Consider the following 54,114-nt stretch of genomic DNA (forward strand, 5'->3'; position numbering starts at 1 on the left):
TTGGAACACGAGGAGGCGCCAGGTTAAACTGAAGGGACTGACCCCGGAGGAGTTCCGGAGCCAGTCCCTTGCGGCGTAGCTTTTATTTAAGCCGTCCAAGTTTTGGGGTGCAGTTCACTTGCGGCAGGCGCTTCTTGCCTTTGCGGGCGCGGTTTCTAAAGTTCTCGACGGCCTCTTCCATGCCCAGAGGTACATAGGTGAGCTCATCGAGGTTGTCGGGCAGGTAGCGGGCAAGGCTTTGCTCCTGCACGCGGCCCGCCGCGAGCTGTTCATCGCTGGGCTGCGCGCCGGGTGTGGCGCAAATGCCATAGACGGTGGCGCCCATCTCGCGCGTGCGGCACTCGTACTCGGTCTCGGGGTGCTCGGGATGGTCGCGGCGGACGTCGTCACTTACCCAAAGCGTGTCGTAGCCTGCCGCGGCAAACTGTCCCAGGGCGTAATCGCGCAACGGCTTGCTGTCAGTGCGCAGCGTGACGGTAGCGCCGGCTGAAAAGAGCGGGCGGTAGAGCATCAGATGGTCGACATGGACGAGTCGTTTTTTGGCGTACTTAGCCTTGGGATGCGGCGTGGGAAAGTTGATGGTGATGGCATCGAGCTCGCCTGTGGCAAACGCCTGCGGCAGCGATGCAGCGCCTCGGGGCAGGACGAGTGCGTTGGTCAGTTCCTGTTCGCAGATTTTCTGCGCGGCATAGGCGATGCAGATGGGCTCCTGGTCCATGCCGATAAAGAGGGTGTCGGGCTCGCGGTGGGCGCGCTCGACCAGATAGGTTCCCTTGCCACAGCCAAGATCCAAGTGAAGGCGTTCGAAAGGCTTGCTGCCTGCGGGAGCACAGGCCTTTCGCCAATCTCCGGCATAGGCCTCGGGGTTCGTCTCAATCGCATCGGCGTAGCGCTCCAGGCGCTCCTCGAGCACAAAGTTCTTAGGCGTGCGAACGTGGACGGCTCCCATAAGGCTCCTTGGTCATAAGTATGGAACGCATAGCTGCGCGTTCCGTCAATGGGTTGAAAAAGGGTGGGTATAGCTTGCCCGAAAGATGCGATGCGGCTCGGCGGCGAGTCGTCGATGCCTACAGGCGCTTGAGGATCACATAACGGTTGAGCTCGCCGCTGCGACCGTCGGCATGGAAGCGCTCAAGCTCGCGCACGGGGACCTCGCCGCTCTTGTAGAACGTACGGACGCCGCGCACCAGGTCGGTGATCTGCTGATCGTCAAAGTGGTGGCAATAGCGGTAAGCATGGCGGTCGTTTTGCCAGCCGATGAGGTGGTCGCCGGCTTCAAACTGCGCGGAATCGTAACCCTCAAACGGCGGGGTGAGCTCGGCGCGGGCCTCGGCGCGAACGGCCTTGCGCGCCATGCGCTCGTCGTTCATAAACTCCCAAAAGCTGATGGCGATGATGCCGCCTGGGCGCGTCTGGCGCACCAGGGCGTCGAGCACGCGTACGCGGTACTCGCACGATGGCACGTGGTGCATAAAGCCAAAGCAGACCGAGATGTCGGCGAGCGGGGCATCGAAAAGCACGTCGGGCGTCTCGGCGGGGTTGAGCCTCATGAGGGCGTCGAGCACATCGAGTTCCTGGAAGTGCAGGTTGGGAATGCGCAGGGCGTGGCCATGTGCATCGATAGCCAAATCTTGACACGAGTCGACACCATAGAACTCAAACGGGCAACTGGCATCTGCCGAGGGGTTTGCGCCGTCGACGCCCTTGGCGGCGAGTGCGCCGCCGGCGGCAAAGTTCTCGAATCGCATATTGCCGCAGGCAAGATCGAAGACGCGGACGGGATGCTCGATCGTGGCGACGTCGAGCTGTTCGAGCGCAATGTCCATGGTGCGCACCCAGCCGGGCCACGGGGCCTGGCGCGTATCGGAAAAGGAGGCGGAGTGCTCGCGATAGAACGTATTGTTGAGCTGGATGAGCGATGAGGCGAAATCGCGGTTCACGGCGCGGGACTCCCTCCGTTGGCGGTGCGGAATAAACAGTACGACCATACTACCGTTAACGCCGCAACGGGGACAACCGAGCCGTGGGTCATTGCTTTGTTTGGACACATTTCCGCAGCTCATATGTGCCCGCAACCGCCGGTTGTCAAAAATCTCACTAGAATAGGTGGCATGCTTTTGGCGGTGGCGGATAGATTTTTAACTGTGCAAGGCGCCTTAAGAACAAAAAACGGTCCGGCGGCACGGCTGGCATCACATAGGAGGAACCATGAATGTAGAAACTGCGCAGCGGCTCGCCGACCTTCGTCGCAGCAAGGGTTTTAGCCAAGAAGGGCTGGCGCGAAAGCTGGGGCTGTCGCGCCAGGCAGTCAGTAAATGGGAGCGCGCGGAGAGCTCGCCCGATACCGAGAACCTAATCTCGCTCGCCAAACTCTATGGCGTGAGCCTGGACGAGCTGCTCAATCCGAGCGACGAGATCGAGGACGATATCGAGTTTGAGAACGAGGACCGCGCCCGTCAGCGCGAGGCCGAGGCGGCAGAGCGTGCTCGCACCCATGAGGCGGCGGCGCGCGCTACCGAGGCGGCAACGCAGGCGAGTGATGCTGCGGCCAAGGCGGCACAAGCGGCAAGCTGGAGTGCGCAGGCCGCCAATGCCGCTACGGCGCAGGCGACGAGTGGCACCGCGGTTGGCTCGACTCCGGTGAAGGGCCCGTTCCAGTCGTTCCCGTATTGGGCCGTGTGTTGGCTACTGTTCTTTTTGCTGATGTTCCTGTTTGGTGCCGGTCCCTTTGCCGCGCTGATCTTCTTTACGATCCCCATCTATCACTGGGTGGCGCGTGCGCTCGATGGCGATTGGGCGCGCGGGGATATCCAGGTTGGTCCGGCGCCGGCGGTCGCTAGGACTAAGGGGGAGGACGTTTTCACAGCGGTTGACGCTGACATGGCTGCCGCGACCACCGCTGAGTCGAGTGCCAAAGAAGGTGATGAATGATGAAGCTCTCGCATGAGTCTAAGAGGCGCTTGGGCGTTGGCATCGGAGCGTTTGCGCTCATCATCGGGCTTGTCTTTGGCATTTCGCGGACTTTGATTCATTTTGATGGCCCGTGGGATCTCGACGATGTTGTATCCGGCTTCTCTGGTATGGACGATGCGGTTGACGAGGACGATCTTTTGGATGGCGGTAACTATTCCGCTCAGCCTCAGCAGCTTTCGAGCGAAACCTTTGATGCCGACGCGTTCACATCGCTTGACTTGGACGTGACGTCGGGCACGGTCGAGGTCAAACACGTCTCCAGCGGGCCAGTGCGCGTAATTGAAAGCGGTCGCGTGGCAACGGGGACCGTTGCCTTCGATGCGGCAACCCAGAACCTGGCCGAAATCAAGGGCTCTACGCTCAAGATTCGCCAGTTCGATTGCGATGACGAGCGCGCCATTGACCGCACGGTTACCGTCGAACTGCCGCGCGAAGTTGCCGATAACATGGTGGGCATTACAGCGAATGTAGGATCGGGTGACCTGACGGTCGCGGGTATTGCGTGTCATGACCTTAACCTGACTTTGGACTCTGGAGACGTTGAGTTTACGGGCACCGTGACCGATACCCTGAATGCCGAGGTCGGTTCGGGCGATGTGACGTTCGAGCTCTACCAGGCCCCCGCGAAGTCGATGGACGTGAGTGTGGGCTCGGGCGATGTGGAGATGACGGTTCCGAACTCGACGGGCTTTAAGGCGAGCCTCACCTTGGGCAGCGGCGACTTTGAGAGCGATTTCCTTCCGCTTGGCTACGACGGCGAGACCATTTTGAATCTTGAATTCGATAACGGCGATAAGTCTGCTACGTATCGTTTTGAGGTCGGTTCGGGCGACATGTCGTTTGATCCGGAGTGACATGCGGTTTTCGGAGATCGGTACATATAGGCATGCTCTTTGATGGAGGCGCCGGAGCCGTGACGGGCTCCGGCGCCTTTGCCTTTACAATGGGGGCATGGAACAGATTATCTTGAACATACTCGAGGCTCTGCGTCGCGGCGAGACCGTGGATGACAAAGCGCTCGTCAAACTGATACATGCCGAGGCGCGCCGCGAGGGTGCCGACAAACGCGATTTGGCCAAGCGCCGTCTGCTGCCGTTCTACCAGCGGGTTAAACGTGAGGAGCCGGCTCGTTGGGCTGGATGGAATGTCGATGCGGAGCTGGAGCGTCAACTGCTGCAGGTGCTACGCATGAAGCCGCGCCGAACGGCTTCGGGCGTGGCGACCATTACCGTCATCACCAAGCCCTGGCCGTGCTCGGGCGATTGCCTGTTTTGCCCCAACGACCTGCGCATGCCTAAAAGCTATCTGCACGCCGAGCCGGCATGCGCCCGTGCGGAGCAAAACTGCTTCGACCCGTATCTGCAGGTGAGCGCTCGCCTGACCGCGCTTTCGCAGATGGGGCATGCAACCGACAAGATCGAGCTTATCGTTCTTGGCGGTACCTGGAGCGACTATCCGCAAGGGTACCAGGCATGGTTTATGTCGGAGCTCTTCCGTGCACTCAATGATGATGCGGTGGCGGGCGTGGCGGCAAATCCCATGTTGGCGCGTCCGGGCATCAGTCGTGCCGAGGCGGGGCGCCTGCTCGACGATGCGCCCGCCGATGCCCTGCCGCCGGTGGTGGCGGGGCGTCGCGAGCGCTACCGGGCTGCCGGCATTGCGACAGACGAGGCCGAGCTCGCGAGCGGTGTTGCAGGAGAGCAGGAGCGCGTGGATGTTGCTGTGGGCGGCTACAACCGTGCGGTGCGTCGTCTGTACGGCCCTGGCACGCCGTGGGGCGAGGTTGCCGAGTGGCAGGCGGCAACGATGGAGGAACTTGAGCATCAGCAGCGCATCAACGAGACGGCGAAGCATCGCGTAGTGGGGCTCGTTATCGAGACACGCCCCGATGCCGTAACGCCGCAGGCCCTCACACTTATCCGTCGCTTGGGCTGCACCAAGATTCAGATGGGTATTCAGAGTCTTGACCAGCATCTACTCGATATCAACGAGCGCCGCATTTCGGTGGCGCAGATCGAGCGGGCGTTTTCGCTCGCGCGCCTGTTTGGCTTTAAGATCCACGCGCACTTTATGCTCAACTTGCTGGGCGCCACGCCTGATGGGGACAAGCGCGACTACGAGCGCTTTATGACCGAGGGCGCCTTTATGCCCGACGAGGTCAAGGTCTACCCGTGCGCGCTCATCGAGGGCTCGCGTCTGGTGGGCTGTTACGAGCGTGGCGAGTGGCGCCCCTATACCGAGGACGAGCTGCTCGATGTGTTGGCCGACGACATCGTGGTGACGCCGGCGTTCTGCCGCATCAGCCGCATGATCCGCGACTTTAGCTCCGATGACATCATGGTGGGCAACAAGAAACCCAACCTGCGCCAGCTCGTTGAGAACCGCCTGGCTGCTCGGGGTGACGGTGCGACGGTGCGTGAGATTCGCTATCGCGAGATCAGCACGGCGGGCGCCGACCTGGACGAGTTGACCCTTGACGAGGAAGTGGCGTACGAGACGCCGGTGACGCACGAGCGCTTTTTGCAGTGGGTGACACCGCAGGGCAAAATCGCGGGCTTTTTGCGCCTGTCGCTGCCCGACCGCGCGTTTGTTGCCGCGCATGCGGACGAGTTGCCGACGGTGTCGGACGAGGCGATGATTCGCGAGGTTCACGTGTATGGCATGGCGGCGCGCGTGGGCGATCAAGGCCAGGCGGCGCAGCATCACGGGTTGGGGCGTTTGCTCGTAGAGCGTGCGTGCGAGATTGCCCGGGATGCGGGTTATGCGCGTATCAACGTGATTAGCGCGATTGGCACACGTGAGTACTATCGTCATCTTGGATTTTATGACCATGGCCTTTATCTGCAAAAGGAGCTCTAGATGAACAAGCCGAGTGTTTCTGCCGGCGTCGTTGCCGGCGTTGCTCTGGGGGCCGCGGCGCTTGGCGCGGCCGCTGTCGCTGTCCGTGCTGCCTGTCTGCAGGTTGCGCGAACCCGCAATGGGTTGGCGCGTGTGAAACGCGTGCACGATGAGGGCGGCGACGAAGTCCGTGTATTGGTGCAGGGCGGCGTTTACCAAAGCGCAAGCTACGTTGGCGAGCGTTGGGCGGAGCCCGTCTTTGCGTACTATCGCGCGTTTGACGACGTGTTTGAGGCTGAGGACGCAATGCGTGATGCTTACGGGCATGGTATCGACCGTATGCTCATGCTGGGCGGCGGCGGGTTTGCCTATCCCAAGTTTGCACTGATGTCGCACGAGAGCTTGCGCATGGACGTCGTTGAGTACGATGCCGAGATTACGCGCCTGGCGCGCCGTTGGTTCTACCTGGACGAGCTGGAGCGCACGGTGGGCGATCGCCTGCGAGTGATTACCGCTGAGGCTCGCTCGTATCTGGGCGTGACGAGCGTGGGTCATCGTCGCTACGACGTGGTCGTGAGCGATTGCTTTGGCGGTGCCGAGCCCGTACGCGAGCTGGCGACGGTTGAGGCGTTGCGTTTAGTGCGAGGCAGCCTAAATGCCGGTGGTGTCTACGTTGCCAATATCGTGAGCGCAAACGAGGGGAGCGATGTGACGTTCCTGCGCGACTGCGCCGCCACGGCACTCGAGGTGTTCGCCCACGCCTGGGTGGTCCCATGTGGCGATACGGAGTTCGGCGGCGAGGAAAACTACCTGCTCATCGCCAGCGACGTCGACTATGCCTTTGCCGAAGCCGTGCCCTTCGACACCGACTTTCTCGGCACCGTCCTTCACGACAAGTAAGTCTCCCCGTCCCAAAAAGATTGGTCTTAGGCGTGGTCGCGCCAGCCGAGAACGCGCTGCTTCATACCCTCGATTTCGAGCACGCCTTCGGCAAAGCCTTTGCGCACGAGCTCCTCGGGAACGTACTCGTCGTAGCGATCAAAATAAGGCACCTCGCCGGGATAGACGAGCTCGATGGGATCGAAGTCCTTCTCGGCCTCGGCGGCGAGCACCTCAAAGAATGTCTCCTCGTCGGCCTTCATCTTGAACTGCATAAAGTATGGACGCGACGGATCGAGCCCGCGAAGGCCCAACTCAGCGGCACATTTGATTTTAAGCATGCGCTCGAGTGCTAGGAAGGCGTAGCTGCCCAACCAGGGGAAGAGCACCCAGGTGTCGCCACCCAGGTTGATGAGCGGCTTAGTTCCCGCGCCCGAAATCTCGGCGGTATGACGAGCCTGCGCCAAGCGAGCCCGTGCGTTAGCCATGAGGTACGGATATGTTGCATGCTCGTTGAGCGCCTTGCGCATGCGTTCGAGTACGTGTGTATTGATGTCACCGGGGCAGTCGCCAAAGTAGGCCGGCACACGGCCCTTGACCTGCGTGGCAAAGACGGTGTGGCGCTTCCAGTCCACTTCCTCGACAATCCAGCAGTGTCCGGCGATGGCGATGCGCTCACCGGGCGGTGGCGGGTTGACGATCGTGCCCAATTCGGCCGACTCGCTGCGAACGGTGAACTCCTCGTTTTCCTGGAACACGGCGTAGAACTTAAAGTTGTTGATGATGCGCTCTCCCGCGAGACCCACGATGAGCCCACCGCCCTCGGTGACCTGGATGTGGTCGATCTTGATGAGGTGGCGCAGCAGTACGCGATAGTCATCGGCCGAGACGCGGTGGAAATAGCTGAGCGTGAGTACACGCTGAGCAAGCTCGGCCGGCGTGAGCTCGCCGGTGCTGGCGAGCGTCGACATGGTCTGGTGGTAGAGCAGGCTGTAGGGGAGTCGATCGAGCTCGGGCGGCTCGACCCACTTTTCCTCGCGATAGAGTTGTACGAGCGCGATGCCCTGCAGGAGCTTCCACGGGATGGTCTCGGGCATCATCGTGCGCGGCTCGGGCTCTTCCTCGCGCATAACAAACCACATCTCGGGCGGAAGATCGCGGCGTCCCGTGCGGCCCATTCGCTGCAAAAAGGAGCTGACGGTAAACGGCGCATCGATCTGGAACGCACGCTCCAGACGGCCGATATCGATACCGAGCTCCAGCGTAGAGGTGGTGACGGTTGTCTGTGCCTGCTCCTCATCGCGCATGAGTTCCTCGGCCGTCTCGCGCAACGATGCCGAAAGATTGCCGTGATGAATGAGGAAACGGTCGGGCTCGTGCCGGTTCTCGCAGTAGCTACGCAGCATGGAGCACACGGCCTCTGCCTCCTCGCGCGAGTTGGCAAAGACCAGGCACTTGCGGCCGCGCGTATGCTCAAAGATATAGCCCATACCGGGGTCGGCGTTGTCGGGCGCCGTGTCGGTGGGGTTGAGAAGCGCCTGCTCGGTCGCTCGTGGGATGTCGACTTCGCCCTCGGGGGCCGAGGAAGTGCGACGGTCTTTGGGAGCGGCTTTGCCCCGTGCCCGTTCGCGATGTTGACGGCGCTCCTCTTGTGTGAGCTGTCCGCTGTGACGCATGTCTTGGGCGCCGGCGGGCAGTGCCGCGGATGCCGCCGCCTCGATGCGCTCGCACGCAAGCACTTCGGCCTCTTGAGGACCTGTGCCCATGAATCCCCGTTGCTGTGCCTGGGGGCCCGAGTTGTAGAAGTGCTCCATGGAGATGCGCCACACGCGGCGCGGCTCTTCAAAGCGTGGGATAACGCAGTCGCGCCCCGTTCCCTGTGAGAGAAAGGCACCCGTGCGCTCGGGGTCGCCGATGGTGGCCGAAAGGCCAATGCGTCGAGGTTGCACGCCGGCCATGCGCGAGAGTCGCTCGATAAGGCAGAGCGTCTGCCCGCCACGGTCGCCGCGCATGAGCGAGTGGACCTCATCGATGACCACATAGCGCAGGTCGCAAAACATGCGCGGGATCGCCATGTGCTTATGGATTAAGAGCGCCTCGAGTGACTCGGGCGTAATCTGCAAGATGCCGTTCGGTTTTTTGATGAGCTTAGCCTTGTGCGACTGCGAGACATCGCCATGCCAGTGCCAGACAGGGATATCGGCCTCTTCGCACAGGTCATTGAGACGGACGAACTGATCATTGATGAGTGCCTTGAGGGGGCCAATGTAGAGGGCACCAACGCTTGCGGGCGGGTTCTCCCAAAACTCGGTCAGGATGGGAAAGAAGGCCGCTTCGGTTTTGCCGGAAGCTGTGGATGCCGTTAGGAGCACATTGTCTTGTGTGTTAAAGATGGCGTCTGCCGCCTCAACCTGGATAGAGCGCAGGCTCTCCCAATCGTGGGAGTAGATGAAGTCTTGGATAAACGGGGCGTAGCGGTCAAAGGCGTTCACGGGGCCTCCTCTCAAAAACGAATCTCTCAACGCGGCTGGCAACGGCTTGCTGCATTACAGTCTCAACGTTCGCCCAGATAAAACCTGCCAAAATAAACCTGTCCCTTTTTGGCAGGTTAGATGGTGAATTCGGCGAAGTTACGGTCGCCGCCTGCGGTGCCGGTGTCGCCTGTTGCTGCTGCCGGCACCAGCGCGTCGCCGCCGACGCTTTGCAGCAGCTCGGCTACGTTGGCGTCGGGGTTTTGGCATAGGATGTCGAGCAGCTCGATAAAGTCGCGAATGACTTCACGCGGCGTCAGATGTGTGTCGGCTCCCACACGACCGAACTCGATCTTGAGGAAGTCCACCAAGTCGTTCTCGGTAAGCGTGGGCGTCCAGCCAAAGTAGCCGGCGTGAATTTGCATGAGTTTTTCGATCAGCACCAGCAGCTCCTCGTAGGTGAGTGGCTGCAGACGGATGATGGGCGCGAGCATGTCCTTAAGGTCCTCGCGTGCAAAGCGGCCTTGAGCGAGTCGGCTGCGCAGGGCCTCGTAGGAGAACACGCCGCGGCGGCGGTCTTCGATGGAGGTTGGCGTGCCGCCCATGATCATGCCCAGGTACTGCGCCTTGCCCTGGAGTGTGTCGTTGTACATGGTCAGGATCTTCTCGTAGTTGTACTGGCGCGTGATCGCGTTGGGAATCTTATACAGATTCACGAGCTCGTCGATGAGCACCAACATACCCTTGTAGCCGCTGCAGACCAAAAAACGCGCGATGAGCTTAACGTAGTCGTACCAGTCGTCATCGCTGATGATGGTCGAGGAGCCCAGCTCGGCGCGAGCCTCGCTCTTGGTACGGTATTCGCCGCGGATCCATTTGGTCACGCGGCTCATGGCTTCTTCGTCGCCCTCGGATACGGCCGTGCGATAGCGGCGGAGCATGCGGGTGAAGTCGAAGCCGTGGACCATTTCCTCGAGCGGGGCCAGTTGGGCATTGACGACCGACTCGTCGACGTCGGCGTACGAGGCGACCCAGCGATCAAGAATAAGGTTGAGCGCACCGCCCTCGGGGCGCGTCTTGGTCGATATATTGCGTATGAGCTCGCGGTAGGTGGCAAGGCCCTGCCCCTGCCCGCCCTGCAGACGGCGCTCGGGGGATAAGTCTGCATCGGCGACGACGAATCCCTCACCCATGGCGTGCGTGCGGATGGTCTGGAGCAAAAAGCTCTTGCCGGCGCCGTAACGACCGACCAGAAAGCGGAAGCTCGCACCACCGTCGGCGATGAGACTCAGATCGGTGAGCAGGGCGCGGATCTCGACCTCGCGCCCTACGGTAATGTAGGGAAGGCCGATGCGCGGGACCACGCCGCCCTTGAGCGAGTTGAGAATGACGGCAGCGACGCGCTTGGGCACGCGGGGTGCTGCGGATGCGGTATCACTCATGGTCTAGGTATCCTCTCGCGTCTGCTTCGTAGTCCTCAATAATCTGCGGCCCTGCCGCGCTAAATTCAATTACGGTGTCGCCCACCAGGTCAAAGAGCGCCTCGTTGATGGTATCGACGAGCATGTCCTCGCTCTGTCCCGAGTGCGCCACTGCCGATGTCGCTTGCGCTGCGTTTTGCTCGAGCAGTGCGCGAAGGAAGGCATCTGCGGCGGGCGCGAGTTCGTTTGTAGCGTCAGCGGGCGCAGCAGCTGCGAACGCGGGCGTCGGCGCGAGAAGCGGTGCCACGACACCAAACTGTTCGGTGGATATGGTCGGCTCGTCGGTCAAGTCCTGCCGAATGAGTGCCACGACCGGTTCGACAATCGCGTCGGTTACGGGCTCGGCTTCCGGTTGCCCTGAGTCCGCTGCCTCGGCTTCTGCGGATGCGTCGTCCTCGCGTTCCTCATCGATCAAAAGCGCTTCGCGCGTTTGCGCGGCGGCGCTCCGAATGTGCCCCAGCTGGCTCAAATCGATATCGATCTTGATGGGCTGGTGTGCGGCGTCCCACGAAAGCCATGCCATGATCTCGTCATCGATGATCTTGGCCAGATATTTGGGGACCTTCTCCTCCTTCAGGGGGTGGGTGGGGTCTAGGGCCAGGCGTAGGCGTTGGTCGCAGGCGCGCATCATCTCACCAAGCTTGCTGCTTTTTTGCCTGCTGCCGTGAATTCGCATGCATTCCCAAAAGCCGTTTTGGCAGCGGTAGATGTGAATGGGGTCCAGGCGATATTCGCAGTCCTCGTGGCGCTCGGGCGCAAAGAATACGGCCGAGGCAAACATGGTGTAGGGCATGGCCGTCTCCTCCCCAAATAAGCTCGCCACGATGTCGGTCTTTCGGTGCGTGTCATAGTAGCGCGCCATACGGACATACACGGCGCACGCCACGTGGCGCAGATCGCGGTGGTGGCTGCGGTCGAGCCGCGAGTTACTTAGGTTGTACGTGGAGAGGGCGTTGATGGCGGCCATGAGTCGCTCCTCGCGCACCTCATCGGGCGGAAGGGGGAGCGTGGGCTCGGAGGTTTTGCGACGCTTAGGGGTCTGGCCGGACGGTGCCGGTGCTGGTACAAGGTCTCGTGCCGCGCGCCGCAGCTCGATAAGGGCGTTATCGAACATGACGGTTTTAGAGTCACGAAGCAGCTTGGGGTCGAGCGCGTGGAACACGGCGTAATCCTGAAGCCACACGCGCGCAAACCGGTCGATGCCGGGCTCAAAGGCGCGGTAGGCATCCCAAAAGGCCTTGATCCTGTTAAAACCTTCGAGCGGATCATCTACGCCAATGCCGCAAATCAGCTCATAGAGATACAGAAAGGCAAAGGATGTAGACGTTTCTTCGACGGTTCCGCGGCGCACTTGGGCACGCCAGGTAAAGTAGCCGCGCAACTGCCGGTCGCTCATGGCATTGTAGGTGGGAAAGTACGACTTAAAGGTGCCGTTGTAGGGACAGTCGTCCTCAAAGTCGGCCATCAGCAAGCCCTGGCGGTAGAAAAGCTCGGCCTCCGATAGCCAGCGGCCCGCGCCGCCCTTGGGGTCATCCTGCCAGCGCGATATCTCGCGCATCTTGCGGTATTGGTCGGGGAGGAAATTCTGCATCTGTCGGCCGGTTTTGAGAATCGGCTCGTCGGCGTAGATTTCGTTTGAGAAGCGGGCGGACTGATGGGTCCGGGCCTCGGCCATAATGCGCTCGATGAGCATCTTGATGTCCTGGTCGGCCACCGCTTCTCCTCTCCTAACGCAGCTTCGGTGACCTCATATCATAGCACAGCATCAAACAGGTGTTCGAGATACTGCTGCGTAGATAGATTTAGAACAGGAGGGCGTAGATGACGGCGATGACGACGGAGGGGAGCATATTGGCTGTGCGGAAGGTCTGAGGACGGATGAGGTTGACGCCGACGCAGAAGATGAGCATGGAGCCTACGAGCGAAAGGCTGTCGAGGGCTGCCGTAGTCATGATGGGGGAGAGTGCGCCGGCAAACAGCGTGATCGTCCCCTGGAACACGGCGACGGGCAGGGCGGAGAAAATGCAGCCGCGGCCAAGCGACGCCGTCATGGTGCAGACGATGATGCAGTCCAATGCGCCTTTCAGGGCAAGCGTTGACCAGTCACCGAGCAGACCGTCCTGGATCGATCCCACAATGGCCATGGCGCCGATACACACGGTGAGTGAAGTCGAGACAAAAGCGTTGGTGAACTCGTTATCGCCCTCGCTGCCGGTTTTGCGCTTGAGCCATTCGCCAAGGTTCTCGATGGCGGCCTCCAAGTTGATGGCCTCGCCGATGAGCGAGCCGAGGGCGAACGAGACGATGAGCATGGTGGTGCCGGTGGTCGCTAGCGCCTTCCCATCGATAAGGAGCATCTTTTGCATGGTGCCGCCAAGGCCGATAAACAGGACGCACAGCCCCGATGCTTTCATGAGCGTGTCTTGGATGCGCGGTGTAATGAAGCGGCCGCCCGCTAATCCCAAAAGACCGCCCGCAACTAAAAGCACAACGTTGATGATTGTTCCCAAGCCCGGCATGAGCCCTCCTGTATTGATGCCAACGTGGCAATCGTAGCAGAACGAAATGCGAGGTACATCGCGACTCATCTAATACGTTATATAAGTGGTATTAGGAATGATGCGCGGCATTTAAGCCTCAGGTGGTTGTCGGGACATAGGGATAGTATTCAAAGCGCAGTGTCATAAGCCGCTGTGGGGATTCAATAGCCGCGGCGATGATATTGGCATCGCGGGCACGATCAAACCCTTCGAGTTCGATCTGATACGAGACGTCTTGCATAATGTCCAGACGTCGCCAGGCCAGGAGTGTGTCGCCATCGAATTCCAAGGTCTTGCCTCCGTCTGGAGCAACGGCGTATAGACGCAGCTTGGCGGTGGTTGCAGGGTCGACAACTGTGACCTTTTTAATTTCGTTTCGAGTATTCTTGGCGCCCAACAAGGTGAGCAGTGTTGGGGCCACGACCTCGCCCGATGGCAAAAAGACGACTTCGATGGATTCAGGAAATGCGATGATAGTCGACTTGCGGACGGGCTGATTGGCGGCGGCAACTTCGATGTTCGCAGCGTCGATGACCTCTGTGTGGTCGAGCGCGGCAAGCACGCAGCAGTTACCTTCATCGATCTCTTGAGGATCAGCAAGCCCCAGACTGTCCGCGAGCTCGGGATCGTTTGGATCGGCAGCGGGCTCATTCGGCGCTTCGAGAGAAGCTGGGACGTTGTTTGTCGGCGACGGCGTGTCGCCCGCACCTGCTTCTTTGTCCGCGCTCTCTTCTTGTATGGTTGCGTTGATGGGTTCGTCGTTTGGGGGGAGCGTCTTGGCGTCAAACGCGGAGGGGAGAATTCCGATGGCTCCGGATCCGTTCCACTCCATTTCGAGAAGCGCCGGGTCGGCAAGAATGCGTTGCCTGCTTTGCGCGTGGGCATCGATTTCAATAGGGCCTGCCTCTATCCCTCGTGTAAGGCTGAGTGATCCGGCTGGCTTCTCGAAATGAGCGTCTGTGTCTTTGGTGCTGACGGCGTAGAACAGCAGGGACGCTTCTCCCGCCGCGATAACATCGGTACCGGCTTTGGTCAGCCGCAACGATGCCGTGAATGAGAGGGTGGGCTGCGCATCGTCTGCATTCGCGGCGGCGCAGCCCAGACATATACCGCCTCCTTTCTCGAAAAACGCACCGTCGAAGGCGACCTTCGCTCCGTTCGCCGAGTCATCGACCGAAGCGATGTCGATGCGCAGCTCTAAATTGCATGGATCGCCATCCGCATCGAGCACAACCGAGCGCCACGTGCAGACGGCGCACCCCGCCTGGGAGCCGTTTGCCTTGTTCGAACGCTTGATATCCACGACTATCGAGCCGTCCGTATTACGACGAAGGCATCCCGAGGTTGAGATCACGGCCTGTGCGATCGAAAAACGCTCGCACGCAATGGCGCTCGACGGATTTGGTGCGGAACTTAGGGCTACTGGTAAGGAGTCTGCCATGACGGGAGTCGCCCAAGCGGCGACAGGCGTTCCGGTTGCGAGCGCGCCGCAGAGTGCGACGACGGGCAAAAGGTTCTTCGATGCCATGGGGTCTCCTTAGCTAATTTAGTGCGGCCTGTCCGTGTTTTGTTTCTGGCTGCGTTTGATGTGCAGACCGAGGCCGGCGGTTCCCGCGCCTGCTGCTGTGGCGCCTGCTGCCAAGAGCCATCGTCTGTCGCCTGTCTGCGCCAACGGTTCCTCGCGGTCGCCGCGGTCGAGCTCCGAGAGGTCGACCGTCACTTGCGTGGCGGCCTGCGCCTGTTCTTGCTGGGCAAAGGCCATGGCTGGCCCAAACGCTAGGATGCTGACGGCGGCGGCCAGGGCGACGGCCTTATGCCGTGTGCGCACCGGGCTCGACCGTCCAGGTGATCGTCGCAACCTGATCGCCTTCGCCGGTTACGCGGAAGATGTCGCGCGTGACGCGGGCGACGTTTCCGCTTGTCTTGAGCTTGATTTTGTCCGTGCCGCCGGCAATGCCCTGGTAGCCCATGTCGAAGGCTGCATTCTTGGAAAGATCGAGGCCCGTCCCTTGCGCGGCGGCGCTGGCGTTCTGGAGCGCGCCGTCGGGGCCGACCTTAAAGTCGATGGAGTTCTGCGCGGTTCCGTCCTTGGCGTCGGCGGCAATGGTCCAGGTGTTCATGGCGTCGATCTTCATGTTGGTGACATGGATGCCGTAGGCCGAATGATTGTCGATGGTGGTCGCGTCTTCTGAGGGGCCCTGAAGCGTGCCGTCGGCCTTGGCGACGAAGGGAATAACCGTCGGAACTTTGAACTCAACGTTGTCGATCTCGGTCCTGACCATTACCTTCGTGGTTCCAACGCGCCCGGCTGCCATAGCTGGCGTCGGGGCGGCGCCCATTGCGAGCGCGAGCGCGAGCCCTGCGCCCACGACGAGCGCTCTGGCTCCGTTCATGTTCCTGGTGATGTCCATGGTCGTTCCTTTCTATTCGCCGCGGGCCGTCCCCGCGATGATTGGACGAATGCTGGTGAATTGCGTGCGGTGCCGCGTCGGCCGGAAAAGCTAGTTCTCGGCTTGCTCAACCCGCACCTTGACACGTGTCGGATTGCCGTGGCTGTCGAGGGTCTTGGCATCGAGTGCCTGGATCTCGATGTACGCCTCGCCTTCTTTGATGTCGCCGGCGGGGCACGTTTCGATTGTCTTGCCGGTCTCGACCACGCCCGATTCATAGATGGTCTCGTCGTTTTGGATCACGCGGAAACGCTGGGGAAACTTGTTGTCCTGGACGTTTTGCACGTTGACGCGCAGCTTGCCGCCTTTTTGTAGCTGGGCGACTGGTGCGACCGAGATCGTCATCATGTTGTCGCGGACGATGGCGTCGAGCTCATCTTGGATTTCCTGACGCGTTTTGCCCTCGGCCGTCGTAACCGAAGCGCCCGCCTCGGGTACGGGCTGCGACTGCCAAGCGTATAGTCCTACGGCGACAAGGGCACAGACGATGGCCAAGCAGGCAACGATGAGCTTCTTGCGACGACCCAGGCCTGCAAAGTTGGGTGGCTTCTTCGCGCTCATGCGGCATCCTTGGCGGTATAGATGCGCGCAAAGGTGGACGGGTTCGCTCCAAAGAGCATGTGAAGCATCAGGCGGCGTGAGTAGACAAGCTCGTCGAAGTCGGGAGGGAGCTCGATGTCGTGGATATGCGCGATGCGGTGGGCGAGCGCCGAGAACGACTCGGGGTCGCAGATCACATCGGTGGTAACGTGGTAGACCGTCGTATCGGGGAATGCCTCTTCGTCGAAAGGCAGGAGATGGGGATCGTCGTCGACTTCGATGGCGATGCCGTACTGGGGCCAGTAATATGCCATGGGAACCTCCCTGCTTCTGGGGCCAAAACTTCTGTCGGTTTTGGCTGTTGATGCCGACGGTATCAGCCACTACTTGACCAATTGCTGACCAAATGCTTGACGGATTGGTGTCTCCGCAGGTAAAAGGCGGCAAAAAATACTCCAACTTTTTTCAAGCGACAATCGCGCGGTCGGCGACGGCGGGGCCATATGTGTCAAAAGCATCGTCTGCCGAGGAAATCAAGCCGCTCGCCGAATTGCACGAACGTAAAAATCGCCAATTATGGAGACGGTCTCGAACACGTCGACGAAACGATGCGGTAACATCTCCCTGCAAACACTGTAGTTAGCTAAAGGGGGAGTTCGCGTGTCTGCAACCATCAAACCCTTCACCGACGAGTTCGAAGAGTATGGTCGCGATGAGTCTCGCGCATCGGGCGAGGCCTCGAGCATCTCGTTTCCGACAACGGAAGACGAGGTCCGTGCCATTTTGGAAAAGCTCCATGCCGAGCGTGTCCCGGTAACGGTTCAGGGCGCCCGAACCGGCCTTGCCGCCGGTGCCGTGCCCCACGGCGGGCATATCCTCAATACTTCCCGTATGAATCGCTACTTAGGCCTTCGCCGCGATGAACAAGGCCAATTTCTGCTGCGCGTGGAGCCGGGCGTTGTGCTCTCGGAGCTGCGCAAGCAGCTGAGCAAGAAGGTGCTGCCGACTGCTGGTTGGGACCAGGCATCGCTTGAGGCCTACGAGGAGTTCCAAGAGGCCCCCGAGCAGTTCTTTCCCACCGATCCCACCGAGGCATCTGCCTGTCTGGGCGGCATGGCGGCATGTAACGCCTCTGGTGCCCGCAGCTACGCCTACGGTCCCATGCGCCCACATATCACGGGACTCCACGTCGCGCTGGCTGATGGCGATTTGCTTGAGCTTCAGCGCGGCGAGGCTTTTGCCCAGGGCCGCCACCTGTCGCTCGTGACGGCAGTGGGCCGTACGCTCGAGCTCGATCTTCCCGGCTATACCATGCCCAAGACAAAAAATGCCTCAGGCTATTTCGTTGCGGACGAAATGGACGCCATCGACCTCTTTATCGGTGCTTGCGGCACGCTCGGCGTTATCACCGAGCTCGAGATTGCCCTGCAGGCGGCGCCTGCGGTCGTTTGGGGTGTGAGCTGCTTTTTCAATAGCGAAGACAAGGCCGTGTCCTTTACCGATTCCATGCGTCCCGTCCTGTCCCATGCGGCTGCCATCGAGTACTTCGACGCTGGCGCCCTGGATATTCTACGTCGCCAGCGCGAGCAGTCGACGGCGTTTGCCTCGCTGCCGGCGCTCGACAAAGAGGCCAAGGTCTGTGTCTACGTGGAGCTCGACTGCGATGACGAGGCCCAGGCGACCGAGGAACTGTACCACCTGGGATGGGTGCTCGAGTTTGCGGGTGGCCGCGACGATGCGACATGGGTCGCGCGCACCGAGGTTGATCGCGAGTGCCAGCGGTTCTTCCGCCATGCGGTCCCCGAGAGCGTCAACATGCTTATCGACGAGCGTCGCCGCACGGATCCCACCATCACCAAACTGGGTTCGGACATGTCGGTGCCCAATGCACGCCTTGCCGATGTCGTGGCCCTCTATCGCCGCACACTGGCCGAAAGCGGGCTTGAATCTGCTGCCTGGGGGCACATCGGTAACAACCATCTGCATGTGAACATCCTGCCGCGCGATGCGCAGGACTACCGTCGCGGTGGCGAGCTGTTTGCCCAGTGGGCTGCGGAGGTAACGGCTATGGGCGGTGCCGTTTCTGCCGAGCACGGCGTCGGCAAGATCAAGGCGGGCTTCTTAGAGACGATGTACGGTCACGAGGCCATGGTCGAGTCGGCGCGGCTCAAGCTCCAGCTCGATCCCGACGGGCAGCTGGGTCGCGGCAACCTGTTTTCGGAGAAGCTCTTGGATGAGCTTGTCCAGAAAGGGGGCGCGTGAAGATGAGCGATTTCCATATGGTGGTGTGCGTCAAGGCCGTGCCGGGCAGCACCGAGGTCAAGATGGACCCCAAGACCAATACCATCGTGCGCGATGGCAAGCAGGCGGTCATTAATCCCTTTGATGCGAGCGCTTTGGAATGCGCGCTGGCGCTGAAAGACGACTTTATCGGCTTTGGCATGGACGTGCGCGTAACGGTGGTGTCGATGGGCATCCCCGCGACCGAGTCGCTGCTGCGCGACTGCATCGCCCGCGGTGCCGACGACGCGCTGCTGCTGACCGATCGCGCCTTTGCAGGTGCCGATACCCTGGCGACCACCTATGCCCTCAAGTGCGGCATCGAGGCGCTCGACGAGGACTTCGACCTGCTCATCTGCGGCAAGATGGCGGTGGATGGCGATACGGCCCAGATTGGTCCCGAGCTTGCCGGTGCCTTTGAGATTCCCTGCGTGACCGACGTGAGTTGCGTGCAGAGCGCGGGCTTTACGACCTGTGGCTCGCTGGCGCTCATTCACGGATGCGATGCCGGCGAGGAGACGGTGTATCTTGAGATGCCGTGCGCGATGACGACTGCCAAGGAGATTGGCCAGTTGCGTATGCCGAGTATTGCCGGTATTCGCGCGGCGGAGGAGGCGGACGTGCGCGTGGTCAGTGCCGCCGACGTGAACGCCGACCCCGCGCGTTGCGGTCTTGCCGGGTCGCCGACACAGGTCGTGCGCTCGTTTGTGCCCGACCGTGACCAAACGTGCGAGGCCGTTGAGGGAACGGCGTCCGAGCAGGCGGTAAAACTTGCCAAGATTATCGAGGGGATGGCATAGATGAGCTGACTGATTATCGATAGCGAAACCTGTATCGGCTGCGGTCGCTGCGTTCGTGCCTGTGCCTCGGGCGGCATCGTAGTGGAAGGCGAGCGACCCAACCGATGCGCCCATGTAACCGACGGCTGCATCCTATGCGGTGGGTGTGTCGACGCCTGCCCTGTCAACGCTATCTCGATCGAGCGTGACGAGGCTGCTGGTGCGGTGGACCTTGATGCATATCGAGACATTTGGGTATTCGCGCAGACCGACGAGCGCGATACGGTGACTCCCGTTGCCTATGAGCTTATGGGCAAGGGGCGCGAGCTTGCCGATGCTCGCGGCTGCCGTCTGGTGGCACTGGTCGGCATGAGCCCCGAGGGCTCGCTCGGGGACCTGGAGCATCTGGTTTGCGCGGGCGCCGACGAAGTCCTGGCCTGTCGCGACGAGCGCCTGCGCCAAAACGATGCGGAGGTCTACGCCCGCTTGATCTGCGATTTGGTAGCCGAACGCAAACCCGAGGCCATCCTATACGGTGCGACCGCTTTTGGTCGCGAACTGGCACCCGGCGTTGCCGTGCGTTTGCAGACGGGCCTTACGGCTGACTGCACCGTACTTTCGATGGATACAGAGACGGGACTGCTGCAACAGACGCGTCCGGCGTTTGGCGGCAACCTGATGGCCACCATCATTTGCCCCAACCACCGTCCGCAGATGGCAACGGTGCGCCCCGGTATCTTTAAGGCTCCCGACTTCGACTACGGCCGCTCTGGCACGATCACCCAGATATCGCTTGCGGATGATGCTAAGGCTCGTGTCGAGATCTCGATTCCCGCCGAGGAGTGGGGACAGCAGCCCTCGATCGCCAATGCCGAGCGCCTGGTCGTGGTGGGTCGCGGCATTGGTTCCAAGAAAAACCTGCCGCTGATGCGAAGGCTCGCCGAGGCCCTGGGAGCCGAGCTCGGCTGCACGCGACCTGTCGTGGAGGCCGGCTGGTTGGAGTATCGCCATCAGATTGGCCAGACGGGTGTATCGGTCTCGCCCAAGCTCCTCGTGAGCATCGGTGTCTCGGGTGCCATCCAGCATCTCGCCGGCATCGGTGGGGCGGAGTGCGTTGTCGCCATCAACGAGGACCCAGATGCCCCCATTTTTGGTGCTGCCCAGTACAAGGTTGTTGGGGACGCCGTCGAGGTTGTCGAGGAGCTGCTGGCCCAGCTTGAGCGCTAGGCGCGCGCCAGCCAGTCGCGCATCTCGTCCTTTAGACGGCTCCAGGTTGCCTGCGTGGCGGGATCGGTAAAGGGGCGCACAATGCCAAAGGGTGCGTCGAGCAGGCGGTAGATATCGCCCTGCTCGCGCGCCAGCGCGCGGCTTGCCGGATAGACGAGCTCAAACATAAAGCAGATAAGCCCCACCAGGTAGTCCGCCGGCTCGTTGCGCTCGTCGCGCGCGACGCACCGATGCTCGTCAAAGGCGGCAAGCGTCGGTACCGAAAAGCGACTTGCTAGAAACGCGTCCTCATCCACTTTAAGGATGGTGTCGACGGTGCTGTCGGCGATGGTGCGCATAATGTCGATCTTGTCACCATCGCGCACGATATCGCAGAAGCTCCGCGTGCGCTCGTCGAGCTGCGCGGGTAGACGGAAATCGCTGTGATAGGCAATGCTCGCTCGGATGAGCTCATCTTCTGCCGGGTCATCGATAAAGTCGCGAATGCTCGTTACGGCGGGTGCATCGGCGGGATTCTCGCCAAAGAGGACCTCGATGCCCAGCGCCGCATGGCTCATGCTCTCGGCGTCCTTAAAGGTGTCCCAGCGTCGCAGCTGCTCAAAGCGGCCCATATCGTGTAGCAGGCCGCAAAGCCATGCCAGGTCAATATCTTCTGACGACCAGCCCTGCTCGCGCGCTACGGCATCGCATGCCTCGGCCACGTGGTACGTATGCTCGATTTTGAGCGCGATGCGTGGGTTGGTGGCGTCGTAGGCATCGGTGTAGCTTTTGAAGGCCGCGCGCGCCCGGTCTCGATCGATAGCTGTCATAATGACTTCCTAAAAAGTTGTGTCTTTCGATCCGGTGGCAATTGTAGGTGAACTCGGTTGCTGCCGGATGATGATTCTGCCGTGTCGCTACATGCGGCTCGGAGACCTTGTCAGGATGAGAAACGTATGGTGCTCAAAATCGTTAGAACCGTCTGGCCAGTGATGCTTACCTATGTTGCAATAGGCGCGCCGTGCGGAATGATCATGGGGCAGACGGGAATGGAGCCCTGGATGGTCTTTGCTCTAAGCAGTACGTTTGTGACGGGCAGCGGCCAGTTTATGATCTGCAACCTGTGGCTGGCGGGTGTGCCTGCAGCATCGATCGTCGCGAGCGTTGCCGCCATCTCCTCGCGTTTTGCGCTTTACTCGGCATCGATCGCACCGCATCTGAGGGGTGCCTCGAAGCGTCAGACGCTGGCTGTTGCCGCGACACTTACCGAGGAGGCGTATGGCATCTCGCTTGCCAAGTTGGTTGAAGGGGAGGATTGGGGCCCGCGCGAGTCCTTTGTGCTCAACGTGATCCTCATCGCAACATGGGGCGTTTCGTGTACGATGGGCGCCATCGTCGGCGCCGTTGTCGATGTTCCCACCGCCATTGCAGCCTTTGTCTGCACCTCGCTCTTTATCTGCCTGCTCTTTTCGCAGCGGCTGTCGCGCGGCAACGTTGTCGCGGCGGTTTCGGGCGCGGTGTCCGTCGCCGTATGCAAGTTCTTGGGCCTCGCGAATATTGCCGTGCCGGCAAGCGTCGTGGTCGGCATTGCCATTGCGCTGGCGTGCGATGCTGTATTTGACGGAAGAGGTGCCCGCGATGCCCGCTAACGAGTTCTTGGTTCTGTGGCTGTCGTCGTGGGCTGCTATCGCGTTCTTTCGCATCGCGCCGGCGTTCGCCTTGCGCGGGCGGACCCTGTCGCCCCGCATTACCGAGGCCCTGGGCTATATCCCGCCCGCTGCCTTTGCCGCGCTGGTCGCCAACGACTTGGTGAGCCCCGGCGCGTTCGACGCGGGACTCTGGCCTGCCTTGGTTCCCTGGATTGCGGCCACCGGCGTCGTGGCGGTGGCAATCAAGACAAAGTCGATGTTGTGGTGCTGCGTTTCGGGCATCGTGTTCTATATCGTTTTGAGCCTCGTATAGGAGCAGGACGCGTTATCGTCCCAGCTTAACGAATCGAATTTCTCACCGAGGCGGTCTGCTTCTTCTGGTACCATGGTCAAACTTTACTGTAGCAAAGCGTGACGTGGGCTTTTGTTCTGCGTCAGCGGAAATGGGGGTTTCATGGCACAGGAAGCGACCGCCAACGAGCAAAAGAAATTCAAGGTCCCGCGTATCCCGGGCGACATCATGATCTATCCGATGATCGTCGGCCTTTTGCTCAATACCTTCTGCCCGCAGGTCTTTGAGGTCGGCGGCTTCTTTACGGCTGCCTGCCGCGGCGGCTCCAACACCATCGTTGCCGCGATCTTGCTGTTCGTGGGCGCCGGCATCAGCTTTAAGTCCACGCCGGGCGCCATCAAGACCGGCATCGTCGTGCTGATTCCCAAGCTGGTCGTCGCAGCGGCTCTCGGCCTAGGCGTGGCATATTTCTTTAACGACAACTTCCTGGGTCTGAGCTCCGTGTCTATCATCGGCGGCATTACGTTTTGCAACATGGCGCTCTATACGGGCATCATGGGCGAGTTCGGCGATGAGTCCGAGCAGGGCGCCGTCGGTATCCTGTTCTTTACGGCCGGCCCCGCCGTCACGATGATCATCCTTGGTGTTTCGGGTCTTGCCAACATCCCTGTCGGTACTATCATCGGCTCCATTTTGCCGCTCGTTATCGGCATGGTTCTGGGCAACCTGTTCCCGTTTATCAAGAACCTGCTGGTTCCCGGCGCCAATCCCGCGATCGCTGTAATTGGTTTTCAGCTCGGTGCGTCCATGAGCCTGTCGAGCTTCATCGCCGGTGGTATTTCCGGCATCTTGCTGGGCCTTGTCACGCTGTTTGTCGTCGGTCCCATCACCTTTGCGTTCGAGCGCCTGTGCGGTGGTAACGGCAAGGCTGCCGTGGCTTGTTCCACCATCGCCGGCACGGCTATGACCACGCCGGTTGCTCTCGCCGAGGTCGCGCCGCGCTACGCCGAGCTTGCGTCCACCGCGTACGCCCAGATCGCCACTGCCGTTATCATCACGGCAATCATGGCTCCGATTCTGACCGGCTGGGTCGACAAGAAGTTCTGCCAGGGCAAGGAGGACCTGTCGCCTGCCGGTGTCGAGGCCATCGAGGAGGCCGTCGCGACCGACATCGATGGCGAGTAACGGCCGTTACCGATAATTGATTCCGGCGTGCAATTCGCGCCGTCCGAGCGCCCGAACAGAAACTGTTTTGCAGTGATGTTCGGGCGCTTTGCTATGATTCCCTTTACCCCTGCGGAGTAAAGGGGTGTTTATTGCCCTGATTCGAATTGGGCGATTCTGACCATTCGGATATTGAAGGGATGGCGTCTAGTGGTTAAGGCACTCAAGATTGAGATATTCCTGCTATGCATGATTATTCTTATCGGACTTGCCGTACGAAGCCGTCGCTCCCTGTTCTCGAGCACCCAGCAGCTTTTGTTTAGCATGCTGGGCTACACGTCTGCTGCCTACATTTTCTTCGATATGATCTGGATGCTCTCGGACGGCGTGAGCACTTCTGTAGGCATCACGGCCAACTGGATTTCCAACGCGGTTTCGTTTTCGCTCTTTGCCATCGCGTGTCTCATTTGGTTTATCTATTCCGAGACGATGCAGGGCTCTCGCCTTGTGACCTCGCGCTATAGGGTGGTGCTTGTAACGTTGCCTACGGCTCTGGTGGTCGTGCTGGCATTTACCAGCTACTGGACGCACGCTATGTTCTATATCGATGCGCGGGGCGTGTATCGTCGCGGAGCGCTTTATATGATTCAGCCTATCGTTAGCTACTGCTACGTCATATATACGTCCTTGCATGCCTTTATTCAGGCTCGAAAAGTCGAAAGCCTGCAAAAGAAGGCCATTTATCGCACCCTCGCCTTTTTTGCGGTTCCCGCTCTGGTGGGCGGTACCTTTCAGATCGTATACTCGGTGCCTGGCCTTTGTGTCGGCATAATGATTAGCATGTTGCTGCTCTATATCATCTGCCAGGAGCAGCTCATCTCGACCGACCCGTTGACTGGCCTCAACAATCGCAACCGTTTTGAGACCTATATGCTGTCGCTCTTCTCAAATGTGGATCAGGCCGAAGATGTATATCTGCTTATGATGGACGCTGACGGCTTTAAGCAGATTAACGATCGCTATGGACATGTGGAGGGTGACCATGCTCTTCAGGTAATATCCGCTGCGCTCAAAGAGGTCTGCTCGGCGTCTGGTGGCTTTATCGCGCGTTATGGTGGCGATGAGTTCGTGGTGCTCCAAAAGGCAGCGGCGGAACAGGACATCATACGTCTGTGCGCGGCAATCAACGACGAGCTCGCGCGCGCCGAGGTGCCGTATCTGTTGCGGATGTCCATCGGCTACGCACGGGTCGGTGACGGCGTCGATACCTGGCAAGACTTGCTTCGCGCTGCCGACGCGGAGCTCTACCGCGTCAAGGCCGAGAAAAAGAAGGCCGGCGTCCAGATACGCTAGGAAAAGGGTCGCACGCTTGCGTGCGTGGCGGCCCTCAGCTCATCGATGTATTCCATTAAGCTAAAGTGTGCGAACGCCCTCCCTAAAAAGGCGAGCTTGCTAGGCTTTTTTGGGTTTGTTGACGATGATGATGCCGCCGCAGACCAACAACAGGGCAACGATGACGGTAACGGGGCTCGTGCCAGCGCCCTCGCCGAGCAGCAGTGCGCTCAACAGCACGCCAAAGACCGGGTTCATAAAGCCAAAGACCGACACGCGGCTGACGGGGTTGACGGCGAGCAGGCGGGACCACAGCGAGTAGGCGACCGCGGAGATAAGCGCCATGTAGATGATGAGCGCGATGGCGGGGGCGATTTCGGTGGGGGACAACGTGCCGCCCATCAAAAACCCGATGGCGGTAAGGACCACGCCACCGACTAAAAACTGCCAGCCGGCGAGCAAGACGCCGTCATGCTCGCGCGAGAAGATGCCAATGAGGCAGGTCGACAGGGCGCCCGCAACAGTGGAGGCCAAGATAAATCCCTCGCCGTCGAGCGTAAAGCCAAAGGTGCCATCCGCGCCCGAAAGGTTGACGAGCGCGACACCGGCAAAGCCCAGTACGCAGCCGAGCACTTTGGCCGCATCGAGCTTTTCGGTGCGAAACGCCAGGGCGGCAAAGAGGATGGCTAGGAAGTTGGCGCTGGCCTCGATGATGGAGCTCGACATGGCGCTGGCGCGCGAGAGGCCCAGATAGAAAAAGAAGTACTGACCGATGGTCTGAAAGAGCGACAAGATAAAGATGGGCTTGATATCGCGTACCTGTGGGACGAGCGGGCGGCGCTGGGCCGCACTCATACCGGCGATAACCAGGATACCGGCAAGCGTGAAGCGCAAACCTGCAAAGAGCAGTTGCGAGGCGCTATCGTGCGCGGGGATGCCAAAGAGCTCGTAACCGATCTTGATGCAGGGGAAAGCCGACCCCCAGAGCGCACAGCAGACGAGGCAGCCCAGGACGAGTCCGGGCAGGGTGGCGAGATACGGCTTGCGGCTTTCCATGATGTCCTTCCTACATGCGCGAAGTAAAAAAGAACCCGCCACCGGATGTGTCGGTGGCGGGTGTTGTTACCCGAAGGGATTGTACCTGATGGGAAAGGTTTAAGCGAAGTAGGCCACGCCGCTCTCAAAGATCGGCATGAACTTATCGCCGGGGACATGCTCGGGCACGTTACGGTACAGGTTGTCGCCGCGACGCTCGGCATGGCCCATCTTGCCCAGGACGCGGCCGTCGGGGCTCGTGATGCCCTCGATGGCGAGTGCGGAGCCGTTGGGGTTGACGGAGAGATCCATGCTGGGCTTGCCGTTCTCGCCCACGTACTGCGTGGCGACCTGGCCGTTGGCGATCAGCTGGGCGAGCACTTCGTCATTGGCGACAAAGCGGCCCTCGCCGTGGCTGATGGCGACGGTGTAGGGGTCGTCCAGGCTGCACTGCGACAGCCACGGGGACAGGTTGGACGAGATGCGGGTGCGCACCAGGCGGCTCTGATGGCGACCGATGGTGTTGAACGTCAACGTGGGCGCATCGGGCGTGGCATCGACGATGTCGCCGTAGGGCACCAGGCCGAGCTTGATCAGGGCCTGGAAGCCGTTGCAGATGCCCAGCATCAGGCCATCGCGGGCCTTGAGCAGGTCGCGGACTGCCTCGGTGACCTCGGGAGCGCGGAAGAACGCCGTGATGAACTTGGCGGAGCCATCGGGCTCGTCGCCGCCCGAGAAGCCGCCGGGGATCATGACGATCTGGCTCTGGCGAATACGGCGGGCGAGCTCGTGGGTGCTCTCGGCGACGGCCTCGGGCGTGAGGTTGTTGATCACGAAGGTGTCGGCCTCGGCACCGGCGGCACGGAAGGCGCGGGCGCTGTCGTACTCGCAGTTGTTGCCGGGGAACACGGGGATGATCACGCGCGGGCGGGCGATCTTGGCGCCGCCGTACACGTGGATATCCTTGGCGCGGAAGTCGATGGTCTCGACCTCGGGGGTCTCGCCGGCGCTGCGGTAGGCGAAGACGCCCTCGATGCCGCTCTCCCAGGCCTCCTGGAGCTCGGCGAGCTCGATGACCTCGGAGCCGGTGTCGATGACATAACCCTCGACGGTGGTGCCCAGGGGCTCGACGACAACGCCGTCGGCGACCTCGGGCAGCTCGGCGTCATCGGCGAGCTCGACGATAAAGCTACCGTAGAGCGGGGTGAAGAGGCTCTCCACGTCCACATCCTCGGCAAGCTCGATACCGATCTGGTTGCCGACGCACATTTTAAAGAGGCTCTCGGCGCCGCAGCCGTAGCCGGGCGTGGAGATGGCCAGGGCGTTGCCGTTGGCGGTGAGCGCCTCGACGGCGTCAAACGCGGCGAGCAGCTGCTGGGCGTCGGGGCGGTAATCCTCGCCGTAGGTGGCGGGGGCGATGCGGACGACGCGGTGCGTCAGACCCTTGAACTCAGGGGAGACGGCGCGCGCCGCGCGGCCCACGGCCACAGCGAAGCTGATCAGAGTCGGCGGAACGTTGAGCTCGCCGGCCTCGTCCTCAAACGAGCCGCTCATGGAATCCTTGCCACCGATGGCGCCGGCACCCAGGTCGACCTGGGCCATGAGAGCGCCCAGGACGGCTGCCGTGGGCTTGCCCCAGCGCTCGGCCTCGGTGCGCAGACGCTCGAAGTATTCCTGGAAGGAGAGATAGGCGCGCTTGTGCTCAAAGCCGGCAGCCACGAGCTTGGCGATGGACTCGACCACGGACAGGTAGGCGCCCGCAAACTGGTCGGCCTCCATCAGGTAGGGGTTGAAGCCCCATGCCATGGCGCTCGCCGTGGTGGTCTCGCCGTCCACGGGGAACTTGGCGACCATGGCAGAGCTCGGGGTGAGCTGGGTCTTGCCGCCAAAGGGCATGAGTACGGTCGCGGCACCGATGGTGGAGTCGAAGCGCTCGGAAAGGCCCTTGTTGGAGGCGACGTTGAGGTCGGTGACCAGCGAGGTCATACGCTCGGCAAGCGTGGTGCCGGCCCAGCTGGGCTGCCACACGCTACGGGCGCACACGTGGGCGACCTGGTGCTTGGGTGCACCGTTGGAGTTGAGGAACTCGCGGGATAGGTCGACGATGGCGACGCCGTTCCAGGCCATGCGCATGCGCGGCTCGGCGGTAACCTCGGCGATAACGGTCGCCTCCAGGTTCTCCTCGGCAGCGTAGCCCATGAACTCTTCGACGTCACCATCGGCGACGGCGCAGGCCATGCGCTCCTGGGACTCGGAGATAGCGAGCTCGGTGCCGTCCAGGCCGTCGTACTTCTTGGTCACGGTATCAAGGTCGACATACAGGCCGTCGGCAAGCTCGCCTACGGCGACCGAGACACCGCCGGCGCCAAAGTCGTTGCAGCGCTTGATCAGACGGCAGGCATCGCCGCGGCGGAACAGGCGCTGCAGCTTGCGCTCGACCGGGGCGTTGCCCTTCTGGACCTCGGCGCCCGATGTCTCGATGGACTCGGTGTTCTGGGTCTTGGAGGAGCCGGTGGCACCGCCGATGCCGTCACGGCCGGTGCGGCCGCCCAACAGGATGATCTTGTCGGTGGGGGCGGGGCACTCGCGACGCACGTGGTTTGCCGGGGTAGCGCCCACGACGGCGCCGACCTCCATGCGCTTGGCGACGTAGCCGGGGTGATAGAGTTCGTTGACCTGACCGGTGGCAAGGCCGATCTGGTTGCCGTAGCTGGAGTAGCCGGCGGCAGCAGTGGTCACGAGCTTACGCTGCGGCAGCTTGCCCTCGAGCGTCTCGGACACGGGGACGGTGGGGTCGCCGGCGCCGGTGACGCGCATGGCCTGATACACATAGCTGCGGCCCGAGAGCGGGTCACGGATAGCGCCGCCCACGCAGGTGGCGGCACCGCCGAAGGGCTCGATCTCGGTCGGGTGGTTGTGGGTCTCGTTCTTAAAGAGGAACAGCCAGTCCTGGTCCTCGCCATCGACATCGACCTTCACCTTGACGGTGCAGGCGTTGATCTCCTCGGACTCATCGACATCGGTCATTACGCCGGTCTTCTTAAGGTACTTAGCGCCGATGGTGCCCATGTCCATGAGGCAGACGGGCTTGGCGTCGCGGCCGAGTTCGTGGCGCATCTCCATGTAGCGGTCGAAGGCCTGCTGCACCACGGCGTCGTCGATCGTCACGTCATCCAGGACGGTGCCGAAGGTGGTGTGGCGGCAGTGGTCGGACCAATAGGTGTCGATCACGCGGATCTCGGTGATGGTGGGGTCGCGGTCCTCATCGCGGAAGTACTGCTGGCAGAAGGCGATGTCCGCCTCGTCCATGGCAAGGCCGCGCTCGGAAATAAAGGCGGCAAGGCCGGCCTCGTCGAGCTCGCGGAAGCCGTCGAGCACCTCGACGGGCTGGGGCTCGGGGGTCTCCATGTACAGCGTCTCGGGCAGGTCGAGCGAGGCGATGCGCGCCTCGACGGGGTTCACCACGTAGCGCTTGATGGCATCGATGGCGGCTTCGTCCAGAGCGCCCGAGATCATATAGACCTTGGCGGAGCGCACGGCGGGGCGCTCGCCCTGGCTGATGAGCTGCACGCACTCGCTGGCGGAGTCGGCGCGCTGGTCAAACTGGCCAGGCAGGAATTCGACGGCAAAGACGGCGCCATCGCTTGCGGGGAGCTCGTCGTAGGTCACATCGACCTGGGGCTCGCTAAAGACGGTCGGCACGCAGGAGCGGAAAAGCTCCTCGTCGATGCCCTCGACGTCGTAGCGGTTGATGATCCTCAGGGCCTCGATGCCCTTGATGCCGAGAATTTCGGTCAGCTCGCCCTTGAGCTGCTGAGCCTCGACGTCGAACCCGGGTTTCTTCTCCACGTAGATACGAGAGACCATTGGTTCCTGCCTTCCTGATCGGTTGGGCGTACGGTACGGTATGCGGCAGCGGTCGGTTTGCGGGGTCTGCCCTGCGGTCGCCTTGAGCCACATGTTTGTAAACCTCACTATGATACGACAGCTCGCGGCGCGTTGAGGACGGCGAGGGTGCTACAGTGAAGCGCAAACAAGAGAAAGGCATCACATGGCATTCGTTTCGCTCGCCATCATCGCACTCGTGGCCTTTGCGAGTCCTTTTATCGCCTCGGCGATTCCCGGAAAACCCGTTCCCGAGACGGTCTTTTTGCTCGTGCTCGGCGCGGTGCTGGGACCCCATATGCTCGGCGTCATCCATGTAGATGCTGAGGTCTCGCTTGTGTCCGAGCTGGGCCTGGCCTTTTTGTTCCTGCTTGCCGGCTTTGAGATCGACCCCAAGAGCATCACGGGCGTCGAGGGGCGCTACGGCTTGGCGACGTGGGCCGTCACGTTTGGTATCGCCTGGCTTGCCGTGCGCTTTACCCCGTGGTTCTCGGTCAGTCATTTCGACGGTATCGCCGTGACGCTTGCCCTCACTTCGACGGCGCTCGGCACGCTCGTGCCCATCATGCGTGAGCGCTCGCTCACTGGCACGCGTGTGGGCGACTCGATTCTCGCGTATGGCACCTGGGGTGAGCTCGGCCCTGTGCTCGCCATGTCGGTGCTGCTGTCTGCCCGCACTGGCATCCAAACGCTCGTAATCCTTGGCTTGTTTGCGGTGGTTTGCGTGTTGCTGGCTGTGGTCCCAAGCCGCTCCAAGCGTGTCGGCAGCCGCTTCTTTGCGTTTGTCGAGGAACGCGCCGATACCACGTCGCAGACCTTCGTGCGCCTGACGGTGCTCATCCTGGTTACACTCGTGGCGTTCTCGGCCGTCTTTGATCTCGACATTGTGTTGGGTTCTTTTGCCGCCGGCTTTGTCTTGCGCTACATCATCCCCGAGGGCAACCATACGCTCGAGACCAAGCTCGACGGCCTGGCCTACGGCTTTTTGATTCCGGTGTTCTTTACCGTATCGGGCGCAAAGATCGACCTGACGGCCGTGGCGTCGCGCCCGGGTCTGCTCGTGGGCTTTATCGTGGCGTTGTTGATTATTCGTGCCGTGCCCATACTTATTTCTATGAGCATTTGTCCTGCGACGCGCGATGTGTCGGCGTATGGTCGCATTACCGTGGCCCTGTACTGCACCACGGCCCTGCCGATCATCGTTGCCGTGACAAGCGTTGCCGTCAACGCGGGCGCGCTGTCGCAAGACATCGCGTCGGTTATGGTTGCCGCCGGCGCCATCACGGTGTTCTTGATGCCATTGCTCGCGCAGCTCTTCTACCGCGTGGTGGATGCTGCGCCGGTCGCCGCCGTGGCAGAAGTTGCCGAGCATCCATCCGATGCGCTCGACATCCTGCGCGCCCATCACGATTTGGCGAGCCTGCTCGCACGTGAGCACGAGCTGCTGACTTCGCATGGCCATGGTCGCGTATTCGAGGGCTTGCCTACGCTCGATACGATTGCCGAGCGTCTTTCCGCCGAGGCGGCGAGCGGCCACATCGATGCCCGCATCGTGGACGCGGCGCATCTTCTTGCCGATAAGACCTATGGTGATGAGGTCGACCCGTCCGAGCTGACCCCGCGCGAGCGTCGCCGCCTGGAGCGCGCCAAGCTCGCCGTGCGCGAATACCGCCGCCGCATGTTGGAGCTCTATGCAAGAGAAGAAGCCGAGGACGACGACGGCAAGTAGTCGATACTCTCTCGGGGAAGCCGCGTCCCGCTTTGAAGGCTCGGAACGGGATGTGGTTTCCGAAACGGGGGCCGTTGGGAAACTGTGTCCCGGAATGGGCGCTCAGAGTGGGATGCAGTTTCCGCGAGAGACCCGTTGCGGAAACGGTATCCCAGAATCGGCGTTCAAAACGGGGCACTCTTTCCGAAACATGGCCCTGAGGGAAGCTGCGTCCCGGTCTGAGTCGGAATTCCGGGACACAGCTTCCCTTTCAAACAGAAGAAGGCGCGCTGCCTGCAGTTGATGCAGACGGCGCGCCTTCTTTGTTGGACTATGTTGAGGCTGGGAGCTGAGGCTTGTGGTCCCTTAAGAGCGGGCGGCTCCGTCGACGGGGAGCACGGCGCCCGTGACGTAGGAGGACATGTCGCTCGCCAGGAAAACAAAGGCGTTGGCGACATCCTCGGGCTCGCCCATGCGACCCAGCGGAATGGTGGCGACGATGGGCTTAATAACCTCTTCGGGCAGGTTGGCGACCATATCGGTTTTGGTTACGCCGGGTGCAACGGCATTGACGCGAATGCCCACGGGGGCGAGCTCGCGCGAGAGCGACTGGACCATGCCGTTGACGGCGAACTTGGACGTGGGGTAGCCGACGCCGGAGGGCTGACCGTACTTAGCGACCATCGAGCTCGTGGTGGTGATGGTGCCGCCGTGGCCGGCCTCGGTCATGATCTTGGCGGCAGCCTGGTGGCCATTAAAGACGGCGACGACGTTGAGGTCCATAACCTTAGCGAACTCCTCGGCCGTGTAGTCCAAAAGGGGTGAGCGCTGGGAGATGCCGGCATTGTTGACGACCGTGTCCAAGCCGCCCATGTCGGATGCAGCCTGGGTAAAGGCCTCGGTCACGGCTTCGAGTGAGGTGAGGTCGCAGGAGCGGCCCCAGACCTTGGCGTCGGGATAGGCGGCTGTCAGCTTCTCAACGGCCGCATCGGCGGTCTCTTGACGCGAGCCAAAGACAGTGACGGAGGCGCCCTCCTCGATAAAACGGCAGGCGATGGCATAGCCGATACCGCGCGTGCCTCCGGTGATGATTGCTTTCTTGCCCTCGAGCAACATGGTATTTCCTCTCATCGCGGGCGGACATTCGCAGCACAGCGTAGCCGTAACCGGAATCGGCCGTGTTTGCATATCGGTGAACGGTAGCCCGCGTTACCGATGAGCGGCTCGCGCAAATGTGCCCTGTCGTTGTGCTTAGGGCAGGAGACAAAAAGGCTCCCATCCCACATCGGACGGGAGCCCTTCGAGCAAATGCGTTGTGGGGTGTAAACCGAACTAGTTGGCCATGACGCCTTCGGTCCAGGCCTCAACGTCCTCGATGCGCAGGACGTTGGCGACCTCGGCTACGCAGTCGACGCCGGCAAGCTCGGCGGTGGCAGCCTGGACGTCCTTCTCGAGCGCGCGGTGCGTCAGGAAGATGACCGAGCAAGTATCGCTGGCGCCCGACTTGCCGTCCTCGACCTGGTTGATGAGCGAGATCGAGATGTTGTGCTTGGCAAAGATGTCGACCGTCTCGGACAGGGCACCCACGCGGTCGGCGACCTTCAGGCGCACATAGTACTTAGTCTGGAGCTCGTCCATGGGCTTAAAGGCGAGGTTGTGACCATAGGGCTCAATCTCGGGCAGCGGAGCCACGCCGCGGCTGATCTGCTCGGAGAGCGACAGGATATCGCCCACGACGGCGCTCGCGGTGGGGAAGGAGCCTGCGCCGGCACCGTAGAACATGGTTTCGCCCACGGCGTCACCCACCACGTAGACGGCGTTCATGGCGCCGTTGACCTTGGCGAGCATATGGTCTGCCGGGATGAGCGTGGGATGCACGCGGACGTCGACGCCGGCGTCGGTGTTGCGTGCGATCCCCAGCAGCTTGATGGTGTAGCCGAGCTCGCGGGCCTGGGCAATGTCCTCGGCGCCGATGGTACGGATACCCTGCTGGTAGACATCGTCGGTGGTCACGCGGGTGCCAAAGCCGATGGAAGCGAGGATTGCCGCCTTGCTGGCGGCGTCGAAGCCGTCGACGTCGGCGGACGGGTCGGCCTCGGCATAGCCCTTTGCCTGGGCGTCGGCGAGCACGTCAGCGTAATCGGCGCCCTCGGCGTCCATGCGCGACAGGATGTAGTTGGTGGTGCCGTTGAGAATGCCAGCGATGGTCAGGATCTTGTTGCCCACCAGGTCGTGCTCGAGCGTGCTGACAATGGGGATGCCACCGCCGCAGCTGGCCTCGCACTTAATCTGCACGCCGCACGCGCGCGCCTTCTCGGCGAGCGTCTCGACATGACGGCCCAGCAGGGCCTTGTTGGCAGAGACGACATGCTTGCCGTTCTCGAAGGCGGTGGTGAAGATTTCGGTCGCGGGGTGCTCGCCGCCGATGAGCTCGACGACGATATCGACGGCGGGGTCGGTGACGACGTCGTGCCAGTCGCTCGTAAAGGCCTCGCGCTCAATACCGGCGGCTTCGGCCTGCTCCCGGGCAAGCGCGCAGGCGCGGGTCAGCTTAAGGTCGATGCCGTAGGCGGCCAGGTACTCATCGTGGTGGCTTTTGATCAGACGGGCCACGCCGCCGCCGACGGTTCCCAGACCGATGAGGCCGACGTTCACGGTGCGCAGGGGTTCGCTCATAGATAGCTCCTTCGTGCATCTTATGGATGGATTAACCGCTTAAAGGTTGAGTGCATTCTAGCGTGAAGTGCGGGCGCGTGCTTGCCTGGCAGCGGGAGCAGCACAAAACGGCACCCCCGAAACGCTGCGGAAACATTGGAAACACGCTTGCTACAAACGAACTTCCGTAACAAACTGTCAACGTTTGCACCATAAGGTTTGCCCTGTGCGACTGGGGCATGCAGGCGCTCGTCGGCCCCGTCACGACTGGTGCCGCCGTCGCCGTCTCGGGCGAGATCGCCGACGATATGCTCATGACCCCGTTTTCGGCTGACGATGAGAAGAATGCCGACTTCGTCAAGGCCTATAAGGATGCCTACGACGAGACGCCCAACCAGTTTGCCGCCGACGCTTACGATTGCGTCCACGCCATCGCCGAGGCTATCGATAGGGCGGGGATTGACATTTCGGCCGACGGTGCCGACATTGCCGGCGACCTTGCCAAGGCCATGCGCAAGATCAAGATCGAGGGCCTGACAGGCGAGCTCACGTGGAACGACGAGGGCCAGGTCGAAAAGCCCGCCACGGCCTATGTGATTCAGGGCGGCAAGTACATCGCCGCCTAAGTGCGCATAAAGCGCGACCGGTGAGGCTGTTTTATTCAGGGCAGGGACGCCTGTAACAGAATGGAAACATTACTTTTACATAATAAAGTGGCTAAACTGCATAAAACAATAGAAATACGCAGAATTATGGATAAATCAACAAAACAAAAGAAAAGTTGAAATAATCACCACTTTTCTCAACTAAAGCGTCTACTATTTTGCGAACGCCGAACACGGCGAAGGATGGCCTGTCGGGCAACCGAAACCCGACGAGATTTGAGAGGAGAGCCGCATGTCGAGCCTCACCGGTAAGTCATTGAACCCTGTTATGAATCGCAGGAGCGTTATCGCGAGCGCAGCAGGTCTGGGGGCGATGTCCATTCTAGCTGGCTGCTCCTCCAACGGCGGCGACAGTGGTTCCGCTTCGGGCGACGCTTCGTTTAAGATCGGCACCATCGGCCCGCTGACCGGCGCCAACGCGTCCTACGGCAAGTCCGTTACCCAGGGCGTCGAGCTTGGCTGCAAGGATTTCTCGACCAAGGAGCTGCCGCTTGCCAGCAAGGCCGAGGACGACCAGGCCGATGGCGAGAAGGCCGTCAACGCCTTCAACACCCTGCTCGACTGGGGCATGCAGGCCCTCGTCGGTCCGACCACCACGGGTGCGTCGGTTGCCGTTGCCGCCGAGTGCGGTAACGACCCCAAGACGTTCATGATCACCCCGTCCGCATCCTCCGAGGACGTCACCGACGGCAAGGATTGCGTCTTCCAGGTTTGCTTCACCGACCCCAACCAGGGTGTCAACGCTGCCAAGTTCCTGGCGCAGAAGTATGCGGACGAGAAGTTCGTGCTGTTCTATAACTCCGGCGACGCCTATTCTTCGGGCATCGCAGATTCCTTTAAGGCCCAGGCCGCTGAGTCCAAGCTCGAGATTGTCGACGAGGAGACCTTTAAGGACGACTCCGCCACGAGCTTTACCAACCAGCTGACCAAGGCCAAGCAGGCCGGCGCCACCATGATCTTTGCGCCGATCTACTACACGCCGGCGTCCGTCCTGCTCAAGAACGCCAAGGACATGGGCTACGACGTCAAGATGATGGGCTGCGACGGCATGGACGGCATCCTGGGCGTTGAGGGCTTCGATACCTCTCTTGCCGAGGGTCTGCTGCTCATGACCCCGTTCTCTGCCGACGACGAGAAGAACGCCGACTTCGTCAACGCTTACAAGGATAAGTACGGCGATACCCCCGACCAGTTTGCCGCCGACGCCTACGACGGCGTGCACGCGGTGGCCGAGGCCCTCAAGGAGGCCGGTCTTGGAGTCGACGCCGATCCGACCGAGGCCGCCGAGAAGCTGTCCAAGGCTATGCTCAAGATTACCGTTGACGGTCTGACCGGCAAGCTCACCTGGAATGATAAGGGCCAGGTCCAGAAGGAGCCCACGGCTTACGTCATCACCGACGGCAAGTACGTACAGGCCTAATTGGCCGCCTTACATAGAGCGGTTTTGATTCCAAGCAGGGGAGGTTTTGGCCTTCCCTGCTTGCTTGGTATCTAGGGACGATGTAACGTCCCTGTTTCATACATCAACTGGAAACCTATTCGAAAGGGGGATGTGGAACATGACGGTCTTTATCCAATACCTGGTCAACGGCCTGTCCATGGGCAGCGTCTACGCCATCATCGCGTTGGGCTACACCATGGTCTACGGTATCGCCAAGATGCTCAACTTTGCTCACGGCGACGTCATCATGGTCGGTGCCTATGTCTCGTTCTGCGCCACGTCGTATCTCGGCCTCCCGGGCTGGGCATCTGTAGTTCTCTCTTGTGTGGCCTGTACCGTTCTCGGTGTTCTCATTGAGGGTCTGGCCTATAAGCCGCTGCGTCAGGCGGGTCCGCTGGCCGTTCTAATCACGGCTATCGGCGTGTCTTACTTCCTGCAGAACGCCGCGCAGCTTCTGTGGGGCGCCACGCCCAAGAACTTCACTTCGCTCGTCACCTTCCAGGTGCCGGAGTTCTTGGCCAAGTTCAACGTAAGCGCCGTCTCACTCGTCACCATCGTCGCCTGCCTGGTTATCATGGCCGGCCTGATGTTCTTTACAGGTAAGACCAAGATGGGCAAGGCCATGCGCGCCGTGTCCGAGGACAAGGCCGCCGCTCAGCTCATGGGCATCAACGTCAACCGCACCATCTCGATGACGTTCGCTATTGGCTCGGCGCTTGCCGCCATCGCCGGCGTGCTCCTGTGCTCCTACTCGCCGGTGCTGCAGCCTACGACGGGTGCCATGCCTGGCATCAAGGCCTTCGACGCCGCCGTCTTCGGTGGCATCGGCTCCATCCCCGGCGCCTTTGTCGGTGGCATTCTCATCGGCATCATCGAGGCGATGGCGCAGGCCTACATTTCCACGAGTCTTGCCAACTCCATCGTCTTTGGTGTTCTGATCATCGTCCTGCTCGTCAAGCCTGCCGGCCTCTTGGGCAAGTACGTCCCCGAGAAGGTGTAGGTGAGCGGTATGAAGTTTCTTAAAGACAAGCAGACGCGTCACGACTTTGTTACGTACGCCATGTGCCTTGTGGCGTTCGCCATCGTGTTCTTTATGCAGTCTAACCACATGATTCCGCGCATGATCGCCGGTCAGCTGGTTCCCATCACGGCCTATATCGTCATGGCCATCTCCCTTAACCTCGTCGTCGGCATCGCGGGCGACTTGTCGCTGGGCCACGCGGGCTTTATGAGCGTCGGCGCCTATACGGGCATCGTTACCGCTGTCGCGCTGGAGAGCGCCGTTCCCTCCGATCCGGTGCGCCTGATCATCAGCATTGTGGTCGGCGCTATCGCCGCTGCCATCTTGGGCTTCTTGATTGGTATCCCGGTCCTGCGCCTGAGCGGCGACTATCTGGCCATCGTGACCCTGGCTTTTGGCGAGATCATCAAAGAGATCGTCACCTGCCTCATTGTGGGCGTCGACTCCCGCGGCCTGCACGTGATCTTTAACATCACGGGCAACTCTACGATCGACGACCTGCACCTGCTCGAGGACGGCACCGCCATCATCAAGGGCGCCCAGGGCGCCTCGGGCGTGTCGACGTACTCGACCTTCCTCGCCGGTGCCATCCTGGTCATGGTCGCACTCGTGATCGTGCTCAACCTGGTTCGCAGCCGTACCGGCCGTGCCATTATGGCCGTGCGCGATAACAAGATTGCAGCCGAGTCCGTAGGCATCTCCGTCACCGAGTACCGCATGATCGCCTTCGTGGTTTCCGCTGCCCTCGCCGGTGCTGCCGGAGCCCTCTTCGGCGGTAACTTCTCGCAGCTCTCCGCCACCAAGTTCGACTTCAACACGTCCATCCTCATTCTGGTGTTCGTGGTCCTGGGCGGTCTGGGCAATATGCGCGGCTCCGTCATCGCGGCGGCGCTGCTCACGGTGCTTCCCGAGCTGCTCCGTCAGTTCTCGGACTACCGTATGCTCATTTACGCTATCGTGCTGATCCTGGTCATGATCTTTACCAACAACCCGCAGCTCAAGGCGTTCTTCGCACGCATTAAGGATCGCTTTGCTTCCAAGAAGGAGGTAGCAGCCGATGCCCAGTAAATTTGAGTTCAAGAAGGGCAAGATGGTCCCGTATCCTTCTGGCGCCATCGTTCCCGATCGTGACCTGGGCGAGCGCCCTGCACTCGAGTGCATCCACCTGGGCATTGAGTTCGGTGGCCTTAAGGCAGTCGACGACTTTAGCCTGACTATCGGCAAGACCGAGATCGCCGGTCTGATCGGCCCCAACGGTGCCGGTAAGACCACGGTCTTCAACCTGCTCACCAAGGTGTATCAGCCCACGCACGGCACCATCCTGCTCGACGGAGAGGATACCTCGGGCAAGTCGGTCTATCAGGTCAACCGCATGGGTATTGCCCGTACCTTCCAGAACATTCGCCTGTTCAACACCATGACGGTGGAGGATAACGTTAAGGTCGGTCTGCATAACCAGGAGCGTTACTCCGGCTTTGAGGGCGTGCTGCGCCTGCCGACGTATTGGAAGCACGAGAAGGCCGCCCACGAGCGCGCCATGGAGCTGCTGTCCATCTTTGATATGGAGCATCTGGCAAACGAGCAGGCCGGATCGCTGCCTTACGGCGCTCAGCGTCGTCTGGAGATCGTCCGCGCGCTTGCCACCAACCCCAAACTGCTGCTGCTCGACGAGCCTGCCGCCGGCATGAACCCGTCCGAGACCGCGGAACTCATGGAGAACATCGTTAAGATTCGCGACACCTTTGGTATCGCCATCATGCTTATCGAGCACGACATGTCGCTCGTCATGAATATTTGCGAGGGTATCTGCGTGCTCAACTTTGGTAAGGTCATCGCCAAGGGCACGGCAGAGGAAATCCAGAACAACGACGCCGTTATCGAGGCATATCTGGGCAAGCAGGATAAGGGGGAGAACTAAATGGCAGAGCCGATGCTTTCCGTCTACAACATCAACGTCTGGTACGGCGCCATCCACGCCATCAAGGACATCTCCTTTAACGTCAACGAGGGCGAGATCGTGGCTCTGATCGGTGCGAACGGTGCCGGCAAGTCCACAACGCTCAAGACCGTCTCGGGCCTGCTGCGCTCCAAGACCGGCTCCATCAAGTTTATGGGCGAGGACATTACTCATACGCCCGCCGATAAGCTGGTTGGTAAGGGCCTGGCCCAGGTGCCCGAGGGCCGTCGCGCCTTTTTGCAGATGACGGTCGAGGAGAACCTGGAGATGGGCGCCTACACGCAGCCCAAGTCCACGGTTGCTCCGGGCCTTGAGCGCGTCTACGAGCAGTTCCCGCGCCTGAAGGAGCGCCGTCGCCAGGTCGCCGGCACCCTTTCGGGCGGCGAGCAGCAGATGCTCGTTATGGGCCGCGCCCTTATGAGCAACCCCAAACTGCTCATGCTCGACGAGCCTTCCATGGGCCTGGCGCCGATTCTGATTGAGCAGATCTTCCAGATTGTCGAGGACCTGCACAAGGCCGGCACCACGGTGCTTCTGGTCGAGCAGAACGCGCAAATGGCGCTCTCGATCGCCACGCGCGGCTACGTGCTCGAGACCGGCAAGATTACCATGACCGGCACGGGCCAAGAGCTGCTGCACGACGATAACGTGCGTAAGGCATATCTCGGAGGCTAACCCATCCAACAAAAGGGGCGCTGACTATCCCGGTCAGCGCCCCTTTTTAAGTTGCGGTGAAATAGGGACTAATTGGGGGTTCCAGACGCCAAAACAGTCCCTATTCCACCGCAACTTCATGGGGATGTGTGACAATGCCCGTCGGAAAACATCTGCTGTCTTTTGGGGGTCTATCTATGCTGTACGAGTTTTGTGCCGAGAACTTTGAGCGGGTGCCGGCGGCTATCGATGCCGGTGCAAGGCGTATTGAACTGTGCGACAACCTTGCCGTCGGTGGCACTACACCCTCGGCCGGTGTTATCAGCGCTACAGTCAGCTATGCTCACGAGCATGACGCGCGAGTGATGTGCATGATTCGCCCGCGTGGCGGTGACTTTCATTACAACCAAGACGAGCTGCGCATGATGGAGATGGACCTGGGCCTTGCCGTAAGCGCCGGCGTTGACGGCTTGGTCTTTGGCAGCTGCAAGCCCTGCGCTGGCGGATGGGCGCTCGACGAGCTTACGTTGGGCGCTCTCGTGATGGCCGCGGGCTGCGCGACCGAGGAATGCAAGCGTGAGCCCATCGACATCACCTTCCACATGGCGTTTGATCAGCTCTCGCCCGAGGCTCAGCTCGATGCGATTGATACACTTGCCGACTGCGGCGTTACGCGCATCCTCACGCATGGCGGCGCTGCCGGTACGTCGATCGAGGATAATTTCGATTACCTGGCTCGTTTAATCGAGTATGCGGGCGATCGTTTGACCATCCTTCCCGGCGGCGGCATCACTACGGCAAATCGCGACGCGGTCGCTGCGGCGCTAGGCGTCTCCGAGCTCCATGGCACCAAGATCGTGCCGCTGGAGGTATAACCCGTGGCGCTGGTATTTGACGTTCAGCAGGCGAGCGGTAAGCCCGACGATAATCGTCGCCCTGGCACCGCGTGCCCCTTTTGCGACACGGAGGGACTTGCCAACATCATCCAGCGCGATGGTGACTGTATCTGGCTCGAGAATAAGTTCAAGACCTTGCGGGCCACACGTCAGACCGTATTGATCGAGTCTGCCAATCACGACGCCGACCTGGTGACCTATGAACCGGATGAGCTGCATCATGTGATGCGGTTTGCCCTGGGCTGTTGGCAGCAGATGATCGATTCCCAACAGTACCGCAGTGTGCTCATGTACAAGAACAAGGGTCCGCTCTCGGGCGGTAGTCTCGTGCATCCGCACATGCAGATTGTGGGTTTGGAGCAGGAAGACGGCTACACTTCGCTGACTTCTGCCAATTTCGAAGGCATCAATGTCTGGCAACAGGGGAGGATCTCGGTCAATATCTCAACCGAACCGATCATGGGGTTCTTTGAGATCAACGTTTCAGCCCCGCAGGGAATCGCCGCCAGCGATGACACGAGAGACCAAGCCGAGGCGGATCTCTTCGCCGATGCAATCCAGGTAGCTCTGCGCTATATCTTGCACGAGCACCATGGCGGTCGTGCAGAGTCGTATAACCTGTTCTTCTATCACCTGGGCGGTCGGACCATTGCCAAGGCGCTTCCGCGTTGGGTGGTTTCGCCCTACTTTGTTGGCTATCGTTTGGCCCAGGTCAATGCCGAGACGACGCTCGATATCGATGCTGAGCGCCTGCGTGCGCATCTGGAAACGCTCGTATGGCAAGACTAACACCCGCGTAATGCGGACAGTCTAGCGTGCCATGGCATCGCGGCCGGCCTCGACCTGCTTGCGCTGGACGGCACGCTCCTCGCCGGTCAGACGCTCAAAGAGATGCCCGATAAGCGAGGCGAGCACCTGCTGAAACAGGGTGCCGCACATGACGGGAAACACGACCTCGCCGGGAAAATACTGTGTGGCGATGACGGCACCCGAAGAGATGTTGCGCATGCCGCAGGTAAAGCACATGGTGGTCGTCTCGCTATACGGCAGGTGCAATGCGCGGGCGACCAGAATGCCCACGACAAAACCGCTGATGGCGAACACCAGAATAAAGAGGGCGACTTCCAGGCGCACCGCGTTCATGTGTAGCACGTACTCGCTCATGGTGGTGGAGTTGGAGGCAATAACGCCCATCATCATGAACTTGCAGGCGGGCGAGAGCGCGGGGGAGAGCCTCTCGTGTCCCCAGCCGCGCGTAAGTTCGTTGATTACAATGCCGAGGATGGCGGGGATGGCAATCATAAAGGCCATGTTCTGCATCATGCTCGGCACATCGATTGCGACGGTGGCACCCAGCAGGAGCTTGAGCGTGAGCGGAATCGTCACAGGCGATATAACCGAGGACGTCAGGATGATGGTGAGCGCGAGCGGGCCGTTGCCGCCGAACATGCTGATCCACATAAAGGCGGTGACGGCCACGGGCACGCTGTACTCGAGCACGATGCCGCAGACAAGGTTGGGGTTGGAGCCAAAGAACAGTGAGCCCATGGCATAGGCCGCGATGGGAATAAGCGCCGCCGAGACGAGCAGTGCCAAAATCAGGTGCAGGGGACGGCGGAACACCTCGGCTACCTGGTGGAAGGTGTTGCTGAGCGCACCCTGAAACGTCATAAAGGCGAAGAGGGCGGGAACAATGGGCTTGAGCACGCCAATCTGCTGGGGAAAGAGCACGCCGAGCGCCACGCAAATCGGAACGATGACCTGCATATGTCCTGCGAGAAATTTGCCCAGTCCAACCCATTGCTTCATATGCTCTTGTGACTCCCTTTGCTCGTGAATCCGTTTTGAATGGATATGCTAGACGCTCGCATGCGTCCGTGTGGCTGAAACGCTCGATTATTTCGAGGCTATTACCGCCCTCGTTTATCGAAACCACGGCGTGCTGGATGTTGTGCGTCCGCGCTGCACGGTATAATAAATCCGTTCAACAGATCTGCCTGCCGAAGCGGGCATGCACAGAGGACTCATCGCTATGAACCGTGAGAGGTATCGCGGCGACCTGCCCCTATCGGGGGTGGGCGCCTATGTCATCGCTTAAGACGACGCATCGCTGGGCGGTCGCTCAGCAAAACCCCGAGCTCGAAAAGGAGCTTTCGGCTGGCCTGGGCATACCCGGGCTGGTGGCGCGCATTATGGTTGCGCACGGCATTACATCCATCGAGGAAGGCCAGCTGTTTTTGACGCCTTCGCTCGATCGCGACTGGGCGGACCCACTCGTTATTCCGGGCATGGTGGTCGTCGCCGACCGCGTTGAGCGTGCTATTCGCAGCCACGAGCGTATCGCCGTCTTTGGCGATTTTGACGTTGACGGTATTACGTCGACCTGCCTGTTGACCGAGGCGCTGCGCACGTTTGGCGCCGATGTCACGCCGTTTATTCCGCATCGCTTTGATGAGGGCTACGGTCTTTCGCGCGCGGCGCTCGACCGCGTTAACGAGCTCGCTCGCCCCCAGCTGATCGTGACCGTCGATAACGGCATTGCCGCCAAGGAAGAGGTTTCCTATCTGAAGAGCCTGGGGATCGATTTGGTGGTCACGGACCATCACGAGCCCTCCGATCAGGTGCCGCAGGGCGTACCCCTGACCGACCCTAAGCTCGATGACGATGGTCCTTCGCGTGAGCTTGCCGGTGCCGGCGTGGCACTCAAGTTGGTGCAAGTCCTGGGCGAGCGTCTGGGCAAGCCGTCGTATTGGCGTTCGCTAATCGAGGTCGCGGCGCTGGGCACCGTGTCCGACATGATGCCGCTCACGCCCGAGAACCGCGCGCTGGTTGCCGAGGGCATCCAGCAGATGCGCGTAACCGCTCGCCCGGGCTATATCGCGCTTGCCGCGCTCGCCAAGGCAGACCTTTCGAGCATTACGGCGGATGGCCTGTCATTCTCGCTCATTCCCCGCTTAAACGCTGCCGGTCGCATGGCTGATCCCAAGCTGGCGCTCGACCTGCTGCTTGCCCGCGATCCCATCGAAGCAAGCGCACTGGCGGCTGAGCTCGAGGAAATCAACCGCCAGCGCCGTGAGATCGAGGCGGAGCTCACGCGCGATGCCATGGCAAAGGTCGAGGAGACCTATGACGGTGGACGCGTGATCGTCGTGGGCGGCGAAGGCTGGCACGAGGGCGTCAAGGGCATCGTGGCAAGCCGTCTGACCAACCGCTACCACGTGCCGGCGCTGCTGTTCTCGATCGAGGACGGTATCGCGCGCGGCTCTGGTCGCTCGGTGGGCAAAGTTAACCTGTTTGACGCCATCGAGCGCTGTTCCGACCTGATGATTCGTCGCGGCGGACATGCTGGTGCGGTGGGTGTGACCATCGAGGCGTCCAAGCTCGACGAGTTCCGTCGTCGCCTTTCCGCCGTGCTATCGGAGCTTCCCGCCGAGGACTTTGAGGACACCGACGAGGTTGCCGCCACCGTTGACCTCTCCGAGCTGAATATCGAGACCATCGAGCAGATCTCCCGTCTTGAGCCGTTTGGCCAGGGCAATAAGGTGCCGCTTCTGGCTGCCGAGGGCGTGACAATGTGCGATCGCGCTGTGGTGGGCAAAACCGGCGAGCACATGCGCTTCGTGGCGACCGATGGCGCCGCGAGTGTGCCGGCCATTATGTTCCGCGTGCCGCAAATCGATAAGCTCATCAACTGCGATAGTGCTGCCGACTTGGTGTTCGAGGCCGTTGCCGAGCATTGGCAGGGGCGTGTGAAGCCCAAGCTCATGATCAAGGATGTTCTGGTCCGCGATACCACGCTGCCCAGCGTCGACGATCCGGCATGCGAGCTTCGTCGTGGCGTGCAGCCGGCGGATTCCGGCCTGCGCCTGGAGTCGCGTAAGCGCGAGACACTCGCCCAGCTTTCTTATACCGAGCTGACGCGCTCGCTTATCCATAGCTTTATAGGCTCGAACCAGCCGCACCGCGCGCAGGTCGAGGCGCTCGATGCCCTGGCCGATCACCAAAGTGTTCTGGCCGTTATGGGAACGGGGCGCGGCAAGTCGCTCATCTTCCATGTGCATGCCGCGCGCGAGGCGGTTCTTCGCGGGCGTGCGAGCATCTTTGTCTATCCGCTGCGCGCGCTCGTTGCCGACCAGGCCTATCACCTCTCGTCGACGATGGCCGCGCTCGGCATTGGCGTCGGCGTGTTGACCGGCGAGACCGTGGAGGCGGCGCGCGATGACGTGTTTGCCGGCTTGGCTTCGGGCCGTACCGGCATCGTGCTCACGACGCCCGAGTTCCTGTCCATTCACCGCGACCGCTTTGCGCGTTCGGGGCGCATCGGTTTTGTCGTTATCGATGAGGCGCACCACGCTGGCCTTGCCAAGGGCGGCGACCGCAGCGCCTATCTCGACATGCCCGATATCCTCAAAGCCCTGGGCGACCCGGTCGTTATGGCCGCGACGGCCACCGCGACGGCTCCGGTCGTGGCCGAGCTTGCCCGCACGCTTCCGATCACTCACACGGTGGTCGACGAGACGGTGCGCGAGAACCTGCAGCTCGAGGACGACCGTGATCTTGCAAGTCGCGAGAACCGTTTGGTGTCGATCGTGGCGACGGGGGAGAAGACCGTCATTTACGTCAATTCGCGCGACCAGTCCGTGGCGCTCGCCAAGACACTACGCAAACGCGTTCCCGACTGTGCGACCCGTATCGCGTTCTATAACGCTGGCCTTACGCGCGCCGACCGCCATCGCGTAGAGGAGGCGTTTCGAGACGGCAGCCTCAGCTGCATCGTCTCGACATCCGCCTTTGGCGAGGGCGTCAACCTTCCCGATATTCGCCATGTCGTGCTCTATCACATGCCGTTTGGCGGCATTGAGTTTAACCAGATGAGCGGCCGCGCCGGTCGCGATGGCCAACCCGCCGTGATCCATCTACTCTATTCGTCGCGTGACGCCCGTATTAACGAGCGCCTACTCGACTGCTATGCGCCCGAGCGCGACGAGCTCGTCACGCTCTATCGCGCGCTGCAGACCATGTGGCGCTCCAACCGCGGCAAGACCGGGGACGATTTCTTTAGCGCGAGCGATATCGACATCGCGCAGATGTGCCTTGCCATCGATGCTCGCACGCCGGTCGACGAGCGCTCGGTGGAAAGCGGCTTGGGAATCTTCGAAGAGCTTGGTTTTTGTCGCGTTTCGGGGTTTGACGACACCCGTCGCATCGCGATGGCCGAAAACCCCGGCCGCGTGCAATTGAGCAGGTCAATTCGCTATTTGGAGGGCTTGCGCTCGCGCATGGAGTTCTCGGCTTTCCGGAGTTGGGCGCTCGATTCGTGCGCTTCTGATATGCTAGCCAAAGTTAACCGCCCGATCGTACCGCGGGCCTAGGGGAAGGGGACCTCGATGGATGCCGCAGCCCGTACCGCCCATGATTCTACCCTCCAGCCGTTTTCGGAGATGGAGCACTATAAGCATGCCGATGAGCTGCCGCCCGAGATTATGGCGGACAGCTACGACAAGCTGGAGCGTCTGTGCCTCAAATATATGAATGAGGACGACTTTTCTAAGGTTGAGCAGGCCTACTGCTTTGCCGCCGAGAAGCACTGCAACCAAAAGCGCCGCTCGGGCGAGATGTACATTAACCATCCCGTCGAGGTTGCCATCATTTTGGCCGATCTCAAGATGGACTGCGATGTGGTGTGTGCCGCGCTACTGCACGATACCGTCGAGGATACCGAGACCTCGCTCACCGATGTTTCCGGCCTGTTTGGCGATACGGTGGCCGAGCTCGTCGATGGCGTGACCAAGCTCACCAACATCGAAGTCGACAGCATGGACGAGAAGCAGGCGCTCACGCTGCGCAATATGTTCCTCGCCATGTCCAAGGACATTCGCGTCATCATCGTTAAACTTGCCGACCGCCTGCACAACATGCGAACGCTGGCAGCCCTGCGCGAGGATCGTCGCCTATTTAAGGCTCGCGAGACCATGGACGTGTACGCGCCCTTGGCCGACCGCCTGGGCATGAGCTCTATTAAGTGGGAGCTCGAGGACCTGTCCTTCTTCTACCTGGAGCCCGATGCCTACCAGCGCATCGCGCGCATGGTGGCGGAGTCGCGCGAGGTCCGTGAGCGCTATCTGGCTGAGACCATCAAGACACTCACCGACGAGCTCAACCGCATTGGCCTGGAAGGCTTCCAGATCAACGGCCGTTCCAAGCACTATTGGTCCATCTACCAAAAGATGAAGCGCAAGGGCAAGGAGTTCTCCGAGATCTACGACCTGGTGGCGCTGCGCGTTATTACCCATTCGGTGCGCGATTGCTACTCCACGCTCGGTGCGGTGCATACGCTGTGGCACCCCATGCCTGGTCGCTTTAAAGACTATATCGCCATGCCCAAGGTCAATAACTACCAGTCGCTCCACACGACGGTCATCGGCCCTACGGCTCGTCCGCTCGAGATTCAGATTCGAACCTACGAGATGCATGAGCAGGCCGAGTACGGCATTGCCGCCCACTGGCTATATAAGAAGTCGGGCGGATCGTCTGCTTCCAAGACCAATGACGCTCAACGTTTGGACGACCAGATTAACTGGCTTAAGCACTCACTCGATTGGGCTGCGTCTGATGAGATTACCGACGCCAAGGAATACCTGCATTCGCTGAAGGTCGACCTCTTCGATCAGGAGATCTTCGTCTTCACGTCCAAAGGCGAGGTCATGGCGCTTCGTGCCGGCTCCACGCCGCTCGACTTTGCCTATGCCGTTCACACCGAGGTGGGAAACCATTGCGTCGGCGCCAAAATCAACGGTGCGGTGGCTCCGCTCACGCACGAGATCAAGACGGGCGACCGCGTTGAAATCCTGACTAACAAGAGTTCCAAGCCGTCGCGTGATTGGCTCAAGATCGTCAAGACGCCTTCCGCCAAGTCAAAGATCCGTCGCTACTTTGCCGCCGCGACTAAGGACGACGACGCTGCCGCCGGCCGCGATATGCTGGCCAAGGACCTGCGCAAGCGCGGGTATGGCATCTCCACGCCGCGTTCGACGCGTGCACTCAACGCCGTGGCGGAGCAGTTTAACTTCAAGCAGCTCGAGGACCTGTTTGCCGCCGTCGGCGCCGGCAAGGTTGCCCCGCGCGCTGTGGGCAATAAGGTCGAGCAAATCTTGGACCCCAAGCCCGAGGAACAGCTCACCAAGGCCGAGGCTATCGCCGAGGTCGTGAAGCAGCCCGCTCGCGGCTCCAACCGCAAGCCGCAAAAGCGCGGCAAGAGCGCCAGTAACGGCATTATCGTCAAGGGCGAGAGCAACAGCGGCCTGCTGGTCCGTCTGGCTCATTGCTGCAACCCCGTGACGGGCGACGACATCGTCGGCTTCATCACGCGCGGTCGTGGCGTTTCGGTGCATCGCGCCAACTGCCCCAACGTCAAGGGTCTTATGGAACATCCCGAGCGCATGATCGATGTGGAGTGGGACGGCGCTGCCGACACCCTCTTCCAGGTCGAGATCGTGGTCGAGTGCCTGGACCGCATGGGCCTGCTCAAGGATGTCACCATTGCCATTGGCGATGCGGGCGGCAATATCCTTTCTGCCGCCACGTCGACCAACCGCGAGGGTATTGCAACCCTGCGCTTTATGGTCGAGATCTCGGACGCGAGCGGTCTGGATCCGCTGCTGGCTTCCATCAGCAGTGTCGATTCGGTCTACGACGCTCGCCGTCTTATGCCCGGCGAAGGCGGAGCTCAGCTCAAGCGCCGTGTGTAGGTGCGAGAGCCTCTCAGCATCATAGATATTGGTTACGTTCGAGGCATCGTTTGGTGCCTCGAACGTATTTTAGAAGGAGGGTATGCGCATGGGCGATATGACTTTGGACCTGACACCCCGAGGTGCAGCTTCGATTGAGGCACTCGTCAACGGCCCGATTCAGACCAACAGTTACGTCGTGATTTCGAATGACGAGTGCTTAATCGTCGATCCGGCGTGGGAGGGCGAGCGTCTTGTGAAGCATATCCGCACCGCGCATCCCGAGGTTCGCGTACTCGGCTCTGTCTGCACGCACGGTCATGCCGACCATGTTGGCGGGGTCGCCGGGGTTCGAGCTGTCGTTGGCGACAGCGCACTATATGAGTTGTGCGCTAAGGACGTGACGGTGCCTCGCGCAAATATCGAGGAGCAGCGCGCCATGTGGGGTATTGAGACGCCCGATCCGGGCGAGCCGACGCGGCTGCTTGCCGAGGGCGATACGATTGAATTGGGCGATATCTGCCTGCAGGTGATCGAGACGCCGGGGCATACGCCGGGCGGCATCGTCCTGTTCGCCGCGACCGAGCAGGGGAACATCGCCTTTGTGGGCGACACGCTTTTCCCGGGCAGCCACGGTCGTACCGATCTTTCCGGCGGTGACGAGGCGGCGATTATGCGCTCGCTCTCCAAACTTGCCAAGACGCTTCCGCCCGATACCGTTTGCTTGACGGGCCATGGCGATTCGACCACGATGGCGCGCGAACTTATGCAGAATCCGTTTATGCAGATGTAGGCTCGAAGCCGTCTTTCGAACCACGAAGACCGCTCAATCGTCAAGCTATTTTCCCCAGTGGGTCGATTCTGTGGGGCAAACGGTCAAAAATTGTCCAATCGGATGGTATTCGTGAACAAACGAACGTTTATGCTCGGGTATGTCGTGGTAAAATCTCAGGCGTTATCGGAGCAACCTTACAGGAGGTTTCTTTTATGCTCGTCAACGCAGCAGACATGCTCAAGAAGGCCGAGGCCGGCAAGTACGCTCTCGGTGCCTTCAACACCAACAACCTCGAGTGGACCCTGGCTATTCTCCAGGCCGCCGAGGAGGCCAAGTCTCCGCTGATCCTTCAGTGCACCGCTGGTGCCGCTAAGTGGATGGGCGGTTTCAAGGTCTGCGCCGACATGGTCAAGGCTGCCGTCGAGGCCACGGGCGTTACCGTCCCCGTCGCCCTTCACCTCGATCACGGTTCTTACGAGGACTGCTTCAAGTGCATCGAGGCCGGCTTCACGTCCATCATGTATGACGGCTCTCACGAGGAGACCTTCCAGCTTAACCTCGACCGCACCAAGGAGCTCGTTGAGCTTGCCCACTCCAAGGGCATGTCCATCGAGGCCGAGGTCGGCGGCATCGGCGGCACCGAGGACGGCGTGACCTCCAACGGCGAGCTCGCTGACCCCGCTGAGTGCAAGCAGATTGCTGACCTGGGCGTCGACTTCCTCGCCTGCGGTATCGGCAACATCCACGGCGTGTATCCCGCCGACTGGGCTGGCCTTTCCTTCGAGCGTCTGGGCGAGATCAAGGCTCAGACCGGCGACCTGCCCCTCGTTCTGCACGGTGGTACCGGCATCCCCGAGGATCAGATCAAGAAGGCCATCTCCCTGGGTATCTCCAAGATCAACGTCAACACCGATCTGCAGCTCGTCTTCGCCAAGGGCGTTCGCGAGTATATCGAGGCTGGCAAGGATCAGCAGGGCAAGGGCTTTGACCCCCGCAAGCTCCTCAAGCCTGGTCGCGACAACATCGTTGCCCGCACCAAGGAGCTCATGGAGGAGTTTGGCTCCGTCAACAAGGCGTAAGCGTCGCTAAACTTCCCGCCGGAAGCCCCGTTCCCCTACACTGTTTCCTTTGCGCTCACCTGGCTTCGCCAGAAGTCGCGCCAAGGAAACAGTTCCGGGGGACGGGGCTTCCTTCGTTTAACGCCGCAGGGTTACGAGGCTGAATTAAGATGGCTACTGGCTTTGCCAGAAGTCGCGCGACGGAATCAGCTCCGGGGAAACGGGGCCTCCTTTGTTAACTCGCTACAGGGTTACTGGGCTGAATTCATTTTTTATAGGTACCGTTTATCGGTGTTGAGGGTTCCTTTATTGGGGCTTTCTTTTTATCTCGCTACAATGGACTTCAAGAGTTCTAATGACTTGGAGTTTGGTATGGCTGTTATTAATGTGCTGCCTTCGGATGGGAAGGTTATTGACGAGGGTCCTGTTGGTTGCTCTGTTGATGTTTGCAATGATGACTTCCGTTTTCTAGATGTTGGCTTGCCACCCGAGATTCTGCGTTTAAAGGACGCGGGGTATCTTTCGCAGGCTATTGAGGCTTGCGACCGCCTACTTGCCCAAGATCCCGATCCCTCGCTTGCTGCCTGCGTTCGTGCCGAGCGGTATCGCATGCTTGAGACGCCGCTTCATTTTTCGGTGTCGCGCGATCGAGCTATTGCGATGATTCGCGAGGAGTGGCCTGAGTTTACTGAGGAGCAGTTTGACGATCTGATTGACCGTAAGCGTATTGACTGGCGCTTTATCGATGGCGAGCTGTTCGTTCTCGACAACTTCCTCGATTCGCTTCGCGTATATCCCAAAGAGGTTCCCGGCATGCGGCCCGATCCTACGGACGGAATTGCACTGCGCAACGAGATGCTCAAGGAGATGGAGTCGCAAAATGGATTGGCTCGCGTCATTACGCTTAAAGCGTCCGTGTCTGTCCCCGGCGCTCTGGAGGGGGAGACCGTTTGCGCTTGGCTTCCCGTCGCGGCTGCCTGCCGTCAGCAGTTTCGGGTCGAGATTCTCGACATGACGCCGGAGGGTGCTGTTGCTCCCGCGAATGCTTCGGCGCGTACCGTCTCGTGGTCTTCTTCGAGCGAGCGCTCATTCTCGGTGACTTATCGTTATCACATCGATGCTGCTTATTGTGATGTCTACGGTGGCACACTTCCGGTTCATCCGCGTATGGACGCGCCTCTGCCCGAGGATATTTCCGAGGACCGTCCGCACATTGCATTTACGCCGTATCTGCAGCAGCTGACGGCCAGCGTTGTTGGCGGACTCGAGGATCCGCTCGATCGCGCTCGGGCTATCTATGATTACTTGACACAGCATATCGACTATCGCTATCAGCCACCGTACCTGCTTTTGGGATCTATTGCCGATGACTGTGCACACTCGCTCCGCGGCGATTGCGGCGTTATGGCGCTCACGTTTATCACCATGTGCCGCATCGCGGGCGTGCCTGCCCGTTGGCAGAGCGGCCTGTATGTTGCGCCCGATTCGGTGGGGCCGCACGATTGGGCTGAGTTCTATACGCCACAGACCGGTTGGCTTAACGCCGACGTATCGTTTGGCTCCTCGGCGCGCAGGATGGGGGAGGAGTGGCGTCGTCGTCACTACTTTGGCAATCTCGACCCGTGGCGTATGGTGGCAAACTGTCGGTTCCAGGCGGGGTTTGAACCTGCCTATGACGGCATGCGCGAGGACCCCTACGATAACCAGATGGGCGAGGCCTCGGTTGACGGACGTGGATGTCGTCAGCGGGAGATGCTCCGCACGGTCGAACTTATCGAAATGCTTGAAGTTCCATTTTCGGACTAATCAACAGAAAGCTGTGATAAACTATCTCACGCATTACGTGCCCGAGTGGCGGAATTGGCAGACGCAGTGGACTCAAAATCCACCGTTGGCAACAACGTGCGAGTTCGAGTCTCGCCTCGGGCACCATACATGCAAGTGAGCGTTCAAGGGGGTTGCGGCCCCCTTTTTCGTGTACGTAATGTGATAACGCGCGGTACGTGTTATTATTCGCAAGGCGTTGTTCCCACAATGCCCTAAAGAGGAACCCGAGGGTTCCCACCTTTTGGCGCCAATGAGCAGCTGACTGGTCATACAACCTAGATTCCCTTCCTCATACCGAGGATGTCTATGTGTACGACCTGGTTGCAAAGAAGCGCCGGGTTATTTTTTTATGAATGGAGGTAGGGAAAATAGCTAAGTCTGATGACACCCGCATCAACGACGAGATCACTGCATCTTCGTGCCGTTTGATTGGCGTCGATGGCTCTCAGCTCGGCCTGTTCGCCATCCGCGATGCCCAGCGCGTCGCCGACGATCAGGGTCTCGACCTGGTCGAGATCGCTCCCAACGCGGAGCCGCCGGTCTGCAAGGTCATGGACTACGGTAAGTTCAAGTACCAGCAGGCCATGAAGGCCAAGGCCGCTCGTAAGAACCAGTCCAAGGTCGAGGTCAAGGAAATGAAGTTCCGGCCCAAGATTGACGTTGGCGATTACGAGACCAAGAAGGGCCACGTTCTGCGTTTCCTCAAGAAGGGCGCACGCGTTAAGATCACCATCATGTTCCGCGGCCGTGAGATGGCTCACCCGGAGCAGGGTCTTAACGTTCTCGAGCGCCTCGCCGAGGATCTTAAGCCTTACGCTACGGTCGAGTCCAAGCCTAAGATGGAAGGCCGTAACATGCTTATGCTGCTCGCCCCGATTAAGGGCGCATTTGATGAGGATAAAGCGGCAAGCGATACCAAGTAACTAGTGTTCTGTAACCGATTAAGGAGTATTTCATGCCTAAGATGAAGTCCCACAGCGGCACCAAGAAGCGTTTCCGCAAGACTGGTACCGGCAAGCTTATGCGCGCCAAGGCTTTCAAGAGCCACATCCTGAGCAAGAAGTCCACCAAGCGTAAGCGTGGCTTCCGTCAGGAGACCGAGATCGCCGCTGCCGACCGCAAGGTCATCAAGTCGCGTCTCGCCTAAGTTCGTTTTTTCGTTTTACCGTCTAGGAGTTGATAGAACATGGCACGTATTAAGCGCGCTGTTGCCGCCAAGAAGAAGCGCCGTACCGTTATGCACCGTGCGAAGGGTTACTACGGTGCCGCTTCGCGTACTTACAAGCATGCTAAAGAGCAGGTCCAGCACTCCCTGCAGTATCAGTATCGTGATCGCCGCAACAAGAAGCGCGAGATCCGTTCTCTCTGGATCACTCGTATCAACGCTGCTGCTCGTCTGAACGACATCTCTTACTCTCAGTTCATGCACGGCCTGAAGGTTGCCGGCATCGAGCTCGACCGCAAGGTCCTGGCTCAGATGGCTTACGAGGACATCGAGTCCTTCAACGAGCTGGCTACCATTGCCAAGAAGGCTCTCGAGGCCTAATAGATTCTCTTGAATCGCTAGGGGAGTGTCGCGTTGTGCGCGGCGCTCCCCTTTTTTATCGAAAGCGCTGGTTTACATTGCTAAAAGCGCGGGTAGATAAACACTTACAGGTGACCGATCTTTATATATCTCTTAACCGAAGGGTCATCATCTGATACGTGCAGTATTTCTGCACCAGCCTTTCTATGACTTATATAGGAAGCGATGTATTGTGTAGGACTTGTGAAGAGTGGAATTCCCGCCCCCGGGGCCCCTCCGGTCTGGCAATATATCTCCTTGCCGCGCGGCCCGGTCGAACCGGGAACCAGCGCAGGCGTGCACCTTGAGAACCGGATACTGCGAGGATGGGCACTTACGAGTGTCGCATCCGGGCAGACATCGAACCATTTG

General features: G+C 60.5%; 46 protein-coding genes and 1 tRNA gene. 30 read left to right on the forward strand and 17 right to left on the reverse strand.

The features are described from left to right. The coding region (locus I4W07_RS09260) for an IS3 family transposase (protein WP_196026061.1) at window positions 1–79 on the forward strand (79 nt) is incomplete at its 5' end. 3 nt (window positions 80–82) lie between these two features. Here I4W07_RS09260 and trmB read toward each other — a convergent pair. After that, complete coding sequence (trmB, locus tag I4W07_RS06690; RefSeq protein ID WP_196026036.1) at window positions 83–949, reverse strand: tRNA (guanine(46)-N(7))-methyltransferase TrmB; 867 nt, start codon at window positions 947–949, stop codon at window positions 83–85. A gap of 118 nt (window positions 950–1,067) precedes the next feature. Beyond that, on the reverse strand, window positions 1,068–1,940 hold the full coding sequence (locus I4W07_RS06695) for a methyltransferase domain-containing protein (RefSeq protein ID WP_196026037.1): 873 nt from the start codon (window positions 1,938–1,940) through the stop codon (window positions 1,068–1,070). A 268-nt stretch (window positions 1,941–2,208) separates the two neighbouring features. Here I4W07_RS06695 and I4W07_RS06700 point away from each other — a divergent pair, with 268 nt between their 5' ends. The 4 genes from I4W07_RS06700 to I4W07_RS06715 all read left to right on the forward strand — a co-directional run bounded on the left by I4W07_RS06700 (window position 2,209) and on the right by I4W07_RS06715 (window position 6,711). Next, window positions 2,209–2,931: a helix-turn-helix domain-containing protein gene (locus I4W07_RS06700; RefSeq protein WP_196026038.1), complete on the forward strand. Its 723-nt coding sequence runs from the start codon at window positions 2,209–2,211 to the stop codon at window positions 2,929–2,931. Next, a complete protein-coding gene (locus I4W07_RS06705) occupies window positions 2,931–3,827 on the forward strand; it encodes a DUF4097 family beta strand repeat-containing protein (protein ID WP_196026039.1) in 897 nt (298 codons plus the stop codon). Before I4W07_RS06700 ends, I4W07_RS06705 begins: the two co-directional genes overlap by 1 nt. Before the next feature lie 97 nt (window positions 3,828–3,924). Next, entirely contained in the window at window positions 3,925–5,832 is a 1,908-nt protein-coding gene (locus I4W07_RS06710; protein WP_196026040.1) for an elongator complex protein 3, read from the forward strand. Continuing rightward, complete coding sequence (locus I4W07_RS06715) at window positions 5,833–6,711, forward strand: spermidine synthase (protein ID WP_196026041.1); 879 nt, start codon at window positions 5,833–5,835, stop codon at window positions 6,709–6,711. 26 nt (window positions 6,712–6,737) lie between these two features. Here the strand turns inward: I4W07_RS06715 and I4W07_RS06720 are convergent, their stop codons facing one another. From I4W07_RS06720 to I4W07_RS06760, 9 genes are all read right to left on the reverse strand, one after another. After that, the gene (locus I4W07_RS06720) at window positions 6,738–9,182 is read right to left on the reverse strand and encodes a DEAD/DEAH box helicase (protein WP_196026042.1); all 2,445 of its coding nucleotides are present in this window, start codon (window positions 9,180–9,182) and stop codon (window positions 6,738–6,740) included. Window positions 9,183–9,298: 116 nt separating this feature from the next. Continuing rightward, entirely contained in the window at window positions 9,299–10,603 is a 1,305-nt protein-coding gene (locus I4W07_RS06725; protein WP_161115338.1) for an ATP-binding protein, read from the reverse strand. Beyond that, window positions 10,596–12,356 (reverse strand): TerB N-terminal domain-containing protein, encoded by a 1,761-nt coding sequence (locus tag I4W07_RS06730; protein ID WP_271739770.1) that lies wholly within the window; start codon window positions 12,354–12,356, stop codon window positions 10,596–10,598. The genes I4W07_RS06725 and I4W07_RS06730 overlap by 8 nt, the downstream gene beginning before the upstream one ends. An 88-nt stretch (window positions 12,357–12,444) precedes the next feature. Beyond that, window positions 12,445–13,161: a DUF554 domain-containing protein gene (locus tag I4W07_RS06735; RefSeq protein WP_035137052.1), complete on the reverse strand. Its 717-nt coding sequence runs from the start codon at window positions 13,159–13,161 to the stop codon at window positions 12,445–12,447. A 118-nt stretch (window positions 13,162–13,279) separates the two neighbouring features. Then, window positions 13,280–14,710, reverse strand: a complete 1,431-nt coding sequence (locus I4W07_RS06740; protein ID WP_196026043.1) for a hypothetical protein — start codon at window positions 14,708–14,710, stop codon at window positions 13,280–13,282. 18 nt (window positions 14,711–14,728) lie between these two features. Continuing rightward, the gene (locus I4W07_RS06745) at window positions 14,729–15,010 is read right to left on the reverse strand and encodes a hypothetical protein (RefSeq protein ID WP_035137055.1); all 282 of its coding nucleotides are present in this window, start codon (window positions 15,008–15,010) and stop codon (window positions 14,729–14,731) included. After that, the gene (locus tag I4W07_RS06750) at window positions 14,994–15,593 is read right to left on the reverse strand and encodes a hypothetical protein (protein WP_196026044.1); all 600 of its coding nucleotides are present in this window, start codon (window positions 15,591–15,593) and stop codon (window positions 14,994–14,996) included. The genes I4W07_RS06745 and I4W07_RS06750 overlap by 17 nt, the downstream gene beginning before the upstream one ends. Before the next feature lie 90 nt (window positions 15,594–15,683). After that, on the reverse strand, window positions 15,684–16,193 hold the full coding sequence (locus I4W07_RS06755) for a hypothetical protein (protein ID WP_196026045.1): 510 nt from the start codon (window positions 16,191–16,193) through the stop codon (window positions 15,684–15,686). Next, entirely contained in the window at window positions 16,190–16,486 is a 297-nt protein-coding gene (locus tag I4W07_RS06760; protein WP_117746255.1) for a hypothetical protein, read from the reverse strand. The genes I4W07_RS06755 and I4W07_RS06760 overlap by 4 nt, the downstream gene beginning before the upstream one ends. A 346-nt stretch (window positions 16,487–16,832) precedes the next feature. On the opposite strand from I4W07_RS06760, the gene I4W07_RS09325 reads away from it, so the two are divergent. Genes I4W07_RS09325 through I4W07_RS06775 form a run of 3 tightly spaced genes read left to right on the forward strand, consistent with a single transcriptional unit; the run spans window position 16,833 to window position 20,458 of the window. Then, a complete protein-coding gene (locus tag I4W07_RS09325; RefSeq protein ID WP_161115343.1) occupies window positions 16,833–18,434 on the forward strand; it encodes an FAD-binding oxidoreductase in 1,602 nt (533 codons plus the stop codon). A gap of 2 nt (window positions 18,435–18,436) precedes the next feature. Next, window positions 18,437–19,252, forward strand: a complete 816-nt coding sequence (locus tag I4W07_RS06770; protein WP_055310559.1) for an electron transfer flavoprotein subunit beta/FixA family protein — start codon at window positions 18,437–18,439, stop codon at window positions 19,250–19,252. Between the two features lie 12 nt (window positions 19,253–19,264). Then, window positions 19,265–20,458 carry an electron transfer flavoprotein subunit alpha gene (locus I4W07_RS06775; protein ID WP_271739772.1) on the forward strand — a complete coding sequence of 398 codons (1,194 nt, stop codon included), beginning with the start codon at window positions 19,265–19,267 and terminating at the stop codon, window positions 20,456–20,458. Here the strand turns inward: I4W07_RS06775 and I4W07_RS06780 are convergent. Continuing rightward, window positions 20,455–21,267: an HD domain-containing protein gene (locus tag I4W07_RS06780; RefSeq protein WP_196026046.1), complete on the reverse strand. Its 813-nt coding sequence runs from the start codon at window positions 21,265–21,267 to the stop codon at window positions 20,455–20,457. The genes I4W07_RS06775 and I4W07_RS06780 overlap by 4 nt on opposite strands. Window positions 21,268–21,429: 162 nt before the next feature. Here I4W07_RS06780 and I4W07_RS06785 point away from each other — a divergent pair, with 162 nt between their 5' ends. The 4 genes from I4W07_RS06785 to I4W07_RS09330 all read left to right on the forward strand — a co-directional run bounded on the left by I4W07_RS06785 (window position 21,430) and on the right by I4W07_RS09330 (window position 24,895). Then, window positions 21,430–22,086, forward strand: a complete 657-nt coding sequence (locus I4W07_RS06785) for an AzlC family ABC transporter permease (protein WP_161145017.1) — start codon at window positions 21,430–21,432, stop codon at window positions 22,084–22,086. Continuing rightward, window positions 22,076–22,399 carry an AzlD domain-containing protein gene (locus tag I4W07_RS06790; protein WP_196026047.1) on the forward strand — a complete coding sequence of 108 codons (324 nt, stop codon included), beginning with the start codon at window positions 22,076–22,078 and terminating at the stop codon, window positions 22,397–22,399. The genes I4W07_RS06785 and I4W07_RS06790 overlap by 11 nt, the downstream gene beginning before the upstream one ends. A gap of 141 nt (window positions 22,400–22,540) precedes the next feature. Continuing rightward, entirely contained in the window at window positions 22,541–23,563 is a 1,023-nt protein-coding gene (locus I4W07_RS06795) for a 2-keto-3-deoxygluconate permease (RefSeq protein ID WP_196026048.1), read from the forward strand. Between the two features lie 189 nt (window positions 23,564–23,752). Next, the gene (locus I4W07_RS09330) at window positions 23,753–24,895 is read left to right on the forward strand and encodes a GGDEF domain-containing protein (protein WP_196026049.1); all 1,143 of its coding nucleotides are present in this window, start codon (window positions 23,753–23,755) and stop codon (window positions 24,893–24,895) included. A 99-nt stretch (window positions 24,896–24,994) separates the two neighbouring features. Here the strand turns inward: I4W07_RS09330 and I4W07_RS06805 are convergent, their stop codons facing one another. Together I4W07_RS06805 and I4W07_RS06810 are read right to left on the reverse strand one after the other, a co-directional pair. Beyond that, window positions 24,995–25,930 (reverse strand): DMT family transporter, encoded by a 936-nt coding sequence (locus I4W07_RS06805; protein WP_055287167.1) that lies wholly within the window; start codon window positions 25,928–25,930, stop codon window positions 24,995–24,997. A gap of 99 nt (window positions 25,931–26,029) precedes the next feature. Further along, a complete protein-coding gene (locus I4W07_RS06810) occupies window positions 26,030–29,776 on the reverse strand; it encodes a phosphoribosylformylglycinamidine synthase (RefSeq protein WP_196026050.1) in 3,747 nt (1,248 codons plus the stop codon). A 184-nt stretch (window positions 29,777–29,960) separates the two neighbouring features. On the opposite strand from I4W07_RS06810, the gene I4W07_RS06815 reads away from it, so the two are divergent. Next, window positions 29,961–31,523: a cation:proton antiporter domain-containing protein gene (locus I4W07_RS06815; RefSeq protein ID WP_196026051.1), complete on the forward strand. Its 1,563-nt coding sequence runs from the start codon at window positions 29,961–29,963 to the stop codon at window positions 31,521–31,523. Window positions 31,524–31,868: 345 nt separating this feature from the next. Here I4W07_RS06815 and I4W07_RS06820 read toward each other — a convergent pair whose 3' ends face one another. After that, window positions 31,869–32,618 (reverse strand): SDR family NAD(P)-dependent oxidoreductase, encoded by a 750-nt coding sequence (locus tag I4W07_RS06820; protein WP_196026052.1) that lies wholly within the window; start codon window positions 32,616–32,618, stop codon window positions 31,869–31,871. A 216-nt stretch (window positions 32,619–32,834) separates the two neighbouring features. Then, window positions 32,835–34,178: a homoserine dehydrogenase gene (locus I4W07_RS06825; protein ID WP_196026053.1), complete on the reverse strand. Its 1,344-nt coding sequence runs from the start codon at window positions 34,176–34,178 to the stop codon at window positions 32,835–32,837. Window positions 34,179–34,396: 218 nt separating this feature from the next. On the opposite strand from I4W07_RS06825, the gene I4W07_RS06830 reads away from it, so the two are divergent. The 8 genes from I4W07_RS06830 to I4W07_RS06865 all read left to right on the forward strand — a co-directional run bounded on the left by I4W07_RS06830 (window position 34,397) and on the right by I4W07_RS06865 (window position 41,580). Then, window positions 34,397–34,783 (forward strand): ABC transporter substrate-binding protein, encoded by a 387-nt coding sequence (locus I4W07_RS06830; protein ID WP_230317532.1) that lies wholly within the window; start codon window positions 34,397–34,399, stop codon window positions 34,781–34,783. A 271-nt stretch (window positions 34,784–35,054) separates the two neighbouring features. Beyond that, window positions 35,055–36,242: an ABC transporter substrate-binding protein gene (locus tag I4W07_RS06835; RefSeq protein WP_117758807.1), complete on the forward strand. Its 1,188-nt coding sequence runs from the start codon at window positions 35,055–35,057 to the stop codon at window positions 36,240–36,242. A gap of 139 nt (window positions 36,243–36,381) precedes the next feature. Then, window positions 36,382–37,263: a branched-chain amino acid ABC transporter permease gene (locus tag I4W07_RS06840; RefSeq protein WP_022095035.1), complete on the forward strand. Its 882-nt coding sequence runs from the start codon at window positions 36,382–36,384 to the stop codon at window positions 37,261–37,263. A gap of 9 nt (window positions 37,264–37,272) precedes the next feature. Next, window positions 37,273–38,352, forward strand: a complete 1,080-nt coding sequence (locus I4W07_RS06845; protein WP_118405310.1) for a branched-chain amino acid ABC transporter permease — start codon at window positions 37,273–37,275, stop codon at window positions 38,350–38,352. After that, window positions 38,342–39,202: an ABC transporter ATP-binding protein gene (locus I4W07_RS06850; protein WP_055310550.1), complete on the forward strand. Its 861-nt coding sequence runs from the start codon at window positions 38,342–38,344 to the stop codon at window positions 39,200–39,202. The genes I4W07_RS06845 and I4W07_RS06850 overlap by 11 nt, the downstream gene beginning before the upstream one ends. Continuing rightward, the gene (locus I4W07_RS06855; protein WP_006234438.1) at window positions 39,203–39,916 is read left to right on the forward strand and encodes an ABC transporter ATP-binding protein; all 714 of its coding nucleotides are present in this window, start codon (window positions 39,203–39,205) and stop codon (window positions 39,914–39,916) included. A 176-nt stretch (window positions 39,917–40,092) separates the two neighbouring features. Then, complete coding sequence (locus I4W07_RS06860; protein ID WP_196026054.1) at window positions 40,093–40,770, forward strand: copper homeostasis protein CutC; 678 nt, start codon at window positions 40,093–40,095, stop codon at window positions 40,768–40,770. 3 nt (window positions 40,771–40,773) lie between these two features. Further along, the gene (locus tag I4W07_RS06865) at window positions 40,774–41,580 is read left to right on the forward strand and encodes a DUF4931 domain-containing protein (protein ID WP_196026055.1); all 807 of its coding nucleotides are present in this window, start codon (window positions 40,774–40,776) and stop codon (window positions 41,578–41,580) included. 21 nt (window positions 41,581–41,601) lie between these two features. On the opposite strand, the gene I4W07_RS06870 is transcribed toward I4W07_RS06865, so the two are convergent. Further along, entirely contained in the window at window positions 41,602–42,600 is a 999-nt protein-coding gene (locus I4W07_RS06870; protein WP_196026056.1) for a bile acid:sodium symporter family protein, read from the reverse strand. Window positions 42,601–42,875: 275 nt separating this feature from the next. Between I4W07_RS06870 and recJ the strand changes: the two genes are divergently transcribed. The 9 genes from recJ to rplT all read left to right on the forward strand — a co-directional run bounded on the left by recJ (window position 42,876) and on the right by rplT (window position 53,724). Further along, on the forward strand, window positions 42,876–46,163 hold the full coding sequence (gene recJ / locus I4W07_RS06875) for a single-stranded-DNA-specific exonuclease RecJ (RefSeq protein ID WP_196026057.1): 3,288 nt from the start codon (window positions 42,876–42,878) through the stop codon (window positions 46,161–46,163). Window positions 46,164–46,178: 15 nt separating this feature from the next. Next, complete coding sequence (locus I4W07_RS06880; RefSeq protein ID WP_196026058.1) at window positions 46,179–48,539, forward strand: RelA/SpoT family protein; 2,361 nt, start codon at window positions 46,179–46,181, stop codon at window positions 48,537–48,539. An 88-nt stretch (window positions 48,540–48,627) separates the two neighbouring features. After that, window positions 48,628–49,311, forward strand: a complete 684-nt coding sequence (locus I4W07_RS06885; protein WP_328291090.1) for an MBL fold metallo-hydrolase — start codon at window positions 48,628–48,630, stop codon at window positions 49,309–49,311. Between the two features lie 194 nt (window positions 49,312–49,505). Then, on the forward strand, window positions 49,506–50,372 hold the full coding sequence (gene fba / locus I4W07_RS06890) for a class II fructose-1,6-bisphosphate aldolase (protein ID WP_006234429.1): 867 nt from the start codon (window positions 49,506–49,508) through the stop codon (window positions 50,370–50,372). Window positions 50,373–50,723: 351 nt separating this feature from the next. Continuing rightward, entirely contained in the window at window positions 50,724–52,157 is a 1,434-nt protein-coding gene (locus I4W07_RS06895; RefSeq protein ID WP_196026060.1) for a transglutaminase-like domain-containing protein, read from the forward strand. Window positions 52,158–52,196: 39 nt separating this feature from the next. Continuing rightward, window positions 52,197–52,283, forward strand: a tRNA-Leu gene (locus I4W07_RS06900). A 248-nt stretch (window positions 52,284–52,531) separates the two neighbouring features. Continuing rightward, entirely contained in the window at window positions 52,532–53,101 is a 570-nt protein-coding gene (gene infC / locus I4W07_RS06905) for a translation initiation factor IF-3 (RefSeq protein WP_006234423.1), read from the forward strand. Window positions 53,102–53,133: 32 nt separating this feature from the next. Continuing rightward, window positions 53,134–53,325 (forward strand): 50S ribosomal protein L35, encoded by a 192-nt coding sequence (gene rpmI, locus I4W07_RS06910; RefSeq protein WP_006234422.1) that lies wholly within the window; start codon window positions 53,134–53,136, stop codon window positions 53,323–53,325. 39 nt (window positions 53,326–53,364) lie between these two features. After that, complete coding sequence (rplT, locus tag I4W07_RS06915) at window positions 53,365–53,724, forward strand: 50S ribosomal protein L20 (protein WP_006234421.1); 360 nt, start codon at window positions 53,365–53,367, stop codon at window positions 53,722–53,724. The last annotated feature ends 390 nt before the right edge of the window (window positions 53,725–54,114 follow it).

Source organism: Collinsella aerofaciens (genome assembly GCF_015670745.1).
Classification (GTDB): Bacteria; Actinomycetota; Coriobacteriia; order Coriobacteriales; family Coriobacteriaceae; genus Collinsella; species Collinsella aerofaciens_T.

Bases quoted from the DNA above. Each gene is read 5' to 3' on its own strand.
- I4W07_RS06855 (WP_006234438.1), top strand. From the start codon at position 39,203: ATGGCAGAGCCGATGCTTTCCGTCTACAACATCAACGTCTGGTACGGC.
- I4W07_RS06710 (WP_196026040.1), top strand. From the start codon at position 3,925: ATGGAACAGATTATCTTGAACATACTCGAGGCTCTGCGTCGCGGCGAG.
- I4W07_RS06840 (WP_022095035.1), top strand. From the start codon at position 36,382: ATGACGGTCTTTATCCAATACCTGGTCAACGGCCTGTCCATGGGCAGC.
- I4W07_RS06805 (WP_055287167.1), bottom strand. From the start codon at position 25,930: ATGGAAAGCCGCAAGCCGTATCTCGCCACCCTGCCCGGACTCGTCCTG.
- I4W07_RS06790 (WP_196026047.1), top strand. From the start codon at position 22,076: ATGCCCGCTAACGAGTTCTTGGTTCTGTGGCTGTCGTCGTGGGCTGCT.
- recJ (WP_196026057.1), top strand. From the start codon at position 42,876: ATGTCATCGCTTAAGACGACGCATCGCTGGGCGGTCGCTCAGCAAAAC.
- I4W07_RS06870 (WP_196026056.1), bottom strand. From the start codon at position 42,600: ATGAAGCAATGGGTTGGACTGGGCAAATTTCTCGCAGGACATATGCAG.
- I4W07_RS06815 (WP_196026051.1), top strand. From the start codon at position 29,961: ATGGCATTCGTTTCGCTCGCCATCATCGCACTCGTGGCCTTTGCGAGT.
- I4W07_RS06885 (WP_328291090.1), top strand. From the start codon at position 48,628: ATGGGCGATATGACTTTGGACCTGACACCCCGAGGTGCAGCTTCGATT.
- infC (WP_006234423.1), top strand. From the start codon at position 52,532: ATGGAGGTAGGGAAAATAGCTAAGTCTGATGACACCCGCATCAACGAC.
- I4W07_RS06895 (WP_196026060.1), top strand. From the start codon at position 50,724: ATGGCTGTTATTAATGTGCTGCCTTCGGATGGGAAGGTTATTGACGAG.
- I4W07_RS06860 (WP_196026054.1), top strand. From the start codon at position 40,093: ATGCTGTACGAGTTTTGTGCCGAGAACTTTGAGCGGGTGCCGGCGGCT.
- I4W07_RS06700 (WP_196026038.1), top strand. From the start codon at position 2,209: ATGAATGTAGAAACTGCGCAGCGGCTCGCCGACCTTCGTCGCAGCAAG.
- I4W07_RS06780 (WP_196026046.1), bottom strand. From the start codon at position 21,267: ATGACAGCTATCGATCGAGACCGGGCGCGCGCGGCCTTCAAAAGCTAC.
- I4W07_RS06715 (WP_196026041.1), top strand. From the start codon at position 5,833: ATGAACAAGCCGAGTGTTTCTGCCGGCGTCGTTGCCGGCGTTGCTCTG.
- rpmI (WP_006234422.1), top strand. From the start codon at position 53,134: ATGCCTAAGATGAAGTCCCACAGCGGCACCAAGAAGCGTTTCCGCAAG.
- I4W07_RS06750 (WP_196026044.1), bottom strand. From the start codon at position 15,593: ATGGACATCACCAGGAACATGAACGGAGCCAGAGCGCTCGTCGTGGGC.
- I4W07_RS06845 (WP_118405310.1), top strand. From the start codon at position 37,273: ATGAAGTTTCTTAAAGACAAGCAGACGCGTCACGACTTTGTTACGTAC.
- I4W07_RS06705 (WP_196026039.1), top strand. From the start codon at position 2,931: ATGAAGCTCTCGCATGAGTCTAAGAGGCGCTTGGGCGTTGGCATCGGA.
- I4W07_RS06725 (WP_161115338.1), bottom strand. From the start codon at position 10,603: ATGAGTGATACCGCATCCGCAGCACCCCGCGTGCCCAAGCGCGTCGCT.
- I4W07_RS06735 (WP_035137052.1), bottom strand. From the start codon at position 13,161: ATGCCGGGCTTGGGAACAATCATCAACGTTGTGCTTTTAGTTGCGGGC.
- I4W07_RS06880 (WP_196026058.1), top strand. From the start codon at position 46,179: ATGGATGCCGCAGCCCGTACCGCCCATGATTCTACCCTCCAGCCGTTT.
- I4W07_RS06795 (WP_196026048.1), top strand. From the start codon at position 22,541: ATGGCACAGGAAGCGACCGCCAACGAGCAAAAGAAATTCAAGGTCCCG.
- I4W07_RS06820 (WP_196026052.1), bottom strand. From the start codon at position 32,618: ATGTTGCTCGAGGGCAAGAAAGCAATCATCACCGGAGGCACGCGCGGT.
- I4W07_RS06755 (WP_196026045.1), bottom strand. From the start codon at position 16,193: ATGAGCGCGAAGAAGCCACCCAACTTTGCAGGCCTGGGTCGTCGCAAG.
- I4W07_RS06825 (WP_196026053.1), bottom strand. From the start codon at position 34,178: ATGAGCGAACCCCTGCGCACCGTGAACGTCGGCCTCATCGGTCTGGGA.
- I4W07_RS06850 (WP_055310550.1), top strand. From the start codon at position 38,342: ATGCCCAGTAAATTTGAGTTCAAGAAGGGCAAGATGGTCCCGTATCCT.
- I4W07_RS06770 (WP_055310559.1), top strand. From the start codon at position 18,437: ATGAGCGATTTCCATATGGTGGTGTGCGTCAAGGCCGTGCCGGGCAGC.
- I4W07_RS06835 (WP_117758807.1), top strand. From the start codon at position 35,055: ATGTCGAGCCTCACCGGTAAGTCATTGAACCCTGTTATGAATCGCAGG.
- I4W07_RS06785 (WP_161145017.1), top strand. From the start codon at position 21,430: ATGCTTACCTATGTTGCAATAGGCGCGCCGTGCGGAATGATCATGGGG.
- I4W07_RS06810 (WP_196026050.1), bottom strand. From the start codon at position 29,776: ATGGTCTCTCGTATCTACGTGGAGAAGAAACCCGGGTTCGACGTCGAG.
- I4W07_RS06830 (WP_230317532.1), top strand. From the start codon at position 34,397: ATGCAGGCGCTCGTCGGCCCCGTCACGACTGGTGCCGCCGTCGCCGTC.
- I4W07_RS06760 (WP_117746255.1), bottom strand. From the start codon at position 16,486: ATGGCATATTACTGGCCCCAGTACGGCATCGCCATCGAAGTCGACGAC.
- fba (WP_006234429.1), top strand. From the start codon at position 49,506: ATGCTCGTCAACGCAGCAGACATGCTCAAGAAGGCCGAGGCCGGCAAG.
- rplT (WP_006234421.1), top strand. From the start codon at position 53,365: ATGGCACGTATTAAGCGCGCTGTTGCCGCCAAGAAGAAGCGCCGTACC.
- I4W07_RS06740 (WP_196026043.1), bottom strand. From the start codon at position 14,710: ATGGCATCGAAGAACCTTTTGCCCGTCGTCGCACTCTGCGGCGCGCTC.
- trmB (WP_196026036.1), bottom strand. From the start codon at position 949: ATGGGAGCCGTCCACGTTCGCACGCCTAAGAACTTTGTGCTCGAGGAG.